Raw genomic sequence first — 55,048 nt, 5'->3', positions numbered from 1 at the left:
AGGAATGAAAGGCTAAAATGAGCTGAAAAATAAGCTGCTAATCAGTGGGTTGCGCAACAGCTACTGTGGTTGGTGCCTGTGCTTTTTACATTTCGTATATTATAATCTCTAATTCTTCAACCGTCCGAAATTGCTTGTCAGCTGTCAATAGAGGTAACTTATAATAAAATGCAGTAGCTGCTACAATAGAGTCAGGAAGCTTTAATTTTGATTTCCGTCTAAACTCAATGGTTAAATCCTTAATTTCAGGGCTTACGTCTACTATCAGGCAACTTTTTAGCAGTCCTTTGATAGTTTCTTCAGAATCTGTGGTAATCTTGGGGAAGGAAAGAAGTTCAAGTTCTGTAATAAATGAAATCACAAGGTCTTTATCCGAAATCATTTCTATTACATCCTGGTCTCCTTTTAAAAAATACAGCAGGATATTGGTGTCAACGAAAATCCTATTCCCACTCATCCCTCATTTGTCTTTGGTATTCTAATGGGTCAATGTCCGTTTTTAACTTACCAGCAAATTTCATAATATCCTTTTTAGGAGTTTTTGAAACCACTTCGTTTACCCTTCTTTTAATCTCCTCTTTAGGAGTCCCTTTTTTTATTATTGTTATCATGCTTATAGGTTCTTTTTTCAAGATAACAATTCTTTTCCCTTTTTGGTCTGCGTACTGTTCTTTTTTTTGCATAGGCACCAACTACCGGAAAATAACAAGTGCACTTGTTATTTTCCGGTAGTTGGTCGGTGTGGTCTTTGATTGGTAACATAAGCCTTTTATTCAGCTTCTGCAAGGAAAAGATATAAGCTACCTACCTTTAATGCTGTTTTTTCATTGTAGAGAGCCTAATGTGCTAAAAATAAAGTGCACCTGCTTTCCATCAAGTTACTAAATGAGAAGGGTAATCAAAAGTGGAAGTTGGAGTTAGCCTATGGTAACCGATTGTAAATGCTTGTACACGATTGTAATCGCTTAGCCGTACTCCCGCCCTGACCTTTGAACATAAAAAACCCTTACCGTAAGGGCAAGGGCTTCAGTAAATCCTAAAGGACAACTACTATTTTACTTCTTCCACCACCAGGTTATGGTTGGTATAGATGCAGATATCGGCAGCAATATGAAGCGCCTCCTCCACAATCTGTCGGGCGGTGAGCTTATCGCCGGCATGGCGCTTAAGAGCAATGGCGGCGGCATTGGCATACATACTGCCCGAGCCGATGGTGGCAATGCCCGTATCGGGCTCCAGCACATCGCCGGTACCGGAAATAATCAGGATCTCCTCCTTATCGGCCACAATCATCATGGCTTCCAGCTTCCGCAGAAAACGGTCGGTGCGCCAGTCTTTGGCCAGCTCAATGGCGGCCCGCTTCATATTCCCTCCATAGCTGTTGAGCTTCTCATCGAACTTCTCCAGCAGGTTGAAGGCATCGGCCGTGGAACCTGCAAAACCGGTTACAATCTTGCCATCCTGCAGCTTCCGAATCTTTTTTACATTGCTTTTGGCGACGGTATTGCCCATGGTGGCCTGTCCGTCGGCCCCTATCGCCACCTCACCATTGTGCAGTACAGCACAGACGGTGGTGGATCGTATTCTATTTGAGTCTTTCATATTAGTAGTGAGTATTGAGTAGTGGGTATTGAGAAAAAATAATTCGATAAAAAAAGAAAGAGAGGATGCTATGAGGGCTAAGCATCGGTGAGGTTAAATAAAAAATGAGTATTGGGTAGCAAGGTCTAATCTCACTACCCAATACTCAACACACTTTACTATATTAAAATTCTTACCGGATCTTCGAGCAGACCTTTGAGGGTTTGCAGGAAGGCGGCCCCTACGGCGCCATCTACGGCACGGTGGTCGCAGCTAAGGGTTACTTTCATAATATTACCCGGCACCAGCTGACCGTTTTTCACCACGGCAGTTTCCTTGATTCCTCCTACTGCCAGGATACAGGCATCCGGTGGATTAATAATAGCGGTAAACTCATCGATGCCGAACATGCCCAGGTTAGAAACGGTAAAGGTACTTCCTTCCCAGTCCTGTGGCTGCAGCTTCTTGGCCTTCGCTCTCTGGCCGAATTCTTTTACTTCGGCCGAAATATGGGCCAGGGATTTATTATCGGCAAAACGTACTACCGGTACCAGCAGCCCTTCCTCTACTGCCATGGCTACCCCAATATTAATATGCTGGTTCAAGCGCATGGTATCGCCTCTCCAGCTTACATTTACTTTCGGGTGCTGGCGCAGCGCAGCGGCTACGGCCTTAATCACCATATCGTTAAAGCTGATTTTTACCGGAGAAACTTCATTCATGCTCTTCCTGGCTTCTATCGCCTTATCCATGTTAATTTCCATGGTCAGGTAGAAGTGTGGAGCCGTGAATTTACTTTCAGCCAGGCGCTTGGCAATGGTTTTGCGCATTTGCGACACCTTCTGCTCTTCGTAGCGCTCTTCGCCTACCACCTGCGGCATGGTGTAGGTAGGGGCTCCAGCTTCTTTGGCTGGAACCTGTCCTGTAGCAGCTGCTCCCTGCTGTGGTTGTGCAGCCGGGGCAGCGGATGGTTTAAACTCCTCCACATCCTTCTTCACAATCCTTCCGTCAGGTCCTGAACCTTTTATCTGGCTGAGTTTATAGCCTTTTTCTTCCGCCATTTTACGGGCAAGCGGAGAGGCTTTTATGCGGCTATCGTCCTCCCCGGAGGCCGATGCTGTGGCAGCCCCATTGTCGGATGGCTTGGAAACGGTATCTCTTTTTTCGGCAGTAGTCGCTTTAGGAGACTCATCACTTGCAGAAGCATTCTCTCCATCGCCTGATGATTTTGCTGCATGCGCTTTCAGCAGCTTCTCATAGTCAGCTCCTTTTTCACCAATAACGGCAATAACGGCATCTACCGGTACGGCATCGCCTTCTTCCACACCAACATACAGGAGAGTTCCGTCTTCGTAGGCTTCAAGCTCCATGGTGGCTTTATCAGTTTCTACTTCGGCCAGAATATCGCCACTTTCCACCTTGTCGCCTACCTTTTTATGCCAGGCGGCAATGGTACCTTCCTGCATGGTATCGCTCATCTTAGGCATGGCGACAACCGTAGCCTTAATACCTGAAACATCTATATCTTCAGCTGCTTTAGCTTCTTCTTTCTTTGGTTCGGCCTTTTCTTCCGGCTGGCTGTCTCCGCCGCCGCCCTGGTCTTCATTTTCAATTTCTTTGAGCAGACCACTGATGTCCTCTCCTTCTTCTCCAATAATGGCAAGCACTCCGTTTACCGGTACGGCGTCCTTCTCCTGCACGCCAATGTGCAGCAGTACACCATCCTGGTACGACTCCAGCTCCATGGTGGCTTTATCGGTTTCTACCTCAGCCAGTATATCGCCACTTTCTACCTTATCGCCCACTTTTACCTGCCAGGAAGCGATCACACCTTCTTCCATGGTGTCGCTCATCTTAGGCATTCTTATTACTTCAGCCATATATATTCTATTCTTTTGCGTGCGTTGATATCACAAATTCGTTTCCGGACGTAAAATAAAGCTATTTTTGCTTATTAGCCAAAATACACCACCATTAATCGAGCCTTTGCCGACCTGCATTAAGTTTAATCTTTGGCCGGTGATTTTGTTTATTTAAAACATTCAGATTGTATTTTTGTGCCATCCGCAGCTTGCAAACGTTTGTAAGCTGCCCTACTTCTGAAGCGCCTTCTGCCATATGAACACTCCAGCTTACCAACCACCTTTTTACCAGTTCAACGGTCATCTGCAAACGATTATGCCCTCCCTCTTCCGAAAAGTGAAAAATGTGCATTATGAGCGGGAGCGCATCTATACCGCCGATGAGGATTTCCTGGACCTGGACTGGCTCCGGAAAGGTTCTTCCGATACACTCTTAATTGTTTCGCACGGCCTGGAAGGCGACAGCCACCGCTCCTATGTAAAAGGAATGGTTCGTGCATTTGCCCGGCGAGGCTGCCATGCCCTTGCCTGGAACTACCGGGGCTGCAGTGGCGAGCCCAACCTGCAGGAGCGCTTTTACCACAGCGGGGCCACGGAAGATCTGGAAGCGGTTGTTCAGCATGTGCGGCAGCTGGGGCAATATAAAAAGATTATCCTGAGTGGCTTTAGCCTGGGGGGCAACCTTACACTCAAATACCTGGGCGAACGGGGCAGCAATATAGCGCCTGAACTTTGGAAAGCAGCAGTCTTTTCTGTGCCCCTCGACCTTTCCGGCAGCTCTACCCAGATTAGCCAGCGGAGCAACTGGATATACAATAAGCGGTTCCTGAACCACCTCGGAAAGAAAATTAAAAGCAAGGCAGCAAAAATGCCGGGCCGTCTTGATGTTGGGGCACTCCGGGACATTAAAACCCTGCGCCAGTTCGACGATACCTATACGGCTCCCCTGCACGGCTTTATAAATGCCGAGGCTTACTATGCCCATTGCAGCGCCCTCCGGTACCTGGATAACATTCAGCTGCCTACCCTTATCCTGAATGCTAAAAACGACCCCTTTCTTTCGGACAGTTGCTACCCTGAGGCTTCGTTAAAGGAACATCCCTTTATTACTTTTGAAGCACCGGAAGAGGGTGGCCATGTGGGCTTTGCTCCTGCCCCGGGAGAAGAGCTATATTATTCAGAAAAGCAGGCGTTGGAATTTGTGCTGGGCTAAAAAACACGCTAAACCCATGACTGCTGAAGAGATTCCTCCTCTTTCCACACCCACTGGAGGTATACCTGCACTGCAGAAAGGTTTTTACATTTATAGATTTACTTCATCGCTTTTAAGCAAAGCGTCTTCAATTCCAGCAAGAACTTTTATACCTTTGTTGGAAACTGTAAGAAAGGCAAAACTATGTGCGGCAGATATACCCTGGTAAAAAAAGCAGATGAAGTAGCAAAACGTTTTAAAGTAGAGGTTCCCTCCCACTACAAACCCCGCTATAATGCAGCGCCCAGCCAGCTCCTGCCTGTTATTACTGCCGATGCGCCGGAGGGCCTTTCCTGGTTTTACTGGGGACTGATTCCTTCCTGGTCTAAAAACAAATCGATTAGCCAGAAACTGATTAACGCCAGGGCCGAAACGGTAGAGGAAAAAGCTTCTTTTCGGAATGCCCTGCAGCAGCGCCGCTGCCTGGTGCCTGCCGATGGCTTTTTTGAATGGAAGCCGGTAAGCAAAAAGGGCAAAATCCCTTACCGCATTACCCTTTTAAAGGAACAGCTGTTTGCCTTCGCCGGCTTGTGGGAAGAGTTCGAGGATGATGAAGGAGATATGGTCCATACCTTTACCATTCTTACGACCAAAGCCAACTCCACCCTTCAGAATATACATGAGCGCATGCCGGTTATTCTTTCTCCTGAGGCCGAAGCCTTATGGATGGATAAGAGTGCAGGGCCGGAAGATATACGCGAGCTGCTCCAGCCTTACCACCGCGACCAGACCCGCTTCTATACCGTGTCCTCGCTGGTGAATACGGCTACTACCGATGAGCCTTCGGTTATCGCCCCTGCCCCTGCCGCCGATCAGTTCGGAAATTATACGCTTTTTAATTGAGCGTATTCAGTACGGAATTATAACCTGGAACAAGAGAACCGGCATGGAGGAGCCAGAAGATTTCTCTACTTCGCCGGCCAACCACACTCCTTAAAAATCCTGCATCACTAACTGCTGCCCTGGTTTCTGGGATTAAATACTTACCACAACCCGGCAGGCACAGGCATTAATTATCCATTCCCTCTGCATGCAGCCCTTTTTCCTGGCTGCTCCTGCGCGTATGTGAAAAAGATTGCTAACTTTAGCCTGCTCTGCCTGTTTCTCCACCGACTTTCCCTCCTTTGGAAGGATGCACAGCAAACAAGCAGGCACCATTATCTATTTACTTTATAGTACAGGATAGCAAAATCATATATATGTATCATTCCAAAATTACCGGCATCGGACATTATGTGCCGGAGAATGTGATAACGAATGCCGATCTGGAAAAGCTGATGGATACCAGCGACGCCTGGATTACCGAACGCACAGGCATAAAAGAAAGACGCTTTTTTAATCCGGATAAGGATACCGTAGCCAGTATGTCGGCCCATGCCAGCCGAATGGCCATTGAGCGGGCAGGGCTGGAGGTAAAGGATATTGAATTTATAGTCCTGGCCACCATTACACCCGATTATTTCTTCCCCGGCTCGGGAGTACTGCTCCAGCGGGAGTTGGGACTGGAAGGAATAGGCGCACTGGACCTTCGCAATGCCTGCAGCGGCTTTATTTATGGCCTGTCGGTGGCCGACCAGTTTATTAAAACCGGCATGTATAAAAATGTGCTGGTGGTAGGCGCCGAAATACAGTCATCCCTCATGGAAATGAACAATCGCGGCCGCAATGTTTCTGTTATTTTTGGCGATGGAGCCGGTGCTGCTGTTTTGCAGGCCAGCAACGATAAAGGCAAAGGTATTTTAAGCACTCACCTGCATGCCGATGGCCGCTTTGCAGAAGAATTGTACGTGAAGGACCCGGGCAGCAGCCGCCACCCGGAGGAGCGGGTTAGTCCACAACTCATGGAAAGCCCTTCCATTCGCGCCCATATGAACGGAAACATGGTTTTTAAACATGCCGTGGTGCGCTTTCAGGAGGTAATACAGGAAGCCCTCGACGCCAATGGCTTCCAGAAGCAGGACATTGACCTGCTCGTGCCCCACCAGGCAAACCTGCGCATTAGCAATTACCTGCAGGAGCAGTTAGGGCTGGCAGACCAAAAGGTTTACAACAACATAATGCGCTATGGCAATACCACAGCGGCTTCCATTCCTATAGCCCTGAGCGAAGCATGGGCCGAAGGTTTGCTGAAAGAAGACCAGCTCATATGCCTGGCGGCTTTCGGCAGCGGCTTTACCTGGGCTTCTGCCCTTATCCGTTTCTGATTTCAGAAGCAGGAAGTACTTTATGTTAAAAACTTAAAAAATATTGAATGAAAACCGGTGATTATAACCCCAGCGTATTTGAAGTGAACCTGGCCTCTGCCATCCTGGAGTGCAAAGATGAAATTCAGAAAAAGCTTAAGGATAATATGAAAATCGTTGAAGTCTCTGGGATGCTGAAGCAGGATAACCCTATAGTAACCTTTCAGCTACTGGACGAGGACGGCGACCAGCACGAAGTGGTTGTTAAAGTAATTCAGCGCCCCGACCGGCATTAAATTCTCACCAGAGTAGCTGACCCTTTTACGGAATTAATAACCATATGAGCCCTTCTCCTCCCCTCATTTCTGCAAAAGCACTAAACTACCTGCACGATAAAGACTTTCTGCTTACCAAAAGAAAGACCATCCGGCAGCTGCAGCAGTGGCTGTCGGAAACACAACAGGCGCTCCTTACTGTTGCAAATAAGCATAAAAACGAGCTCCCACCACATGCCCTGCAGCGCTCGGCAAAAATTTCGAGAGGAGAAAATTACCATGGGCTTCCCTATCTGGTACTGGATTACCCGAGATTGTTGAGCAAAGAAGATGTTTTTTCTTTCCGCACCTTCTTCTGGTGGGGAAATTATTTCAGCTGTACGCTCCACCTACAGGGGCATTCTCTCCGCACCTTTCGCCCCACGCTAATTGAGAGCTTACCAGCCTCTTCTCTTCCCGATGATTTTGCATCAGTAAACGATACCCCCTGGGAGTATCACTTCCAGCCCGACAACTACCGGCCTCTGTCCTCCTTCAAGTCTAATGAGTTAGAGGAACTACTGGATAAAGATTTTTTTAAGATAAGCCGAAAGCTTCCGCTGGAGGAATACCAGCAGCTACCTTCTTTTGCCCGAAACTGCTTTCAGCAGTACCTTCGTTTACTGAAAATCGAAGCATAAAAAAACCTGCTGCATTTTACAGGCAGCAGGTTTCAGCGTTTTAAATTCTATGCTCTAAAAGAGAATTTCCCGATACTTGGCTAATGGCCACATGGAGTCATCGACCAGAAACTCCAGCTTATCAACATGATAACGAATCTGGCTGAAATACTGCTCCCGGATATCTTTATAATAAATGGCTTTTTCGCGGGTATTCTCGATTTTATTGGCAGCTTTTCGAGCTTCTATCATTCCTCTTACCAAGGTTTTAACCGTATTAAGGTGAGTACTGATTTCGGTAACAGTTTCATATGCCACTGAGCCTTCTAACTCCAGGCCTATATTTTTCATACCATTCAGGCCCTTTACCAGTTGGTGCTGGTACCGCAGCACAGCCGGTATAATATGGTTTTGCGATAGGTCACCAATAATCCTGGACTCTATCTGCACTCGCATAATATAGTTCTCCAGCCTGATTTCCTGGCGCGCCTCCAACTCTACTTCTGTAAACAGCTTGTTATCTACAAAAAGCTTTTTGGCCTTATCAGTCAGGTATTCATCCAGGGCTTCCGGCGTATTTTTAATATTTGTAAGCCCGCGACGCTCTGCCTCGGCAATCCACTCATCGCTGTAGCCATTGCCTTCGAAACGAATATCTTTGGATTCCTTGATATAACGGCGGAGCACTTTTATCACCGCCATCTCCTTCTTTTCCCCTTTGCTGGTCAGCTTGTCCACATCTGCCTTAAAACGTAGCAGCTGCTGCCCTACGATGGCATTGAGCACAATCATGGCCGAGGCACTATTGGCCGAAGAGCCTACAGCCCTGAACTCAAACTTATTGCCGGTAAAAGCAAAAGGCGAGGTACGATTACGGTCGGTGTTGTCGAGCAGAATAGGCGGAATTTTATTGATACCCAGCTTCATATACATATTATCGCCCTTCTCGATTTCAATGGTAGAGTTTTTCTCCAGCTCGTTCAGCACTTTTGTCATTTGCGAACCTATAAAGGCCGATACAATCGCAGGCGGCGCCTCATTAGCTCCCAGGCGAAAGTCGTTACTTTCCGAAGCGATGGAAGCCCGCAGCAGCCCGTTATACTCATGTACCGCTTTAATGGTATTAACAAAGAAAGTCAGGAACTGCAGGTTTTCTTTCGCCTTGCTGCTTGGCGCCAGCAGGTTTTTACCGGTACTGGTTATCAGCGACCAGTTATTATGCTTTCCGCTGCCATTTACATTGGCAAAAGGCTTTTCGTGTAGCAGTACTTTAAAATTATGCCGCTCGGCTACCTTATCCATCAGGTCCATTAACAACTGGTTATGGTCTACTGCCAGGTTGGCTTCCTCGAACATGGGAGCCAGCTCAAACTGCCGTGGCGCTACTTCATTATGGCGGGTACGAATCGGAATCCCCAGCTTGTGCGCCTCCATCTCCAGTTCCACCATATAATTATGCACCCGTGTGGGAATGGAACCGAAATAGTGATCATCCAGCTGCTGCCCTTTTGCCGGTGCATGGCCAAATACGGTACGTCCTGCCATTACCAGGTCGGGGCGCGACTGGTAAATAGCGCGATCGATCAGGAAGTACTCCTGCTCAATTCCAAGACTTGCTTTTACCTGGGTCACATTCTTATCGAACAGCTCCTGGCACACCAAAGTGGCCGCTTTATCGATAAAAGCCAAAGTTTTAAGTAAAGGGGTTTTATAGTCAAGTGCCTCGCTGGTGTAAGACACAAAAACGGTAGGAATACAAAGTGTTTTTGCACTCCCGTTCTCCATTAAAAAAGCCGGGGAGGTTGGATCCCAGGCGGTATATCCACGAGCTTCGAAGGTATTACGAATACCTCCACTCGGGAATGAAGAGGCATCGGGCTCCTGCTGAACCAGGGCCGAACCTTTAAACTTTTCTATGCCACGTCCGTCGGAACCCGGCTCAAAAAAGGAATCGTGCTTTTCGGCGGTCGCACCCGTGAGTGGCTGAAACCAGTGGGTGTAGTGGGTAGCCCCTTTATCGATAGCCCATGAACGCATGGCAGATGCTACGGCTTCAGCAACATGGGGCTCCATCCGGCTTCCTTTTTCAATGGTCTTCATCAGCTGCTCATAAATATCAGCCGAAAGGGTCGAACGCATCATTTCTTTATCAAATACGTTCTGTCCATAGTACTCCGAAATTTTTGAAGAGATGGTGTTTACCGGAACCGGTTCATGGCTCAGTGCCTTTTCCAGGGCTTTAAATCTGAAATTCATATTTTCTTCGTGAGGTGTGCTTTAAATTTAAGGTATAAAAATAGTATTTATTACCTCATTAAAAAATATAAGTTTCATTTCAAACCTACTTTATAAAATCAATCACCTTTTTACTGAAATCAGGTTAAATTTTAAACCCATTCCAAAACCATGATGCACGCTTCCAGTAACAGCAGAAGTTGTCTTTACTGTTCTTGCTTTTTAACCACTGGAAAGAAAGTGATATGAGCATAAAGAAGAGAGGCCTTTTTATGGCGGCTTATTTTATTTTCTGGTTAAGTTATTTTTTCTTTATCAGGGCGGTTTTTCTACTCTACCACCAGGAGCTTTCAACCCAGTTGCACTGGCAAACGATAATTTTTACCTTTTTAAATGGTCTCCGGCTCGACCTTTCCGTAACTGCAGGTATATGCCTCATTCCTTTTTTACTGATAAGTATTTCTGCAGCTTCCGGAGCAAAAAGCTGGATCAGCAGCTTCCTTAACTATTATACCTGCTTCCTTATTTTTCTCGTTACCCTCCTCTGCACTTCCGATCTGGAACTTTTCCGCATATGGGGTTTTCGCCTCGACGCCAGTCCACTCCTGTACCTGAATACTCCGCAGGAGATGATGGTTTCCGTTGGCTCCTCTCCCCTCTGGCTGCTCATTTTACTTAATGTGCTCATTAACCTCTTTTTTAGCCAGGCTTACCGCCAGCTGCTGCATCCACTAACCACCCATTTTACACGGCAAAGTTTTCGCCTGTTACCGGTATACCTGTCATTTACTGCGCTGCTGTTTATTCTCCTGCCAGCCCGCAGGATTAATGCTTACTTTTCGGACCAGCACTTTGCCAACCAGGCGGCCATTAATGTCCCCTGGAATTTCGTTTACTCTATTGCCCAAACGACAAATCCAGAAATCAATCCCTATCGCTACCTGCCCTCTGCTACTGCCAGCAAACTTGTAAAAGAACTATATCCTGCTAATCCGGCACCTCCGCAACAGCTGGTTCGGGGAGGCAAACCTAATATTGTACTGATTATTTGGGAAAGTCTTACTGCCAAGGCTGTCGGTAGTCTGGGTGGCATAAAAGAGGTGACGCCCCATTTTAATGCCTTATCTGCCGAAGGGCTACTGTTTTCAAACTTTTATGCCAGTGGAGATCGGAGCGACAAAGGCCTGGTGGCTATTTTAAGCGGGAGACCTGCCCTGCCAACTCTAAGCCTGCTGAGTAAGCCTGAGCAAACCAGCTCCCTCCCCCACCTAAGCCAGTCGCTCAAAAATGCCGGCTACCATACCGCCTTTTACTATGGCGGAGACCTTGATTTTGCCAGCCTCCGGTCCTACCTTAACCATGGCGGCTTTGAGCAGCAGGTAAGCGCCAAAGATTTTAAGCAGGATGAGCTGAACAGCCCCTGGGGAGCCCACGATGAGGTGGTGCTACAGCGCCTTTTTAATGATATTGAAGAGGATGCGAAAGAATCAGCACCTTTCTTTAAGGTCTTTTTTACCCTTAGCAGCCACGAGCCTTTCGACTTCCCTGGCAAGGGCATTTATAAAAACTCCGGCACTACTGCCCGGTTTCTCAATTCCCTCCACTATACCGATGGCGCCATCGGCCAGTTCGTGGAGCAGGCCAAAACGAAAGGATGGTATGAAAATACGCTCTTTATCATCCTTGCCGACCATGGCCATACCTATCCCGGTCGCAGCCCTGTATACAGCAAAGAAAAATTTCACATTCCCATGCTCTGGTTCGGAGGCGCCCTTCAATCGCCGCCTGCGGTTATCGGCAGCACTGCCTCCCAAACTGACCTGGCAGCCACCCTTCTCAGGCAACTAAATATACCTGCAAAGGAGTACCGCTGGAGCAGAGATATATTCAGTCCCGGCAACCCTGCCTTTGCCCCTTGTTTTTTTAAAGAAGGAGTGGGCCTGCTCACCGACAGCAGCTACCTTTCCTTCGACCATGTGGGCAGGCAAATGATTGAACAGGAGGGAGATGGACACAAAGCACAACTGGATTATGCAAAAGCATACCTGCAGCAAAGTTTTGGCGACTATCTGAATAATTAAGTACCTTTGCTGCTAAGATGAGGAAAGTAGCTTTTTATACATTAGGTTGTAAATTAAATTTCTCGGAAACCTCTTCCATTTCACGCCTTTTCGAACAGAAAGGCTATAAAAAAGTGGAGTTTGAAGAGCAACCGGATATTTATATTATCAACACCTGCTCCGTTACCGATAATGCGGATAAAAAGTGCCGCAAGATTGTACGGGAGGCCCAAAAAATTAATCCTGATGCTTTTGTTGCCATCATTGGCTGCTATGCACAGCTCAAGCCAACGGAAATATCGGAAATACCTGGTGTGGATGCTGTTTTGGGGGCGGCGGAAAAATTCCGGCTCATAGAGCTACTCGATGGCTTTGTAAAAGAGCCCTCGGCCCGGGTATTTGCCAGCGAAATCAGCGAAGCCAACACCTTCCACAATGCCTTCTCCTATGGCGATCGCACCCGCACCTTCCTGAAGGTGCAGGATGGCTGCAATTACAACTGTGCCTTTTGCACCATTCCGCTGGCCCGCGGCAAAAGCCGCAGCAACAGCATTGCCAATATTGTAACTTCGGCCCGCGAAATTGCCGCTACCGATGTAAAAGAAGTAGTGCTTACAGGCGTAAATATCGGCGACTTTGGTATACAGGAGGGCCGGCGAAAAGAACGCTTCTACGATCTGGTAAAGGAGCTGGACGAGGTGGAAGGCATTGAACGCTTCCGCATTTCTTCCATAGAACCTAACCTGCTTAGCGACGATATTATTGATTTTGTGGCAGATTCGAAGCGCTTTGTTCCGCACTTCCACATTCCGCTTCAGTCGGGCAGCAATAAAATACTCAAAAGCATGCACCGCCGCTACCAGCGGGAGTTATATGCTGAAAGAGTTGCCCATATTAAGCAACGGATGCCTCATGCCTGTATAGGGGTGGACGTTATTGTTGGCTTCCCCGGTGAAACAGAAGAGGATTTCCTGGAAACCTACCACTTTATCAATGAACTGGAGGTAAGCTATTTACATGTATTTACCTATTCCGAAAGAGCCAATACGGCTGCCACTGAAATGGAAGAGGTAGTACCCATGAAGGAGCGGAACCGCCGGAGCCGGATGCTCCGCAACCTCAGCGAAAAGAAGAAACGACACTTCTATGAACAGAATATCGGCAGGAGCGCCACTGTTTTGTTCGAAGATGATGTACAGGACGGGCACATGCATGGTTTTACAGAGAACTATGTAAGGGTAACGGCTAAGTACGACCCTGTGCTTATCAACGAACTGAAGCCGGTAATCCTCACCGGTATAGGTAAAAATGGCCATATGGAAGTGGCCGAAACAGAAAACTACATTGTACACGCATAAATGAAAGCCCTGGCACCCATTGCCAAGGCTTTCTTTTTTCACCACCTCCGCCTATCTCCTATCTCCTATCTCCTATCTCCTATCTCCTATCTCCTATGAAGAAAACATTACTCCTGGGATTACTCCTGGTCTCCACCCTCTGCCTACAGGCACAGGTACGGATTGACGGTGCCTTTACAGATTGGGAGAGCTTTGGCGCAGAAAGCTATACAGAGCCCGCTGAAGAAAGAACCGGCCCGGACCTCTCTGCTGTAAGTGTTACGAACGACGAGGAGTATGTTTACTTTTACCTGAAGGCCGACAAGCCTTACAAGCTTCACGATAATGACTACGCCATTAATCCTGCAGATGTTAATATTTACCTGGACACCGACCTCAATGCGGCCACCGGCAGGTCTGTTGCAGGCATAGGCGCCGACCTGATTATTGCAGCCGGGAGTAGAGATGTTCTCTACATCAATGAAAATGGCACTACCTCCCATTCTCTGAATGATATCGGGCTCATAAGCTTACCGACTGCCACTTCCAGTGAGTATGAAATTGCCCTTAGCAGGGAAGGTCTGTCCGAAATTTCGACACCGCTCTTTAGCCAGGGGGCCTTCCACTATGTTATAGAAGAGGCTAACAGTGGGGATTTGCTCCCGAATGAAGGCGCACTTACCTATACTCTCCAGGAAGGCCTGCTGCAAAACTATACTCCCCTTACATTAGAGCAGCAGGAATTGTCTGCGCCGCAAATCAGATTAATTACCCATAACGTACTTCACGATGGCCTGACAGTAAGAGAGCGCTCAGACATGTTTGCCCGAATTTACCAGGCCCTTCAGCCAGACATCCTCACCCTGAATGAGAACTGGGATACCTCACCCGAGGAAGCTGAAAACTTTTTCAACACCCACCTTCCACTCGAGTCCGGGGAAGGCTGGTATGCCTCTAAACCCGTATATGGTAATATTACCGTCTCCAGGTATCCAATTGTTGAAAATTGGGAAGTTTTCCCCGGATCACGCCTCGCAGCTTCCATGATTGACCTGCCAGACAGTATTTACCCCCGCGATATTGTTGTAATCAATTCGCACCTGCGTTGCTGCGATGAAGATAATCTTCGGCAGCAGGAGGGCGATGCTATTATTGCTTTTATACTGGATGCCAAAACAACAGGAGGTAATGTTGACCTGCCCGCCAATACCCCCATTGTTATTTCGGGCGACCTGAACCTTGTGGGCGATAATCAGCAGCTCCGCACCCTCCTGAATGGCGACATTCAAAATACCGACGAATTCGGCAGCGGCGGCGCACCGGATTGGGATGGCAGCACACTCACTGACTTAATGCCCCTGCATACCGACCATCCTTTTGCCTATACCTGGTACAATGCAGGCTCCCACTACCCTGCCGGCCGAATGGACTTTATCATTTACACCAACAGTATGCTGGAAGTACAGAAAAGCTTTATACTGAACATCATGGAAACCCCTGCTGAGAAACTGGCTGCTTACGGCCTTTCCACCGCTGATGCGGAAGCCTCCGACCACCTCCCGCTGGTGGCAGATTTTACAATGAGTGGATGCAGCAGTCCGGTGGCAGATGCCAGCTTCAGCGGCCTGCCCGATTCAGTCATTGTAAGCGCTCCTGCCCTTACCCTTAACGGGCAGCCTGCAGGTGGCGAATTCTGGGGCCCCGGAATGGAGGGAAGCACCTTTAACCCTTCCACTGCCGGAAATGGAGTGCACACCATTAAATATACTGTATGGAACAACGAGGGATGCAGCAACTCCTATAGCCAGGAGATTAAGGTAACAGAAGATACCCCTACCGGCATAAAAGATCCCCTGCTTGAGAAGGTCTCCATTGTACCAAACCCGGCAAGAGGCCAGTTTCGTGTGCTGCTACCTGATATTCCTTCGGCGCCGGTGCTCCTGACAATTTATACGGCAGATGGTCGAAAAGTAAAGCAGCAAGAGCTTAGCACGCAACAAACATCCATTTCTCTGAATGGTGTACCTGCCGGCTTACTATTTATCCAGATGAACACAAGGAAAGGCCAAAAGGCATTCAGGCTACTAAAAGAGAACAAATAAGCTTGTTCCTATAAAAAATTAGCACTCCTTTTCTTTCTGCTTCTGCACAAAAGAACAGGAGCCCTTCTTTTCATTTACAGCACCTTTCCTGGCTATACTCTTTTTACTGCTTGTAGCTTATGAAAAAAGTAGGTACAAATGTGTAAAAGTTCAGACAAGCACAATTCAGGCATAGAAAAAGACCAAATAAAATCTGCAAAGGCCACTGGACTTCACTCCGGTGGCCTTTGCATTTAAGAAATGATATTGCTTTCTACTCCTCCTTCTGTAGGCTGATAAATTATCAGAATTCGGTGGTTTATGAGAATTAGGTATACGAAAGTATTTTATAGAATTCGAACTTACTTCTACAGAAGAACCTTATAATAATCCTACTACCTTTTCAGGTGCTGTTCTAAAATTTGAGAAGCTGACAAAGATTACAGAAGGTTAAAAACTTAACCTCCAGATCTCCTTTTGGTATCTTCGTTGCCAAAGTTTCTTTCTCTGACATTTATCTTGTTATTCCCAAAGCTATACACAACAGATAAGCGCAAGAATCTCCTGCTATAGTTACTGCTGAAGTTCACCTCTACATCATTGACTTCCGAAACCAAATTGTTTAAGCTTCCTGTATCAAAAACGTCATTTGCAATTAAGGATAATTGGAGGTTCTCATCAAAAAGAGACTGTCTTATCCCAAAGTCTAAGCCATAGCGCCTACCAAAGCTATATAAGCCATTGTTAAAAGGAGAACTATAGAAAAAATCAACCTGAAACTTAGTTTGCTTACTTAAACTAAAGGTGTTGTTAGTTTCCAGGTAAAGTCCCCATCCATTTCTTGGAGTAGCATCTATGTTATTTTCAAAGCTTACCTTGTTTCCGAATAAAACCGCCTGGTTCTGGCTTTCCCACCAGGAAATCCTGTTAAAAATATACGATTCGGCAATTCCTCCGGAGTATTTGGTGTAATAATTTCTTCTTATTATTGCCTGCACATTAGTTTCATCCTCCGGAGAGAAAATAGTCCCAAACCCATCAGTGGTGATGTTTAAGAAAACATTAGAAGTTAAACCTATTTTATTCGCATAGTGATTCAATTCAAAATTGTCACTAAAAGAGGGCTGTAGAAAAGGGTTGCCTTCTGAATAACTATTGCTGTTGCTGTAAAAACGAAAAGGATTTAAATCTCTAAAGTTAGGTCTTTCAATTCTCCTACCGTAACTAAAAGAGAAATGATGCTCCTGGCTTTTCCGATACAAAAGGTAAAAAGTAGGAAAAGCTTTCAAATAATCATTTTCGTCTAATTGATTTAGGGTTCTGGAAAAACCTGTAGTAATTGTATTTTCTACTCGAACACCTGCTTTTACTTCCACCTTTTCAGTTACCTTCTTTGAGCCGCTCAGGTAGGCCGCCTGAATCTTCTCCTCGTATTCGAATTCGTTAGAAAGTGCAGGGTCAAAAACAGGTTCCTCAACGTTGATATTGTTGTAAGTATCTAAATCATTGAAGGAGTTGGTAAAACCTATACTAGCGCCGTAGGATAAGTTGACAAAGGTAAGAGGGTGCTCTACATCCACTTTAGCATTAAAATTATCAATAGACTGGTCTGATAAATTAATCGCCGCCTGATTAATTCCTATAAGCTCGTTTAAAGGAGAATAAATGTTTACAATAAAGCTTCTATTAAGATTATTATCATAAGAAAAATAATCAAAATCAAAGGAAATACTTCTACCCATCGTATCTAATGAGGATACTGTATGAAAATTCAAAAGGTGACTAGCTACATTCCTTTCATTAGTACCTGAACTTATGAAGGTTGAATCCAGTGCATTGAAATTATTAAATACATTCGTTACAGCTTTATCCAACCTATCAGGCTCACCAATTGAGCTCAAATACTGGACGCCTACCATAGTTTTACTTGTTAAATGGTAATCCAGTAAAAGACGCCCTGAAAAATCATTCTTTTGCTGCTTTACATCCAGCTCTGATTTCCATAATCCTTCTGAATAATCCGTTTTGACAAACTCTAAATTTCTCTCATTACCCATAACTCCATTTAAACTAAGGGCAGCTCTTATCTTATTCTTGTTATAGAAAAAACTGTTTCCAAAGTTAAAGAAACTGTAGAGGTTTTGATTGTAGGCCAAAGTAGTTGAATTCTTCCAAAAATCTCCTTTCCCTTTTTTGTAGATAATATTGATGATCCCGCCTTTTCCTGCAGCTTCATATTTTGCTGGTGGGTTAGTAAAAATTTCGATTTTCTTAATATCATCTGCGGAAATAGATTGCAAAAAGTTTACCAGTTCCTCTCCTGTTAACTGCAGAAGACGGCCGTCTATCATTACCCTGGTATCCCCTCTCCCCACCAGGCTAATTGACCCCGGGTCAATCTGTAAGCCTGGTGCAGCATTTAAAGCACTCAAAGCATTTCCACCACTGGCTACAACACTATTTTCGACATTAAAAACAGTTCTGTCAGTTGTTCTTTCAATCAAAGGCTTATTCCCCTCAACAACCATTTCATCTAACTGAACAGCCGATTCATTGAGGACAATATCTTCTAGCTCCTGGTTTTCATTTAACACAACTTCTTGTTGAAATTTCTCATAACCGACACTACTCACGCTCAAAGTATATTTTCCCTTTTCTGTCTCAATGAGAAAAAAACCATTATCATCTGTGATGTCGTAAGCTTTGATTGCTTCTGATGAGTCTAATAAAACTACATGTACATAAGGAATGGGTCCATTGCTGTCTTTTACAAACCCTTTTATCTCTATCTGGGCAAAGCAAACAAGGGAAAGCAGTAAATTTAGAAGTACAAGGAAAAGCCGTTTCATGTTAAGGGTTTAGAAGTTATGTTTATTTTTCAGAACAAGGGAGCTAAGGGATCCATGATTATTGAGCAGTTCTTTCACAGCTCCATGGCTTCAGAATTTCCTATGCTTTCAAATGATCTTCACCCAGCCTTCTGCAGAAACTGTATTTCCGAAAGGTCCTTCCGCCTATCTACCTTTACTTTGCAGGTCTACACTTTTCAAAAGGAGGCTTAAAAGTTATTTCCAGGGTTATTCTCAACCATTTCTTGTCCACCTCTGGATGAACTGCCTTTCATCAGTAGCATCTAAGAGTTTCCTCTTCATTTGAGGTGGAGATCTAAATGGAGGTTTTACAACTACCCGGGCCATAACCTTATCTACCTGATAAGCGGCATATACTACCCCTGTCAGGATTATAGCGAAAGGCTGTGGCAGGCATACTAATACCTTGATTTTTGGTTTTCGTATTAGTGCCCAGAGCGTAAAGAAGCTGAGCTGGTCTGGCAAAAGGTTTAATGACGGTCTGAATATTCTTCCAGTAGTTCCACCATTTCCCTGTTTTGACTCATGCGTGCGTGATACAAAGGGTTCTCATCTCCTGGTGAAGCTAAATAAGGATCCGCTCCTTTTTCTAATAAAACCTTTGCTATATCCAGGTGGCCCTTTCGCACAGCAATAATGAGGGGAGAGCCATCACCTGTTACCTGTGCATTAACATCTGCTCCTTGTGATATAAGGTACTCCACTGTTCCCAGGTGACCTTCTCTGGCAGCAATAATAAGGGCAGTGCCTTCTCTTTTCAATTTTTTATTCACTTCAGCACCATTGGACACTAACAATTTGGCAAAGCCCAGATGTCCGTTTGCTGAAGCAGCCATTAAAGGAGTTTCATCACCTTCTGCATGATAGGCTACATCTGCTTTAGCCTCCAACAGGAGCTTTCCAATTCCAACATATCCTGCTCTTGCCGCCGCTACCAAAGGGGATCGGGGCTCACCGTCACCCCTAAATATACAGTTCGGGTCAACATTTCTGAGCAGCTCCTTTACTCTGACACTATCCTGGCTTTTTACCGCCCTCAGCAATTCTTTGCAACCATCAGAATTGGATTGTTCCCCTCCCGATTCCTCCTTTACAGCAACAGGAGCCTTAGGGTAACCTTGGGCAAATACCTTAAAGGGTGTGCTTAGGAGCAGGATTAAGCTAAATAAATTCGGAGCGATAAAGGAAAATTTCCGGAAGCTTTGGAGGTTAAAGTTTTCTGTGTGCATCTGATTAAGGATAAAGGTAAAAATTAGTGGTGAGGATTTGATTCTTGCAGCTTTACAATCATCATAAAAACTGTTACAATTATTTTTTGTCTGCAACCATAGAAATGATCAAGGACCCGGAACGAAGATGGAAATAATTAGGGCACGTTTTTATTTTTATCGACCAATTTGGTCGGCAGGATGCCACAAAGCCTCAAAGGTCTGATAAATGAGTTTCGTCTGTAGTTTCCGCTCTTTCGTATCCTCCAAAGAAGGGTTTCATCTACTTTTGGCTACTTACAGAAGATTTAAAGCTATCTTTATCCTTCAACCACCTATCGCTATGAGGCAAATAAATAATTTGTTTTCCCGGCTTTTACAACATCGTCTGGGTAGGCATCTTTTGTTTTGGATCACGATTTATCTTGTGTTCACCATAGCGCAGTCCAGCTTTGTTTCTAAATATGAGGGCACCTTTACGGTTATTCTGTTAAACCTGCCAGGAATGCTTCCTACGGTTATCGCTGCCTATTTTTTGAATTATTATTTAATCCCGAAGTTCTTTAACCGCCAGAAATTCCTTTCATTTTTTATCCTGTTTGGGGTGTCAGGCTATTTTATTTGCGTTTTGGCAAGGATTATTAACGTATATGTTGCTGAGCCTTTACTATATAGAGAAGGGAGTTTTGAGCAGGAAAGTATTTCAGAAATTTTAGTACAGCTTGCCCATTTAGTCACTGTTTATTTTCCGGAAATATATTTGATAGCTTTTGCCATGACTGTTTTAAAACAGCAGAAGAGCCAACTGGAAATGAAGCAACGCAATATTCTACTGGAAAAAGAAAAAGCCAGTACTGAACTTCACTTTCTAAAAGCCCAGATCCACCCGCACTTTTTATTCAATACCTTAAACAACTTATATGTGTTGAGCCTGAAAAAATCAGATAAAGCACCGGAAACTGTTATTAAGCTCTCGGAAATTCTGGATTATATCCTCTACAAAGGAAATGAAGAGATAGTTTCAGTGGAAAAAGAAGTTAAATTACTCGATAATTATATCGCGCTGGAGCAGTTGCGGTATAGTAATCAGTTAAAAATTTCTTTTGTAAAGAATATTGAAAATGAAAGTGTAGAAGTTTCTCCCCTGCTACTGCTGACCATTGTTGAAAATGCCTTTAAGCATGGTGCCAGTGGAAGTTTAGACGCTCCGCTTATAAAAATTGAATTAATTGTTAAAGACCAGCAGCTATTCTTTAAGGTTTTCAATACCAAAAGCCTTTGCTTCGAAGCAGATAACACAGAAATTAAACAGGGTATAGGAGTATCTAATATCAGAAGGCAATTAGCACTCATTTACAGAGAATATGATTTCGCTATTCAGGAAAGCAAAGAGGATTATCTTGTTACTTTATCCATAAACCTCAAATCCCGCATTCAAGAACCTGGAAGCGGCGCTTTAAAAAAGCAGATGAACATGAATGAATTTCCGGAACTCTTTTCTGCATAAGTTACAGCCATTCAAAAGTAAACCGTTTCACTAATGACCACTAAATCTGTAATTATTGATGATGAACCATTAGCGATTGAGCTTATCGAAAGCCATGCAGCCCAAATAAGTGGTTTAGAAGTAGTGGGTACATTTAAAAATGCCGTTAAAGCCCTGGAGTTTTTAAAATCACATCCTGTTGACCTGATATTCCTTGATATACAAATGCCTGTACTCTCAGGGATTGACTTTTTAAAATCTACTAACATTGCCCCAAAGGTTATTTTCACTACTGCTTATCGGAAATATGCTTTGGAAGGATATGAGCTGAATGTTGTGGACTATTTACTGAAACCCATCACTTTTGAACGATTCTTCAAAGCGATGGATAAGTATTTCAGCTGCTCTTCTTCCTTATCACAAAACAGGCCACAAGAGTCCGCTGATACGCAGGAAAAAGAATATATCTATGTAAAAGCCGATAAAAAAAATGTAAAGGTTAGAATGAATGATATCTTATATGTGGAAAGCATTAAAGATTATATTAAAATCCAGACTCCTGAAAGCATCATCATTGTAAAAGAAAAAATAAGTGTGTTTGAAAAGCTCCTGCCATCAAACGACTTTTTAAGGGTGCATCGATCTTATCTGGTTAATATCCATCATATAACCGCATTTACAAATTACGACATCGAAATTAACTCCACTGAAATCCCAATTGGCGGAATATATAAACAATATGTTCTAAATGTTTTGTGCCAATAGGCAAATGACCTTCCCTTATATGCATCCGATTAACTACAAATGGTAGTTGATAAAATAGGTAAAGAGCTTTACTTAATGGTTCTGTTCTTTATCCAGTAATTGGAAAGTAAGTAATAATGTAGCCTTACCTGAAATGATTAGAGTTGACAATGGTCCTAAATTTATCTCTCAGAAACTAGATACCTAATTTAATTTACCTTTACAGAAAAACGACCGGTTTATTGTAAAGTAAAACTTCATTTTTATTAGCCACTACATTGCCTTGCACCAGGCCTCATGGATTTCCGGCATTTAATGATTCTGAAGTATCCTTTTTTTGAATAATCCAAAACATGTAAATTCAAGAATATATGAATCATACCTTATGTTTGGGTAAGATTCGGGTATGTACTTCCACCCTTGATTTAGTTGTCTGATGTAAGAGGGAGCGATTTCTAGTTTTACCCCTTTTAGTTGAAAAGTATAGGATAAGCCTAAAGCAAGACCTAGATGATAAGTAGAAGATCCACCTGGTTGTGAAACATAATAGAAACTATTTCTAGGGCCGATCTGATGAAAATATTGAAATATTTTCCTTCCAAAGGTAATCCCGGCAATGGGAGATATAAAATGCTTATTTGGCAGGTAAAAATGAGCCTGTAGATTAAGAGGGGCAGTTAAGTGCCAGATATTTGGTGATAGGATGATCGGGTTTGAGCCATAAGGTACTGAATAAGTTGTACCCTTATTATAGATCATGAGACCGGAATTTATACTCATCCTATCAGAGACAAAATACTTGGCTTTTACACCAAAATTGTAAGAAAGCCTTCCTCTAAAGTTCAATTCATTTTTTGTATCAGCTGGGTTGTATCGTCTTTCAGTTGATGGAGCAAGGCTAATTCCCCATTCCATTTTTTTTGATTGAGCACTTAAAGAGATATTTAATAGTAAAAGAAAAAGAGAAAGAAATAAAGACAACTTCATAGAATTTTCTGTGCCAGATGAGGGGGAAAGCTACTCAGAAGCCAACTTTAAAACTTCCTAATCTTTTAGAAGATCATACATCATATACCTGGAAATGTCTAAGTCGAAGTCTTTTCTTTTAGAGTTGTCTCAAGGACATCCGTTTGCCTTTAACCAAAACAGACATTTTCAGTGTAAACTAAAACCTGCGGTTTTTGAGATTCTGAAAATCACCACCAAATATCTCCGGATAGTATTCCTGTATTCTTATAAATCCATCTCATAAATAAAACTATGTTCTATTTATGAGACAGCGTTTTTAATACAAATTAATGAAGATTATATATGCAAAGGTAAGCAAACTAGGCCAGAAGCTGGAACTCCAGCCTGATGACCTTAATAGCTATGGGTGCGAAACAGTTACAATGAAAAAATATTCCTTTCCTTCTAAGTCTGGATAGGATTAAGATCTTTGAAGGTGGAGGCGAAAAAGGCAAAAAAACATATTGGGTATAGCTCCTAAACTAACCTCCGATTATTCGATGGTAAATGACAACAAAGGCAGTTTAATGAAAACCAAATATAACTTTGCCAGATTTTTTTTTGCAAATCGCTATATAAATTGTGAACTTAAATTATTTTCCGAACTTTTTTCACAAACTTCATGCTATTTCTTCTCTCATCTCAGCACTACCTACAATTACATTTTTACGATATCCCCTATTATTTGCCAGCACCTGATACAGGTATAAAAAAATGCAGTAATAAATTAAGGTTTCTTCAAATTCAGAAATATTCCCGTTTAGCACTCTGCTCCGGATATCAAAATTATTCTTGATAAAGAAAGCAAACTGGCTTATGAGCGGAACTAAAACAACAGTGAGGGCCAACAGCGGGCTAGGCCTGAAGGTGGCCGGCACCAGCGCCTGAAACCTGTCCAGAAACTGAAACTTTCCTTTAGGCCGGGCCGCCAGCAGGCAAATAATGGCCAGAAAGAGAAAAGAAAGCTTCTTGAATACCTCTGTCAGGGCAAAGCTGTTGTGGATGTTCCTTACCTTCGTTTCGTATTCTGCATTAATCATGGCCGTTGTCTTTCCAACATACCAGTCGTATATATGCAAACCATAATCCACCTCTTCCAGTAATATAAAAAGAGAAGCCGGCATTCCCAGTAGAAAAAAATATTTCGGCAGCTTATCCGACAGCTTACTTCCCTTCAAACACACGACCAGCATACCCACGATAATAAGTACCTGTGTATTTTCTATTACTCCAAACTCCCGGTTATATTCCGGAGCCATGGCAAAGCTCAGCCCTCCCCAGTCAAAAAAATAAATCAGGATATACAGGATAAGGATGACAGCCGGAGCTATCCAGTAAATAATGTGCTTTTTCATCTGACCCACTGTACTTGCAAAGTGTTTTATTTGGTTTTATTAATCCTCCTTCAACGGTAGGTGTACTAATTGGTGAAGGAGGCATAGAGATGAACAAAGTTATTACAATTTAGCTGAAATGGTATCGCAGCTTTAAAAATCAGGAACCCTCCTTAGCACCTACTCCACTCCAAAAAAAATTCCCTGGCTACTTTCATCCAGGGAATTCTACCTTATCGTTTTTACCTTAATACTTACCCCTTCTCCGCTACCGGATCCAGGTAAATAATATCGAGCTTCACCTTGTGTTCTCCTATTTTCCTCTTTTTGCTTGGGCTGTCAAAAGCGACCAGGAGGGAGTTATCCTCCTCCCGCAAGCCTAAACCTTCGGCCTTATCAATGCCATGTTCTTTGCCGGTATGCGGGAACATATGGATACTTTCAATATCGCGGCGGCATACCAGCTGATTACCGGCATGCTGGGTTCCGTTTTTCCACCGGTAAATTTCCATGGTCCCATCCAGGTCCATGGTAGGTCCGGCCAGTATAAGCAGGTCTTTTCCCTGGCACACCAGTTCGCGAATACCCATGCCATGGAGGTTGACGAAATGCTTTTGATAATAATCCCCAGTTTCTTCATCTTTTTTCAGCTTAAGAAGTCCCTCCCCCTTCTCCTTCAGCTGAATTTCGAGTATAATGGCCCACCCTCGCAGTACCGGACCTCTCAAGCCTAAGAACAGCTTATCTTCATGAATCGCGAGTCCTTCAATATCAAAACCGTTGTCTTTTCCGGGCAGGGTGATAAAACTCCCGAGGTGCCTGTCCTTTTTTAGCTTCTTGGTAAGCTGGCTCCATTTTTTTTTGCTGTGCTTGAGTTTTGCTGCCTTTAAGGGCTCATCTGGATTTGCCGGGTTGGGCCCCTCCTTCACCAGTGTATATTCACCATCTTCGCCTTTTAAAATGGGAATGCGTGCCAGCAGGTTCCGGTTTGGCCCCAGCTTTGTTTTACAGATGCGATCGATCTCTTTTTCCTGATCTTCGGCTTCTTCCCGTATTTTCTTTCTTTTATAGCTATGAGAACCAACCACCCATAAATAGTTACCATAAACATCCATCCCCTCTATGTCCGCTTCATCGTCTGGCGAGGGCAGTTCAATAAAATCTTTCAAAAAGTAGTTTTTGGCTTTCCCGTATGAGCCATCTTCGAGCTGTTCGAGTCGCTGTATACTAATGTTCTCATCGCCTGCTACCCACAGGTATTTTCCTGTGCAGGCAATAGAGGAAACACCTTCCCGGATATTCCTGTCGAGGAGTTCTTCTGCTATAACGTCTTCAAAATCGATGATGAGGGTATCTTTTTTCATTGGACCTTCTACATTTGGTTAAAAAATGATTTCAGGTAATTTAAGCAATGAAGAGGGTAAATCATTACAGAATGTGGATTTTTTAAGAGCCGCCTTATGGAATGGTCTACAGAAAGGGAACCTGCGGAAAACAGTTTTCGAACTCGCCCTTATGCAGAATACCTACTTTGAACACTGCCGCAAAAAATATTCCCGCCCCCCCCTCATCACCTTCCTTATAAACAAGCTAACTCTTTCTCTGATGTCCCTCCATCTTTTCCTGTGGCAGAGAATGGCCGGCGATTCTGCATTGTAAAACTTAAGCAGGAAGAGCTGTTTTCGGGCTGCTTACTTTTTATAAAACTTCTCCAGCCGGTTGTCGATATTGAGGTAATAAAGGCCGGAATTAAGATGTCCGAGTTTAATTTCCTTACCAAAACCCTTCAGCAACTGGTTACCCTTAGGGTCACTAACAATGTACTCCGTTTCGCGGCTCAGGTAAATCTTGTCCGATACACGTGTAGGAGCAAAGGTAACAGGCTCTACAGGAGACTGGTAGGTATGGACCCTGCTGTAAAAAGTTTCTCCATCCTGTTGAAGGTATTTAATCCGGTACTGGTTGGCGCCGGAGTGGTGCTCTACCTCCGCCTGGTAACGGCTGCTTTCCTCGCCATAGCCTTCCACGCTCACTACCGGCTGCCAGCGCTGTTCAACCAGCTTTTCTACAAAAAACTTTCCGCTCCCTTTCTCACCGCTCGTTAGCCACTCCAGCTTTTGCTTATCTACCTGAATGCTCAGGTATTGAAAATTATTGCGGGTTTTAATTACCTGCGGGTTTATCACTTTTGGGGCACAGCCACTGCTGTAAAGAATTCTTACGGCCACAGGCTGCTGTTCTTTCAGGTGCGAAAGATTTACCGTAAAAGCACTCGAGCGGGGATTTACAAAAACCTGCTCTCCGTTTACCCATACTTCTCTGGTACAGTAATCCTTAAGGTTACTGCTGAGGGGATTTTGCACATACAGGTTCTTTCCGTTATAAACACCTGTAAGCACCACCTCCTGTTGCTGCTGTGCCTGTACAAACAGGGGCAGTAAAAGAAAAAGGAAAGATAGTATGAATGGATGCAGGGACATTTCTACAAAAATATTACATATTGCGTATAATTTAACAATATAATAAACATTCCAGCAAAAATGTCACCACTTTTTACCAAAACAATTTAGTTCCTCCTTTACTCGAATCGGAGTGACTCCACAGGATCTAACTTCGAAGCCTTATAAGCAGGGTAAAAGCCGGAAAATAAGCCCACAATCACGCATATAGTCACACCGGTAAATATCCATAACCATGGAATAATAAATACCCCGTCGCCTATAAAATTCGCCACCACGTTCCCGATGGCAATTCCCAAAATGATTCCGCTCACCCCTCCTAAAAGACAAATTACGATGGCTTCAATCAGGAACTGCTGCCGGATTTTAAGAGGAGTAGCGCCCAGGGCTTTCCTTACCCCAATTTCGCGGGTTCGTTCAGTTACCGATACCATCATAATATTCATTAAACCGATAGAAGCACCCATTAAGGTAATGGCACCAATAACAAACCCTCCAATTTTCAGGTAACCACTTATTTCGGCCAGGCTTTCTGCTGCTGTCTGGTTTCGTTCAATTTCAAAAGAATTCGGATACCCTAATGGGTCCTGCCGGATGCTGCGCATAAGGCCGGTTGCTTCTCCCATATTTTTGTCCATGGTGGTGGGGTCTTTTACAGCCACATCAATGGTATATTGCAGGGGGCCGTTAATGGCAAACCTGCTTGCTCCGATAATGGGTATAATAAAAGCCCGGTCTGTCCCCGAATCGCCACCCAGCGCTCCGCTGGACTCCAGCACCCCCACTACTCTGAATTTACTTCCCATCAGGCTAATGTCCTTCCCAACAGGGTTTTCCTTCTCATCAAAGAGAGCATCCCGCACCTGCGGACCAATAATAGCTACATTTGAGCCATACTGATCTTCAAGTGGAGAAAAATTTCTTCCCTCGCTCAGGTTGTAGCCTTCCAGCCCGAGGTATTCGGCATCCGCTCCCAGCACCATCATATTAGGATTCGTTTTTTTGGAACGATACTTTGCTTCCACCCCTCCTGCTACCCTTGTATTAATCGAAATAACAGAGGAGGTGCCAAAGAGCTCCTTAAAACGTCGGGCTTCATTAAAAGTTAAGGGTTCATAACTCTTTTCCTGCCGGCCTTCGCTCTGGCTCCGCTGTTCATTATCTTTAGAGCTGATCGTAAAGGAGTTTGCACCAAGGCTACTGAAGCTGTTGGTGATGGAAGCCTGCATACCATCTATGGACGTTAATATTCCAACCAGAGAGGTAATACCAATGGCTACAATAGCTGCCGTGAGGATACTACGCAACAGATTACCCCGTACGGAGCGCATTCCCTCGCTAAAATTTTCCTTTAAATGCATAAATTATGTACTCATAAATGAATGTGCAAAAATATACACTGGCAGCCCCTCCCTGCCGGAAGCTCAGCTAATCCGGCATAAGACGTTAAAAGCGGCACCCTCTGTTTCAAGACCATCCCTTTTAATTTATTAAATTAAAGACAGCCCCGGCACTACTGAACCTCTTTGCACTTATACCGGTTAAGGTACAGCAAATAATATTTTTTTGTAATGATTATTATTTGAAAATCGTTATACTTTGGATAACCGGCAAATATCAACCATAACCTTCGTATGCAAAAATTAATCCTGACCCTCTGCCTGCTGCTAACCGGCCTTCTTACAGAAGCTTCCAACATTCTTATTCCGATGGATGACAAACAGAGCAACCACCTTAAGGCCTATGGCATTGCCTACTGGGTGCTTGAAAACGGAACAGAGATCGACTGGCTGCTGAATTACAGGGGCGGAAGCTTTATGTATCCTCATTCGCCAAAATTCGAAAATGAGCTGATTATACGGGGCGTCAGCTACGAGGTAATTTCAGATGCTGCCGCCAACAGGCTGGTAAGCGAAATTGCCAGCCCATCGACCAATCAGGATGTGATGAAACTGCAGGAGGTACCGAAAATTGCGGTTTATTCTCCTAAAAGCAAAATGCCATGGGACGATGCCGTAACCCTGGTGCTGACCTATGCCGAAATTCCGTATGACATTGTGTTCGATAACGAAGTTATGTACGGCGACCTGCCAAAATACGACTGGCTACACCTGCACCACGAAGATTTCACAGGCCAGTACGGTAAATTTTATGCTATTTACCGGAACGAGCCCTGGTATCGCGAACAGCAACGGGAGTATGAAGAAACAGCCCGTAAGCACGGCTTTGATAAGGTAAGTGAGCTAAAACTAGCCGTAGCCAATAAAATTAAAGAATTTGTAGCCGGCGGAGGCTTCCTGTTTGCCATGTGCTCTGCCACCGATACGTATGACATTGCCCTCGCTGCCGAAGGGGTAGATATTGTAGCAGATATGTATGATGGTGACCCAGCCGACCCTGCTGCCCAGCAAAAGCTCGATTATGATAAAACACTGGCCTTTCAGGATTTTAAGCTGGAACGAAACCCGCTGATGTATGAATACTCCAATATCGACAACCAGCCGATGGAGCGTGGCATTACGGAGGAAAATGATTACTTCGAGCTCTTCGAATACTCTGCCAAATGGGATCCCATTCCTACCATGCTCACCCAAAACCACACCCACCTTATCAAGGGCTTTATGGGGCAAACAACTGCCTTCAAAAATAAACTGGTAAAGCCTGATGTGGTGGTAATGGGAGAAGCAAAAGCCATTGACGAGGCCAAATACATCCATGGTGTGTTCGGCAAAGGCTTCTGGACGTTTTACGGCGGCCACGACCCCGAAGATTATGCCCATCAGGTAGGTGAAGAACCCACAGACCTGAACCTTCACCCTAATTCTCCGGGCTACCGACTCATCCTGAACAACATCCTGTTTCCGGCAGCTAAAAAGAAAAAACAGAAAACATAATGACAGGTATCGGGTATGGGGTTTGAGGTATCGGTAACACCATGCTCACACCTCACACCTGACACCCCATGCCCTACATGTGCAAACCACACTCCGTCTTGGGGCTATCGGCCCAACGGCCGCTTCTCCCTGCTCCTTTTACTGTACAGTGTTTACAGCCAATGGAGTCGTATCCCTGCCTGAGTAGCGGGTGCTCCGGTAATTCATGAATTTGCCTATAAAGGGCTACTTCTTCAGGCTTCATATCAATAACAGGATGAAACTTTACAATATCCGGACGCTGTTCGAAAAGCTCCATCTTCTGTCTGTTTTCACTCTGAAATCGTAACAATCCCGACACCCAGATGAGGTGCCGGCGCTTGAGCTCATCGACTGGACTAACCTTGTTAATAAAGCAGCAAAGATCCTGGTTAAGCTTCCATGTTTCATTTTCCCTGGTAAAACGATGTTTCCTTTCCTCTGCCCGGACATCTATTAAAGTTAGGCCCAATTGTTTGGTTACCAGCTCACGATAGGTGAGTGTTTCCTCAAAGTGGTAACCTGTATCGACAAAGTACACCGAAAAGCCCGGCCGCACTTTACTCAGCATATGCAGCAACACGGCCGATGTACTACCAAAAGAAGAGGTTAGGAGGATATCTTTTTCCTCTACCTTTTCAAACAGCGCATACAGGCGCTCCCGTGGGCTCAATTTCTGGAAAGACTTATTCCACGAGTCAATTTCATCCTTCATTCTTCTTTTTCCTTTATTTTCCCTGACCAGCTAAAAGACTGGCGGTGTATTCGTTTAATTTTTTCACCTTGTACTGGAAATTCCCTTTTAGCATATTCCGTAGCTGGTGTAGGTTAGTCAGCAGCTCATCAATATCATCAGGCAGGCTCTCCTCCAGCAGTTCGCGGAAGCGCTTGGCAAAAGTGGGTGACTTCCCGTTGGTAGAAATTCCTATTTTAAGGTTTCCCTTTTTCACGGTAGACCCCAGATAGAAATCGCACAGGTGTGGCGTATCGGCCACATTGGTCAAAATTCCTTTTTCCTTTGCCAGCTCCTGTATTTCGGCATTGGTTTGGGGAGAGTCGGTGGCTAATATCAGTACTTCTATCCCCTCCAGGTCGGCATAATCAAAGGATCGTTCTTCCAGCTGCACACCCGGATGAGCCGCCGCCAGGGCAAATATTTCTCTTTTGATGTGCGTACCAATAAGCCTCACCTTCGCCTCCTGATTGTTCTTGAGGAGGGCCTCCAGTTTTTCCTGCCCCACATTTCCTCCGCCTACAATTAAAATATCGAGCTGATCCAGTTTCAGAAAAATCGGAAACAGCAGATTGCCGCTCTCTTTGCTAATTCCCTGGCTCATATCCGGAATGGGTTTTGCGGCGTTATGGCGACATTCAGCTTACGTACCTTCTCATAGAAAAACTCGTGAGTCCCGACAGCCTCGCCTATAACAAGCAGCGCCGGGGCAGCTATTTTTTCGCGGTTCCGGGTATTTACCAGCGTACTTACCGTGGCAAAGTAAACCAGCCCCTCTTCCAGCGAGCCTTTAGAAATGATGGCTGCCGGCAGCTGCCCCTTTCCCTGTTTCTGGTACAGGCGGCTTATTTCTTCCAGCTTCCCCAGGCCCATAAACAGCACCACGGTAGCCGACGATTGTGCTGCCAGTGCAACATCGGCCGAAAGCACTCCTTCCTTGGTGGTAGCCGTAATGGCCCAGAAGCTTTCATTAATTCCCCGGCGGGTAAGCGGAATGCCGTAGTAACCCGGCAGGTTGATACTGGAAATACCCAGCACTACCTCTGTTGAAATGCCGAAGGTTTCCGCATATTCAAGCTCTTCCTTACCACGGGCAAAAATAAAAGGGTCGCCTCCTTTCAGTCGTACCACGTGTTTTCCGCCAACGGCCTTTTCCACAATCAGCTGATTGATTTCTTCCTGCCTGAGGCTATGCCTGCCGGCTCTCTTGCCAACAAAAATTTTCTCAGCACTCTTTTTAGCATACTCCAGCACTTCCGGGTGTACAAGGGCATCATACAGCACCACATCGGCATCGGCCAATGCTTTAATTCCTTTCAGAGTAATCAGCTCCGGATCACCAGGCCCTGCTCCTACTAATGTTAATTTTCCTGTCATCATTTATGCCTTATAATAATTTTGAACTACTACTTTATCGCCACTATTGGTTTCTGCCAGCTGCTCTGCTCTTTTTTGCTTTACCTGCTCCAGGAAGCGGCTTGCCTGCTTGCGATAGCTTTCTGCAAAATCTACGGTAGGCTCCTGCTTATTCATTTGCAGTACCAGGGCATCGAAGGGCTGCTCAAGAGCAAATTCACCACTTTCATAGAAGTGGGTATTGAAGTCGGTAATAATGCCCTGTTGGGTATTGCAGTGCAGATCTTTGCTCAGGAGCATGGCCTTCGCTCCAATTACCAGGGAGCTGTAGGCATGGTAGATCGCATCGGCATTATGTCCCTTTTCAAAAGCTTTATCAGAGAGGTATAAACGCTCTTCTGAATCGTTGATAATGGTGCCCACCACGTCGTAGCTTATGCCGGCACACTCACCCGTACCAATTTCCGGGATAAAGGCCGCATCGTGCCCCCAGTCAATGTAATCGTTTTTTTGTAGGGTCGATAGGTCAGCAAGGGGCTTCAGCAGCGAATAGAAGTACATTTTCCCCTGGCGCGTGAAGTAGTCGTTAAAGTATTCTCCTTCCAGTGCTCCCTCCTCATAATCATCGAGTATGGACCTCAGTGCCTGCGGAATGCGCTTGGTAGGCAGCTTTATCACCTTCTCGGCAATAAAGCCTTTCCCCGAAGGGTCTACACCGCCGCCCAATACCACCTGCAGGGCCGGCACTACCTTATTTCCATTTTTAATGGAGCTGCCGTGCAAGCCAATACTGGAGGCCATATGCTGCCCGCAGGAATTCATGCAACCGCTGATTTTAATATCGATGCTTGTGTTGGCAATCAGCTCCGGATACTCTTCTTTGATGACTCTTTCCAGTTCCTGGGCCACTCCTGTACTATTGGTTACGCCAAGGTTACAGGTATCGGTACCGGGGCAGGCAGTGATGTCGACAATAGTGCCAAAGCCAGGCTCGGCCAACTCCAGGTGGTTCAGGCGGTAAAAGAGGTAAGGCAGCGTTTCTTTGCGTACATACTTCAGCAACAGCCCCTGGTTAATGGTTACCCGGATGTCGTCGGCCGCAAGCCCCTGCTGCAGGAGGCTGGCCAGTTCTTTTGCTTTTTCAGCAGAGATATTGCCCAGCTGCAGCTTTATCTGCACGCCATAAAAGCCTTTTTGCTTCTGCTCAAACACATTTGTTTTCAGCCACTGTTCGTATTTTTCAACATCGGCCATATGGACCTCTGGTACGGCCGGTGGCGCCGGAATAAGAGGCTGTTCTACCAGGCCATGATCTACCACTACCTGCTTGTTTGCCAGCCCGGCATATTCTGCTTCAATCAATTCCCTGTACTTTTGCAGTCCAATGCCCCGTTTTTCATCCAGCAGAAACTTCAGGCGGGCCTTCATGCGCTTTTCGCGTTCGCCATAACGGTCGAAAACACGCAGGGCTGCTTCCAGAAAAGGAATCAGCTCTGCTTCCGGTAGAAATTCATAGGCCGTTTCTGCGATAAAAGGCTGTGCCCCCAAGCCGCCCCCTACCACTACTTTAAAACCTCTTTCGTCTCCCTTCAGGCGCGGAATAAAGCCAAAGTCATGGAAGTAGGTATAGGCAGAATCGTGCTCGCTGCTGGAGAAGGCCATTTTAATCTTTCTGCCCATGTCCTGGCAAACAGGCTTGCGCAGAAAATAACGGAATACCGCCTCGGCATAAGGCGCTACATCAAAAGGCTCTTCGGCATCGATGCCTGCCAGCGGAGAGGCCGTAATATTGCGGACGGTATTGCCGCAAGCCTCTTTGGTGGTTACTCCTACCTCTTCAAGCTTTGCCCACATTTCAGGGGTATCTTCCAGGTGCACATAGTGCAGCTGAATATTCTGGCGGGTAGTAGTGTGCAGGTTGCCGTTGGTATATTTTTCACTGATTTCCGCAATGCGCACCAGCTGGGCTGCCGTTAACTTTCCGTAGGGTATTTTGATGCGGAACATCTGCACCCCCAATTGCCGCTGGCCATACACCCCACGCGTAAGGCGAAAGGCTTTAAAGCGCTCCTCTAAAATATCGCCTTTTTTAAAGCGGTTAATCTTCTCCTGCAGGTCGATGATGTCTTCGCGCGCTGCCTCGTTTATATTTTCCGGTAAACTAAATGTATTAAGTGCCATGTCGATTATTTTTTTCTGATTCATAAAAAAAGCCTCTGCGGGTATCCGCAGAGGCTTTATCGGTTCTGTTAAACTGATAAATTACTCCTTCCTGTGGATAGTCCTCTGCGCTGGATAGGGCATACAGCAGCCTATGTACATGCAATACATGCAACAGCAACAAAAGGCATTTACCAACTGCTCCAAAAGGGCGCTATGGATGTTTCTCAGTTTCATAATGCTTATTTATCTACCGCTACCTGGCTTATTCCTTTAGAAGCCCGCAGCGCATTTTCAATATCTTCCAGTATATCGTTTATGTTTTCAAGGCCTACACTCACCCGCACAAGGCCTGGAGTAATCCCCACCTGCTGCTGCTCTTCCGCACTCAGTTTCGAATGGGTGGTAGAGGCAGGATGAGTGGCAATGGTACGGGTATCGCCCAGATTGGCCGTTATCGAAAGCATTTGCAGGCTATCCAGGAACTTACGGCCTCTTTCCACTCCCCCCTTAACAGAAAAAGTAATAAGGCCACCCCCCTTTTTCATTTGCTTCTTGGCCAGCTCATATTGCGGATGCGAGGACAGGAAAGGATACTTTACAAACTCCAGCTCCGCATGCCCCTCCAGGTACTCCGCCAGCTTAAGTGCATTATCGCAATGACGATCCATGCGAACGGCCAAAGTTTCAAGGCTTTTAGAAAGAATCCAGCCGTTAAAGGGTGAAAGAGCGGGACCGGAATGGCGGGCGAAAAAGCGCACCTCCTGTATTAATTCTTTTTTACCAAGTATTGCCCCGCCAATGGTACGCCCCTGTCCATCGATAAACTTGGTAGTGGAATGGGCCACAATGTGTGCGCCATAGCTGGCGGGCTGTTGCAGGTAAGGAGTAGCAAAGCAGTTATCGACAATCAGCAGCAAACCATGGGCCCCGGCCAGCTTACCCAGCCACTCCAGGTCTACCAAATCGAGCCCCGGATTAGAAGGTGTTTCTACAAAAATAAGCTTTGTGTTGGGCTGAATCAGATTCTCCCAGCTTTCAGGCTTGTCGATATCAGCATAGGTGTGCGTAATACCCCACTTCGGAAATATGCGGGTAAGAATCTGATGGGTGGAGCCAAAAAGAGAGCGCGATGCCAGAATGTGGTCGCCGCTCTGCAGGAGCGCAGCCATGCTCGAGAACATAGCCGCCATGCCGGAGGCGGTGGTAATACCATCCTCCGTTCCTTCTAACAAACACAGCTTTTCTACCAGCTCATTGTTGTTCGGGTTAGAGAAGCGGGTATAAATATTTCCTTCCTGTTCATCGTTAAACAAGGCCCGCGCCTGTTCTGCATCTTCGAACGTAAAGCTGGAAGTCATATAAATGGGTGCTGTATGCTCCCGATGGCTACTCTTTTCCGTTTGCGTTCGTACTGCCTGGGTTTCAAAATGTTGTTTACGCTCCATTTTTTATCTTATGTCTTACTTCTTATATCTAACGTCTCAAATCTCCCGTCTCCTACTCATTATGCAACCACGCCTTTTTGGCCAGCAGTTCTTCTTCTGATTCGCGATGGTCGGGGTCATCCACGCAGCAGTCTACAGGGCAAACAGCGGCACACTGCGGCTCTTCATGAAAGCCCATACATTCTGTACACTTACCTGTTACGATATAGTAGAATTCATCTGAAACAGGTTCCTGAGGGGCATTCCCTTCCACGACTGTTCCATCTTCCAGTTTAACTTCTTTTAAATCCGTGCCACCGCTCCAGGTCCATTCCATGCCACCTTCATAAATGGCAGTGTTCGGACATTCGGGCTCACAGGCACCACAGTTGATGCATTCATCGGTGATCATTATTGCCATGACAGAAATTCTTGTTTGATAAAAACATTGAAAAACAGCAGAAAGGTGCTGTAAAGCAGGTAAGGCCTTGCCTGATTCTGATCAGGTATCCGGAAAATTAACAGAAAAGAAAAAGGAGAAGCCCGCCAGGCAGATTAACAGCAACAACAATTAACTGCAGATGCCATATTAGAAAAATAAAGCTGCTGGCTAATCTTGAAAAAACCGGATGTAATAATTGAAATGCTCATGGCCTTTAGTCAATTTATAATTCCCTATACGTTTGGGCAGGAATTGGCACCTTGCTTAGCGGCAGGTTGCCAGAGGGTCGTAGAGCCTGTACTCTCACCTCTTCGGTATAAATCAACTACGCCGGGGTAATTGATGATTCAAATATAGGACTTAAGCCATGAAAGCTCAACTGATTGGCAAAATATTTTAAATCAGGAAAAACAAAAAAGGAAAAGAGAAGCAAGAAAACGGGCGATTCATAACCATAAATTACCTTTTCTGCTCCTAAAGAAAATATTTATGAAGATACCCCGGCGCCGGATGTTGCCTTTATCTTTGCAGCCTGGAATTTGGAATGATAATTCCTTCCTGCCCGTCGAAATCAAGGAAAACTTCTTCATCCGTTACTTCTATCCTTCCTGCACTGGAAAAATTGCCATGATGAATGGTTACTCCATACACCCCATTTGTCAGATTACCTAATGAAATAAACGCCATTGCCGGTCCTAAGGCAGTAAGGCACCCTCCTTCCGGCGGCTTTACTCCTGTAAAAGAAATAGTAAATCGATTATCCTTTACCTCTTTTTCCCGGATAAGGATGTACCCCTGGCAGGGATAGTCTTTCTCAGTCGTAATAATGAGGGTAAATTCGGAAGAGCTCTCTTTCACACTTTCTGTCATTTCTATCCGGAGGGCCGAATCGACAGGCAACAACTCTATTCCCTCTTCTTTTTCGCAGGCAAGTAATAAAACCAAAAAGAGTATTCCGATGATCTTTTTCATGGTAAAGATGCTGAAGTTAGAAAGGATTTGCGGTGATAAGACACTGCTTCTTTAAAAAAGGTTGCATCTACGTGGCAATAATTACAGCGGGCTAATTCAATCGTTCTTCCACAAAAAGCTGGGGCTTACCTCTCTCCCACTCTCTTACTTAATGCATTCTATCAGGCCGTACCTCCATGTTCCGGAGGATGTCGGCTTCGATACGGAGCAGCTCCTGCCACCTCTCTTCCACTACAGGCGCAGGCATATATTCCCTTGCCAGCTGAAGGAAGTTTTTATAGTGTCCTGCTTCCGACACCATTAATTCGTAATAAAACTTCTGCAGCTCCTCGTCCGGAATATACTTCCACAGAAGTTTAAAGCGCTCACAACTACGGGCTTCGATAAGCGCATTTATAAGCAGCTTATCCATCAGCTGCCTATCCCTGCTCCCTCCCTTTCGCTCATGCCGGCTCAGCTCCAGCACATATTCATCGCGGCGAATAGGTCCGAGCTTTATACCACGCTTTTCCAGCTGCTCGAGCACCCGCTCAAAGTGGCTCCATTCCTCTGCCACAACAGGGGTAAGCATTTCCACCAGCGCCTCCTTTTCAGGAAACATCACAATAAGAGAAATGCAGGAAGAGGCTGCTTTCTGTTCACACCAGGCATGGTCAATCAGGATATCGCCAATATTTTTTTCAGCAATGTTCACCCAGCGCGGATCAGAAGGAAGCTGAAGGCCTAATACATTTTTAGAATAATCCATCTGCTCTTAATCGAAAAACAACCAGTCAATACCAAGGTCAAAGGTGCGGCCGGTGCCTGAGTAAAATGGAGTGGTAAAGTAGCCATTGTCCGGTATCCCTTCATTCAGGTGGCTCATCCGCAGAAATACCCTGGTAGTATTGATTCGGAAACCAAAAAACAGGTTAATGATGGGATAGGCCGGTACCAGGAACTCATCCTGCACCAGGAACTGCTGCATAACCGGGTCGTAGGCATTGGCATAATAAGCAGATCGCCAGTTGGCATCGACACCCAGCTGCCCTACCAGGTTGCCCCCAAACATTTCACCTTCGTAATATATGGAGGTATTGTACAGCCATTCCGGTACATGGAAGGCCTCTGCCGCCTCACCACTTACCATGCTGTAGGTTAGCTCATTTTCCCAGAAAATGCGCGGAACAAACTCCCAGCGGAAAGAAGCAAAAGGTGAAAGGGTTTGCGCCGAACCTGTAGTCTGTACCGGCCTAACATTTACAGGACGCCCATTGAGCGTTAGACTATCGGCAGTAAAATACAAAGGGCGCTCCACCAGTGCCGCCCGCACACCCGCCGAAAATTGCAGGCGTTTAAAAGGAATGTTTGCCGCAGCATTTAATTCATTCGCCACGGGCGCCTCAAACTGATTATGCCACTCACCATGGTTTCCAAAATAGGTTTGGGTAATATAAGCCGGCTTAAACTTTGTACGGCTCAGGCCCGCCTGCAACCATTTAAAGCGTATGAAACCGGCTGCACGGTAGTAGCCCCCCCACAAATATTCTCCTTCGGCCGAAAGCATCAGCGAACTGTCGGCCGCCAGGCGAAGGCTAAAGCCGGTATAATCTTCACTCTCTTCCAGCGGTTGCAAATACTTGGGAGCGTAGCGAATATCCTTCCGCTTGTAATACAGGCGGTAATAAAGCGCCGCCACCTCTCCTTTGAGCCCCAGTTCATTTTGCCAGTAGGACTGGTGCAGGCTATCGTGGGTGATGGTTTCATTAATCAGGGCCTGCTCATAATACCTGAGGTCCCTGCTCAGCGGGTCGTCGATATATTCGTTGGCCTCTGTCTGGCGATCGAACCGGTGGTATACCTCCGTCAGCTCATTTACCTTATACTGATGGAACAGGTGATAATTGATTCGCAACAACTCACTACTGGCATTCTCCAGCCTTATTTCTGAATCTTCATAGCCAATGATGTTCGAAATATCTTCCGGCAAAACATTCACCGCTATACCTCCTGACTCATCTACCGTGTGTTTCAGGCGGGAAAAATTAGCCAGCACCTGGTAGCGCAAGTCCTGTGTTTTATAATAGGTAAACAAATCGTAGGCAGTAGAAACAATCTGCTTATCGCCCCTGCGACGGGTTGGGCCAATTTGCTTATCGGCAGTAAGGCGCCTGAAGTCAAAACCCACATTCCAGTTAGGGGTTACATTTCGACTGTGCGTTACCTCTACCAGAGAACGGCCATTCCCGGCCAGAAAATATGTGAGGTCGGTGTATGGTGAGCGGGTATTATAATATTCGAAATCTTCGGGTGCATAAAACCAGTAGTCATATACATCAAAGCCACTTCGCAGGCCAATTACTTCCGGAGCCTCATAAAATATTGGACTCAGGGCAGTGCCTACATTTCCTAAATTCTGATAGCGATAATCCAGCCTTTCCAGCTCATCGAACTGGTAAAAGTTATTGATAAGGGTATCCGGGTAAGCGAAATCAGTAGGATCGGCATTATACAGGAGATCGCTCTCTGTAATATAACGGGTGGTGGTAGGGCCGTAGACCAGTTTTGTACTATCGTCGAGAATCTGGCCCGAAAGACTGAGAGGCAACAGCAGCACCAGAAACAGGAGATAAAGTACAGGTAGTTTATATTTTTGCACGCTCAAAATTAATAAATAGGCTTAAACTTTCATTTTTTCGACAATAGTTTTTGAAAGTAGCAAACGAAAGGCCTCTTCGCCTGCCAAAAAACGGTGCCGAACCGGCAAAGTATATACCGGCACTCTCTCAAGGAGCTGGCTAAGAACAGGGTCCTGCCATTTGGCGGCATCTTTAGTAGTGGTAAGCAAAACCGCTCCCTCCTGTTGCCGGGCAAAATCAACCACCTGCTGTAGGTCTTCCTTCTTATAGTTATAGTGGTCAGGATACGGAAAATGCTTTAATAGCTGAAAGCGCCCCTTCACTTCCTCCTCCAGCAGGGAGGCATTCGCCAGCCCGCTTACCAATACTACTTTCTCAGGAGCCGCCAGGGGTTCGCCTTTAAAGGGCTGCGGCGCATCATAGGCAAGGGTACTGAAAAATACAGGTTTTCCCGCTCCTGCATAGCGGGCAATGGAGGTCCGGTAAGCTTCCAGCTTTTTTTCGTCCACCGAGGGCGGGCATTTGGTTACCACGATGGCTTCTGCCCTGGCTGCTCCTTTTCGGGCTTCGCGCAGGCGACCCGCAGGCAACACATAGTCATCAAAGAAAGGGCGCTGCCAGGTGGTGAGCAGTATATTAAAATCGGCTTTTACTGCCCGGTGCTGGAAGGCATCGTCCAGCAGAATCAGCTCTACCTCCGGGTGGGCATACAAGATTTCCGGAATAGCAGCCGTTCGCTCTTCCCCTACCGCCACTACAATCTTATCCTTCCAGGCCTGGTATAGCTGGTAAGGCTCATCACCCAGTGTTTTAGCCGACTCTTCAGGCCCTGCAAGGCGGAAACCTCTCGTGCGGCGGCCATAGCCCCTGCTGAGAGTAGCCAGCCGGTAATCCTGTTGCAACAGGCGAATCAGGTATTCAACCATAGGGGTTTTCCCTGTTCCGCCCACGGAAAGATTACCTACATTAATAAGCACCGGGGTGAATGCAACACTTTTCTTCATCTCCAGTTCGTAAAGATGGTTCCGCAGCCGGGTGATGCCGTCATATACAATTGAAAAAGGATAAAGGAGCGTCTGCTGAATTTTCATGAATGGCTGGCTTAGCTAAAGCTTTTACTCTCTGTAGCTGGCATTGGAGCACGAATTGCTTATTTTTGAACGACTGCAAATTTCGGAAATTATGCTGAAGATTAAAGACCTTACCGATTATTTAGAAAGCTGGGCGCCACTACCCTTTCAGGAAAGCTATGATAATGCCGGCCTCCTTACCGGAAACCGGCAGGAGGAGGTAAAGGGAGTGCTCATTACCTTAGACATTACCGAAGAAGTGGTAGAAGAAGCCATTAGCCGCGGCTGCAACCTTATTGTAGCCCACCACCCCATCATCTTTAAAGGTCTCAAGTCCCTCACAGGCCGAAATTATGTGGAGCGTACGGTAATAAAAGCCATCAAAAATGATATCGCATTGTATGCCGCTCATACTAACCTAGACAACGTACAAAGTGGGGTAAATAAAAAGATAGCCGACAAAATCGGGCTAAAGGAAGCAGAGATACTAGCCAAGAAAAGTGGCATTCTCCAGCAGCTTACTTTTTTTGTACCGAAGGAAAATACACAGGAAGTACTTTCGGCCCTTTATGCCGCCGGGGCCGGACAGGTAGGCAATTACAGCAACTGCAGCTTTAGAGTGGAGGGCACCGGCACCTTTAAACCCGGGGAGGAGGCTAATCCGGCCATTGGTACACAAAATAAACAGGAAGAGGTTGCTGAAGAGCGGGTAGAAGTTGTTTTCCCTGCTTATCTGAGTCATAAAATAAGAGCTGCCATGCTGGAAGCCCATCCTTATGAGGAGGTTGCCCATTTCTTACATACCCTGGAAAATGAATACCAGGAAACGGGTGCAGGCATGGTGGGTTATTTACCCGCCCCAGTAGAGGCTACAGAATTCCTGCAGCAGCTCAAGGAAAAAATGCAGCTTTCCTGCATCCGCCATACCGCCTTACCCCAGGGAACTGTACAAAAAATAGCAGTTTGCGGAGGTGCAGGCAGCTTTTTACTTTCCGCTGCAAAAGCAGCAGGAGCCGATGTGCTGGTAACTGCCGATTTTAAGTACCATGAGTTTTTTGATGCTGAAGGGCAGATTTTGATTGCCGATATCGGGCATTACGAAAGCGAGGTTTTCACAAAAGAACTCATTTATGAGAATTTAAGAGAAAATTTTAGTAATATTGCACTCTATTTGAGCGAAATAAGCACGAACCCAATAAGTTACGTATAAAGCATACATGGAAAGTACCGTATCACAAAAATTAGAGGCCTTACTGGAGCTACAAAATATTGACAATGCCCTGGATGCCATTAAAACAATAAGAGGTGCCCTCCCGGAAGAAGTAAGCGATCTGGAAGACGAGCTTGCCGGCTACCAAACCAGGATCACTAAATACGAGAACGAATTAAAGGATATTGAGGTAGGTATCGAAAATAATCGTACAAGCATTAAGGACTCTGAAAAGCTCATTAAGAAGTACGAAGAGCAGCAGATGAACGTCCGCAATAACCGCGAGTACGATGCCATTACCAAAGAAGTAGAACTTCAGAAGTTAGAGATACAAATCTCGGAGAAGCGCATTAAAGAGGGCTATGCCCAGATTGAGCGCAAGCAGGAAGAAATTGATGCGACGAAAGCACAGCTGGAAGAGCGCAAAAAAGACCTGGATGCCAAGAAAAAAGAGCTGGATCAAATTACCAAAGAAAGCTCAGATGAAGAACAGAAGCTGTTAAGCGACCGTGAAAAAGCCGCCAAGCGGGTAGAAGATCGCCTGCTAAAAGGCTATGAGCGTATTCGCGGCAATGCCCGGAACGGACTCGCAGTTGTTACCGTTAAGCGCGGTGCCTGCGGAGGTTGCTTTAACCTGGTGCCACCACAACGCCGTGCCGACATTCGCGACCATAAAAAGCTTATCGTGTGCGAACACTGTGGCCGTATTCTTGCCGATGTGGACGACGACATTGAGGACGAAAACAAGCCTACCCGCCGCGTAGGACGCCGGTAATCCTTAAATAAAATAAAAGCAAAAAGGCTGTTTGATGGTAACATCAGCAGCCTTTTTGCTTTTTTAGATTAATCTTTTTTTCTCATGGCGCCCATCCACCCCTCGCAGACGGAAACCTCTCAACGCCATCTCTACTCCCTCGGTACTCCAGTTCTGGAAAGGGAAAGAGTTGAGTCGGCCACACCTCAGCCGAGCTTAAAGAATTAGAGACAAAAAAGGGTAATGAGCTCTTGGACTCCGGAAAAAACCGAAAAACTTATTCAGCCCCCAGAAAGGCGGCAAGGGTCGCACACTTCTGTTCTGTCTCCTGCCACTCCCGCTCAGGCTCAGAGTCGGCAGTAATTCCTGCACCGGCATATAGAATAACCTCCTTCTGAAGCAACTGCATACAGCGGAGGTTTACATATAAATGAGTTTCGCCTTCTACCCTTACCGGACCCAGGAAGCCTGCATAAAATTCTCTGCTCAGCTGCTCGTGCTGATTCAGAAACACCTTGGCTTCCGTACGAGGCATCCCGCAAACGGCAGAGGTAGGATGCAGGAGCTCCAGCATCTGGCTACCAAGCGCCGGGAAACCTGTCGCTTCCATATCCACCACAAAGTCGGTGCGCAAATGCATAAGATTGCCAGCCACCACGGTTCGCGGTCCCACTTCCTCAAACTCCCTTAGGCGTATCTTTTTAAAGCAGTTAATAATGTAACGACTTACCAGCGCCTGTTCCTCTATCTCCTTTTGTCGCCATACTGCCTCGGCCGGGCGCGGAGCAGCAGATTTGGGCTGTGTACCCGCTAGGGCCATGGTCCGGAACATCTTCTGCTCATTGATGCTGATGAGGGTTTCCGGCGTAGCGCCCAGCCAACTCCCTACCTCCGGAATACTCACAAAGGATACAAAAGCATTTACATAGGCCTGGCAAAGCGTGCGGAAGAAGGGCAGTAGCTGAAAATCCGACTTGAGCTTAACTTCCTTTTTTCGGGCACACACCACTTTCTGGAGCTCCCCCTCCCTAACTTCCTGTATCGCCTGTGCAACCAGCTGGCAATATTGTTCTTTTTCTGTTCCGCTGGCCTGTATCCCCGGCTGCACAAAATAAGGCAGGACCTTTCCCCCTACTTCCACTTCCAATGCACGGGCCAGTAAAGCGTCTGCTTTTTCCTGGAGTGCAGGACTCAGGTCAGGCGATAATTGCACCGAAGCTCCGGACTCAGTGGTAAGATAGAGGTGAGCCTCTAATAAAAGGCTCTGCTTACTTTCGGCCGCCCCTGCTTCGACGAGGTCGGCCGCATAAGGAGTAAACACAAAGCCGGATGGCAGTTTTTCCACCTCCGGATGGACGGTCCTGGCCTTCCCGGAAAGGTCGATAAGAAGGTGGCATTTTTGCTGGCCGGGAGAGCGCCAACAGGCTACAGGCAAGCCTTCGGCCAGAGCAGAGAATAGGAGCCGCTCTAGTGCCTCTTCCGCAGGAATTTCTAAAAAATGTTCTGAAAGCAGTTCCTCCGCTTCTTTCATATTATTTCATTTCCAGTATCGCCATAGTGATCCGGCTGATGCACACTAGCACGCCCTCTTCGCTGGAGATACGGATCTCCCACACCTGGGTTGATTTTCCAATATGAATAGGTTTACTCACCCCCACCACATAGCCACTCCTCACACTTCGCAGGTGATTGGCATTGATATCCAGCCCTACGGCAAACTCTTTTTCTGTATCGATACAGCAATGAGCAGCTACACTCCCCAGGGTTTCGGCCAAGGCAACAGATGCCCCGCCATGCAGCAGCCCGAAGGGCTGGTGAGTACGGGAATCGACCGGCATTCGGGCCGTAAGAGAGTCCTCCCCTATAGCCGTAAATTTAATTCCCAGGTGCTCCAGCAGTGTGTTTTTGCTCATTTGGTTGAGTGCTTCGAGCTTGATACCAGGTTTAAATACCATATTTTTCGTAATTTTAGCCCTGCGTGAGGGGTAAAGGCCCGTGTTTAAACCCAAACCTTCTTGTTTGGGTGCCTGGGTGAGGGCCGAAAGTCCGCCCCGCTTGTACCTCCTCAGGCAATAGGGGCACGCCCAAATATCAACTAAATTCCGGCAGGGAGTGTAAAATTAAGGCAAAATTGAAAAGCAAAAAAATATTTCTGTTCAGGCACGGACAAACCGAATACAATAAAAACGGAATTGTACAGGGCAGCGGCATTGATGCTCCGCTTAACGATACCGGCCGATGGCAGGCGGAGCAGTTATGGAACTTCTATCGTGAGCATCCTTTCGAGCGGGTATATACCTCCGCACTTATCAGAACCCATCAGACGGTGGCACGCTTTATAGAGGCCGGCATTCCGCATATACAGTTTGAAGGGCTCAATGAGATTAACTGGGGAATAAAGGAAGGAAAAACCTCTACTGCAGAAGACCACGATGAGTATATGAAGGTGGTGAAGGCCTGGCAAAGTGGAGAATTGCATGTAATGATTGAAGGTGGAGAAAGTCCCCTGCAGGTACAGGAGCGACAAAAGCTGGTACTGGACTATTTAACCCGGGAAGAGAAAGCAGAGAATATCCTTATTTGTATGCACGGCAGGGCCATGCGGATACTGCTCTGCCTGATGCTCAACTACCCGCTATCGGAAATGGATATTTTTGAGCACCATAATACTTCTCTCTACAAACTCACTTATACCGGAAGCATGTTTGTGCTGGACGATTACAACAATCTGCTCCACCTGAACGGAAGCGGCCCTGCTTAAGGCCCTAAACAATTCAACTTCTGTACCGTTTTTCGTATACAAGTAAAATTGAAATGACTGTATGGAATATAATAAAAGAGAAGCGATCATATACTGGAATCCGGATGTGAAGCGCGATAAGAATACCTATAATTTAGTGAAGCAGCTTACGGAGCATATTAATGATATAGATGTAAGAAAAAATATGCCAAACTCCCGGCAGCTGATAGAAATGCTGGATAAGCTGGGCAGACGGGCGCAAGACCTGGTCGATAAAGGCTCTACTACTTATAAAGAAAAGTTTAGTGATGTGGAGTTGAGCGAAGAAGAGTGGTTAAAAGCCTTAGTGGCCAACCCGGAGATGCTCTATACACCTATCGTGTTCCTGGGCGACCGCGGTATGATTGTCGATACTCCTTCACGGGTTTTGGACCTTGACCCAACACATGGGTTCAATGATTTCCAGGTTTAAGGTAAAGGTGGGAGATCTGAAATAACAGATAATAGATTGAAGAGCCAGGAAGCTGGAGACGAAGTGTTCATCAATGGCTCTTATTCCTAGGGGATGCAGGAGACTAAAGCAACCTGTTGATTATTTGAATGAGCATTATTAGCAGATACCCTGAAAGCTTTTATCCTTCATGAACTCACTTCTTCCGCTCCCCCACCCATTGCATGGAGATAAATTTAATAAAACATAGCCGGTTTACCACCGGCTTTTTTTTGGCTATGGCTCGGGAATAGATTTAGCAGACCAATTTTTAATATTGGCCTGCATAGCCGATATTTGTTTTAGATAATTTTTTACGCCTTTGATTTTACAGTCTGTTAACGATATAGCCGCACTTTGTGCACAGCAGGGCATTAAGGAAGCCATTCTTTCTCCGGGTTCCCGTAACGCCCCCCTCACGCTGGCATTTACTCGGCACCCACACATCCGCACCCGAACCATAAGCGACGAACGCTCCGCAGCTTTTATCGCCCTTGGAATGGCCCAGCAACTAAAGCAGCCCGTGGTACTGATTTGCACCTCCGGCACTGCCGCCTATAACTATGCCCCGGCAGTAGCCGAAGCCTTTTTCCAGCAAATTCCCCTGCTGGTACTTACAGCCGACCGCCCTCCTGAATGGATTGACCAGCTCGACGGACAAACCATCCGCCAGCAAAATATTTATGGTGCCCATGCCAAAAAAGCCTGGCAGTTGCCCGCCGACCTTCGCCACCCCGATGCCCAGTGGCAGGTAAACCGCAGCCTTAACGAAGCCATTAACCTTAGCCGCCAGTTCCCTGCCGGGCCTGTACATATTAACATCCCTCTTCGGGAACCCTTCTACCCGGCAGAAGGAGAGCGCTGGTACTATTCGGAAGAAATCAGAACCATTGAAAACTGGGCTCCTGCCTCCTCTTTAAGTAATGAGCAATGGAGCCAGCTGGAGCTGGAATGGAAGAGCTTTGGCCGGAAGCTTATTGTAGGCGGACAACAGCAGCCGGATGCAGTATTATTGAAACAACTGCAGCAAACCGCCCGCGTACAGAAGATTCCTGTGGTGGCAGATATCATCAGCAACCTGCATGGAATTGAAAGTGCCATCCGCCTGCAGGATAGCTTTTTGAGCCGGAGCAATGAGCCGGAGCTGGAAGCGCTTCAGCCAGAGCTGCTGATAACTTTTGGGAAGTCTGTCATTAGTAAAAACCTGAAGTTATTCTTACGGAAGTACCAGCCAAAGGCACACTGGCACCTGCAACCAGCCGGCGAGGTGGCCGATACCTTCCAAAGCCTTAGCAGGATTATTCCGATGGAACCTGCCCGGTTTTTTATGGAGCTGAACAACCGGGGCATAAAGGCAGAAGAAAGAGTGAAGGAACAGAAAGTGTACCGCCAGGAATGGTTTTCGCATCAGGAAAAAAGCGAAAAGGCCGCTGCGGCTTTTTTCCAGCCAACCGAAAACTGGGGGGAATTTCATGCCGTTCAGCTTTGCCTGGGCCAGCTTCCGCCGCATTATAAACTGCACCTGGCCAACAGTACCGCCGTACGTTATGCTAATTTTATAGGGCTTTACACCTCACAAAAAAATATTGAGGTGCTGGCGAACCGCGGCACCAGTGGCATCGACGGCAGCACCAGCACGGCTCTTGGCGCTGCCCTGGCAGATAAAAGCCTGCACCTGCTTATAACCGGCGATATGGCCTTTTTCTATGACCGTAATGCCCTCTGGAATAATTACCTCCCTCCTAACCTCCGGATTATGGTGCTAAACAACCATGCCGGTGGCATTTTCAGACTTATAAAAGGACCAGGCGAGCAGCCGGAGTTGGAAGAATATTTCGAGACCCGGCAACCCCTTACAGCCGCCGCCACCGCGCGGGAGTTTGGCCTGCAATATTTCCATTGCAGCAGTAGAGAAGCACTGGAGACTGCTTTACCAGATTTCCTGTCGGAAGAGGGCGGTCCAAAACTGCTGGAAGTAGAAACAGACAGCAAAACCAATGCTGAGCTGCTAAAGCGGTATAAACAGGGAATTCATGCCTATGAGTAACAGGTTCATTCGGTAAGCCGAAAGGAATTTATTTTCTCCATAAATGGAATGTGAAGTTTTCCCGACCACCTAAAAGCAAGTAAAATAATAATTTAGATAAACATGAGTAAAGCAAACTGGCAAACAGTAAAGGAATACCAGGATATTACCTATAAAAAGGCGAATGGAGTAGCCCGTATCGCATTTAACCGTCCGAACGTACGCAATGCCTTTCGCCCCAGAACAGTAGGAGAGTTATTTGAAGCCTTCCTCGATGCCCGCGAAGATACCTCTATTGGGGTGGTGCTGCTATCGGCCGAAGGACCTTCTACCAAAGATGGTGTCTATTCTTTTTGCAGCGGCGGCGACCAGAATGCCCGCGGCCACCAGGGCTATGTAGATGACGAAGGCATGCCCCGCCTGAATATACTGGAAGTACAGCGACTAATTCGCTTTATGCCGAAGGTGGTTATTGCCGTGGTGCCGGGCTGGGCGGTAGGCGGCGGCCATAGCCTGCACGTGGTGTGCGACCTTAGCCTGGCCAGTAAAGAACATGCCATCTTTAAGCAAACAGATGCCGATGTAACCAGCTTCGACGGTGGCTATGGCTCGGCTTACCTGGCAAAAATGGTGGGGCAGAAACGTGCCAGGGAAATCTTTTTCCTCGGGCGTAATTACTCTGCCCAGGAGGCCTATGATATGGGAATGGTTAATGCCGTCATTCCGCACGAGGAGCTGGAAGATACAGCCTATGAGTGGGCGCAGGAGATACTGGCGAAATCACCTACTTCTATTAAGATGCTGAAGTTTGCCTTTAACCTCACCGACGATGGAATGGTAGGCCAGCAGGTATTTGCCGGTGAAGCCACCCGCCTCGCCTATATGACGGAGGAAGCCAAAGAGGGCCGCAATGCCTTCCTGGAGAAAAGGAAACCTAACTTTAAGGACATCAAGTGGATTCCGTAAAAAACAACCTATTGGGTAAATCCTTTTAGTAATAAAAATAGCGGTTAAAGAGATGCACCTGATTTTTTTAAAAATATTTTATAATTCGCAACTTACTGATATACAGCAACGTATAGTTAAGTAATTAAAAGCTATTCAAAATGGATATCGGGCTGAGCAATCAGTAGAAGATTGAAAATTTTGAATAGCTTTTCTTTTTATTCTCACTCCCTTTATGCCAGATCATTTTTCATTACAAATTGGTGACAGCCATTATACCGAAGAAAATATCCTGCAAGGAAAGTTTGAACCTACCATAACCGATTCCTTTACCCAAGCTCTTCTCCGCTTTTGCCAAAGCTGGCTCAAGGGGCAGGATAGTTTTACCATTCATACTTCCGGCTCTACAGGTCAGCCCAAACCTATTTCACTAAGCCGGCAGCAGATGCAGGCCAGTGCCCGCCAAACTGTAAAAGCTCTGGGGCTCTCCGCAGGTAATTCTGCTCTTCTCTGTATAAATGCGGAATATATTGGCGGAAAAATGATGCTGGTTAGGGCTATGGAACATGGCCTCCACCTCACGGCGACACCACCATCGGCCGACCCACTGGCTCATTTGCCTACCGATACACACTTTGACTTTTCAGCCCTTGTACCCCTGCAGCTGGAAGCGATTCTGCGGAACCCGCACAGCAAAGCCATATTACAAAACATGAAGGCTGTTATCATTGGAGGAGCAGCGGTAAGCTCCTCTCTCCGGGAGCAGTTGCGCAATATAAAAGCCCCTCTGTTCAGCACCTATGGCATGACCGAAACTGTATCGCATATTGCCCTGCAGAGGCTAAACGGTCCGGAAGCAACCGATTTCTTTACCGCCTTTCCGGAGGTAAAGCTAAGCCAGGACAGTAGAGGCTGCCTGGTAATAGAAGGAGCCGTAACAGGCAATATTCCCGTCGTTACTAATGATGTGGTGGACTTATCAGGAGGAAACCGCTTTCGCTGGATAGGTCGGGCCGATAATATTATCAATTCCGGAGGTATTAAAATTCAGCTTGAAAAAATTGATGCACTGGCGGCGGCAGCCTTTTTACAGTTGGGTATAGAAAGAAAAGTTTTTGCCTGGGCCCTGCCCGAAGAACAACTGGGGCAACGGCTAGTTCTTATAGCTGAAGGTGCTCCTTTCACTACCGCTACAGAAACAGAGGTTTTTTCCCATTTAAAGCTGGTACTCGGCAAATACGAACTACCGAAAGCTATTTTTTTTGTGAAAAATTTTTGTTTCACCCCATCCGGAAAGATACAGAAAGGAGCTACTGCTGCGTTAATAGACAAACCCTGATTCTTTTAGATGAAGACTTTTTTTATCCTCAGCTGTTCGCTTATTTTTCTTAATTTCATTATCCCAAAAGAAGAAAGGGGCACCCTAAAAGTAACGGTTACCGGCATCGATTCGGCCGAAGGACTTATCCGCGCTGCCTTATTTCAGGGAGAAGAGGGCTTTCCGGATGATGAAGCAAAGTCGTTCCGTACGGCCTCCGTAGAGGCAAAGGAAGATAAGGTAATTTTCTTCTTCGAAGATTTACCCTATGGCGATTATGCCATTTCTCTGCTGCACGATGAGAATGAAAACGGCAAAATGGACACGAACATCTTTAGCTATCCGAAGGAAGCCTACGGCATTTCCAACAATCCTGAAGTAGTCTTAAGTGTGCCTTCCTATCAGGAGGCGATGGTAGAGCTGCAGGAGCCTCAAAAAAATATTCTAATCCATTTGCGCAATTGAGCCACCCTCTTCTTCATCAATTTTTGCAAGAATAGTGGCACCCAGATAGTCCCTACCTCCATCTCTTACCACCTCCCAGCCAAGGTCTTTCAGGTACTTCTTGATATACCTGTTGAGGAACCCATGCGCCACCAGCACCACTTTATCGTGACGCTCACTGTGGGTCGCCAGCTTAATAGCCCCAGCCATGGCCCTTTCTCTGGCCTCTTCAAAACTTTCAATTCCTTCTTCGTTGAAACCCAGCAACCATTCTATACGGGCCGTAATAGTCCAGTAGCGTAAAGGAAGATCCATTTTAATCCGGCGATCACCCAGACTCCGCTCAAATTCCCTAAACTCTGCAGACTGGGTGATGTCCCGCTCGGTGCCAAAAAGGTATTTAGCCGTAGAGATAGCCCTGTTCAGGTTACTTACAAAAATGAGCACCTCCTCCTCCTCTTCCAGCTCAAAAAATGGCTCATCCGGTATGAGTATACCTACACTATCATAGTCCTTGATGTACTGCTTGGCCTCCTTATAATTAAAGCGACCGATCTTGTTTAGGTCTGGCTCCCCATGGCGAATCAGCGCAATCTGCTTCAACTCGGCTCCCTCCGGCATTACCTCTTCACTTAATTCCAGAAACCGCATCTTTTTCGCAACAGGCACCCCCTCTACTGATACATATTCAGCCTGTTCATTTAGCGCCTCATACTTTTCCTCCAATACAGCAAGGAGTTTTTCCTGGCAGCCACTCATACTTATCCCTATCAATACTATCAAAAATATATTCAAATACTTCATACTATATTTTACCCATAAAGCGCCTGGAAGGTTTCTTTTGGGTTTTCTGGTAATTCTTACCGGAAGCATCGTAACTTTGATGGCCGCTGTCGATTACATTAAAAAGTATTAAAGTTATGGTGACCATTAGCGGTATTATCGAAAAAGCATTTTTCTTATGAATATTGATTCGAAGAGCGTAAAAAGCATTCATATTACCTTTGATGCGGGCAGCCTTGTACCCGCCCCTTACCACTACGCCTATACCCTTGATATACAGCTGCAGCAGGCGCTGGCCAACTATAAAATTGAATACCTGCACCGCGAAGAGCTAAGTGAGGAGGAGATTACCGATGAGGGCTTTACCCTTGATGATGACTGGCAATGGGAAGGAAAGTTAACTGAGGCATGGCAGCAGGCGCTTCATCAACAGGTTGATAAACAAAGCTGGCCTAAAAAGCCAAGCCGACCTAAGCCCGAAGAAGGCAGCCTTCACATACGCCTGCTGGACCATGAGGATAAAGTTTTATTTGAAGGGCTTCCGGCCGACCTGTCCAGCTGGGAATACTTTATGCAGGAACTTGTTCAGGGAATATATGAAATTGCCCGGAGAGAGGCTCCTTTTCAACTGGTATACAAAGAAATTGGGTCTGGGAACAACCAGCACCAGATTTTTTTAGAAGCTTCCTTTGCCCAGCGTACCATTACGGCCCGGCAGCAACATGCGGGAATGGAAGAGGAATTTGCGCAGCCGGACTGGAAGCAGCTTAAAAGTCTGATGAAAAGCATTTACGTTCCTGATTATGATTATGAGCAGGCTTCGATCCAGGAACCAAAAAAGAGAGGAAAATATCTTGCCACCGGCGAAGGACTATGGTTTAAATTCGGAGAAAGTTTAACCGAACCGGAAGCCCGCTCCAACAGCCTCGAACGCTTGGAGCAGGACCTGAAAGGCCTTTTTAAAAAGTAAATTGAAGCTAAAAAAGATAGGTAGAGGGATTGGAAACAGGCAAAAGCTTTACTGCCCCTTTTATTGGAAAGGCCGGTGGCTAAGTATTTGGCAACTTCCTTTCTTCTACAGAATAAAAAAAGCGAAGCACCTTCCTACAGACGCTTCGCTTTCTTTTTTATCTTCTTTTAGTATTTATTTTAGTATTTACTACCTGTTTTTAAGCTTAATTACTTCCTGCTGCAGGTCCATTACAATATTCGCCAGTTTATCAAGGGTTAAATCGGCCTGAATTTCAGGGTCGGGGAACTGTAGACTTATAAAAGCTTTTGCTTCCCAAATTTCCAGAACATCTTCTATACCAAGCTCAAAAGGGGCATAGGCTTTATTGTCCGATACCAAAAAGAGCTTTCCATTCTCCTCTACATAGTTAAAGACCCGCTTATATACAACACCTTCTTTATTGCTTACCAGTACATACGTTCTGCCATTACGAATATCCTGATATTTATCGACATACTGTCCGATAACCACGGTTCCCGATAAGAGTGGCAGCATGGAGTCGCCTGTAATTTCAAACGCCCTGTAAGTTCCATTACCTGGCAACATTGGTAGCTGAAAGCGCGGTAGCTCCTCCAGATACTCCGGGTCAGAAAATCCATTCAGGTAACCGGCAGCCGCTTTTTGCGGTACTAATTCAATATTCTCCTTTTGCTTCTGGTCGACGGTTATGGAAAGCACTTTTAGCTTTTCCGTTGGCAATGCTTTTGCCTGCTGAGCCACCAGCCGCTGCAGCTCCTGCCGATCCAGCTTACTAATGTCCCTGCTGATCAGCAAATCGACAGACACCTCAAATTCCTTAGCCATGTTCTGCAGGTTGTTGAGCCTTGGATCTGCCCTTCCTTCCTCATAGGCCCCTAAAAGAGAGCGCTTAATTCCTATTTTTTCTGCAAACTGCTCCTGAGTAAAGCCCAGCTGCTTGCGCAAGGCTTTAATATTATTACTAACAATGCTCATAATTTCCTCAATTCTCTATTTTTAAGATAAAACCCACAGCTTAAAAAACCTGCAGGATACCATTTACCTTAAAACAGCATAAAGATAAAAAAAATCTGCAGAATACTAATAATTTTACTAAAATAACCAGAATCACCCTGCAAGGCTTTTTATTAAGCCTCTTTTAGCCTCTCCGGCAGCTAAAATATTTAGCTCAATCTGTACTTACTCAGGCTTCAAAAAATATATAACCACAGTTACTACTTCCCATTTCCTGACCAATTGTGTAGAAATTAGAATGGTGCTGGAGGTTATGCAATGTCATTTGTGTAATTCGCTCCCGAATAATGCTGACCACTTCCTTAAGGGTAAGGTTGGCATCGACCAGCATATGCCCACGGGTATTCTTTTTCAGGAAAGGCTGCTCCGCCAAAAAGCGCACCTGACATTTTCCGGTACCCAATCGCTTGCTGCTTAACTTTACTTTAATGGCAGTAGCAGAATCGCTTAAAAGACTTGTAGTTTGCATGGCTCAAGATGTTTTACTATAAATTTTAGCTGTTTATACTCATAAATTTAGCCAAAACCACCTAATAACCAAAATATTTAGTATTTATTTTTCATTTCTCTTAATTTCCCATCCTGGTTTTACAGTCTTCTGTATATTTGTCTGGCTAAACTAAAGGCGCTCTCTTATGCTTTTGGTAAGGAATGGAATAATGAAGAAACAGCTAAAGAATAAAGGAGCTCAGCATCTACAGCATAAAATGGCTTTGTACGAAAGCTTTTTATTTCGCTATCTCCCCCAGCTTTCTTCTCTTTCCTTTATTACCCGCCTTAATCTTTTCGACCTTTTTAGTCTGCATGGCCTTAACCGACATGGTACGCAGGGAACTCCTTTCGTCATTTTTAATGCCCTGCACAAGCAGCGTCAGCACCAGCTTAAACAGCAGCAATCGCTGCGGCCTCTCACCCTTACCCTTCTTTCCCCGCCAGCCGAACCGCTGGCCAATGGAGCTTTCGAAGCCTTACAGCAGGCTAATCTGCTTAGCAACAGCTGCAGGCTTAACCACTGGTCTGTAAGCGCTGGCGAAGCACTAAAGAAGCTGGCACTCCACCTGCAGAAAATGCCGGCAAGTGAGAAGAACCTGCTTTTCTTCGACCTGGCTGACTCCTCTGTAAAAATACCGGATGCACTCAGACTACTGACGGGAAAAAAGATTGAGGTAATATTCTTTCTGCCGGTAAAAGCTTTATGGCAGCTCCACCTCCACCCCCACAAAGACAGTCCGCTGCCTGCTTACCGCTCATTGAAGCAATCGTTAGACCAGCTGTTTCCAGCGGAGCACCCTTACTTTTCAGATGAAATAACCGTACAGGATTTTTGTCGCTACCTGAAAGAAGCCTTCCGGCTGGAGGGCCGTTTTTACACAGCCCTGGAAACTGGCGGTGAGGAGCTTTCGGAAGCAGCTTTACTGTGCCTGAGTGCAGATGCTTTTATGATGGAAAAAATGCTGCAGGCTTTCCCTCCCGCTCAGGCCAATGCTGCGCCACCCGCAGGTCAGCAGTTGGGATTCTTTAGCAGCAGCATGGAGGAGCCAGTATCTTATACGGACACTTCTACCTTAGAGGCTTTGCTCAGCAAAAAGGTGGACAATAAACAACTATATGAAGAAGGGCTACAGGCTGGACTGCTGCCTGCCCGTGTAATGGAAGGGCTTCAAAGCCTCCTGGAGAAAGGACAGCTGGAAATAGTGGATGAAAAAGGGAAGCGCCTTCCGACCATCCCCCCTAACTGCATTGGATTTACTGCCTTTAAGGCCGGGAAGCCTGGCTGTTATTTCAACCTGAAGGAGAATATTTAAGCGTGCACTTCCTTTGCAAAAAAGCAGTTAAAGATTTCTTTTATTTACGAACCTTCTCCTGTACTTTAGGAGTTGATAAACAAAATAAAACTGCCCTTCGAGCTATGCAAAAATCTGTCGATAATTTCACTAAAACCTTCCGCCTTGTCGGGTGGATGGAAGGTCTTTCTTTTCTGCTTCTTTTAGGAGTAGCCATGCCCCTGA

At 45.9% G+C, this 55,048-nt stretch carries 49 protein-coding genes and 1 riboswitch (1 of these 50 running past the window's edge); of the genes, 22 read left to right on the top strand and 27 right to left on the bottom strand.

Translation table 11 applies throughout. From position 1 onward, the window contains the following. Positions 1–85 precede the first annotated feature (85 nt). The 4 genes from F752_RS0109390 to F752_RS0109375 form a co-directional block, all read right to left on the bottom strand. Positions 86–457 (bottom strand): type II toxin-antitoxin system VapC family toxin, encoded by a 372-nt coding sequence (locus tag F752_RS0109390; protein WP_017731474.1) that lies wholly within the window; start codon positions 455–457, stop codon positions 86–88. Next, positions 444–683 carry a hypothetical protein gene (locus tag F752_RS0109385; protein WP_017731473.1) on the bottom strand — a complete coding sequence of 80 codons (240 nt, stop codon included), beginning with the start codon at positions 681–683 and terminating at the stop codon, positions 444–446. The genes F752_RS0109390 and F752_RS0109385 overlap by 14 nt, the downstream gene beginning before the upstream one ends. Before the next feature lie 367 nt (positions 684–1,050). Further along, positions 1,051–1,602 carry an ATP-dependent protease subunit HslV gene (gene hslV / locus F752_RS0109380; RefSeq protein WP_040664488.1) on the bottom strand — a complete coding sequence of 184 codons (552 nt, stop codon included), beginning with the start codon at positions 1,600–1,602 and terminating at the stop codon, positions 1,051–1,053. A gap of 158 nt (positions 1,603–1,760) precedes the next feature. Continuing rightward, on the bottom strand, positions 1,761–3,461 hold the full coding sequence (locus tag F752_RS0109375) for a pyruvate dehydrogenase complex dihydrolipoamide acetyltransferase (protein WP_017731471.1): 1,701 nt from the start codon (positions 3,459–3,461) through the stop codon (positions 1,761–1,763). Positions 3,462–3,699: 238 nt separating this feature from the next. Here F752_RS0109375 and F752_RS0109365 point away from each other — a divergent pair, with 238 nt between their 5' ends. From F752_RS0109365 to F752_RS0109340, 5 genes are all read left to right on the top strand, one after another. Then, positions 3,700–4,656: a YheT family hydrolase gene (locus F752_RS0109365; RefSeq protein WP_026135632.1), complete on the top strand. Its 957-nt coding sequence runs from the start codon at positions 3,700–3,702 to the stop codon at positions 4,654–4,656. Positions 4,657–4,839: 183 nt separating this feature from the next. Further along, entirely contained in the window at positions 4,840–5,538 is a 699-nt protein-coding gene (locus tag F752_RS0109360) for an SOS response-associated peptidase (protein ID WP_017731468.1), read from the top strand. Positions 5,539–5,894: 356 nt separating this feature from the next. Then, a complete protein-coding gene (locus F752_RS0109350; RefSeq protein WP_017731466.1) occupies positions 5,895–6,899 on the top strand; it encodes a beta-ketoacyl-ACP synthase III in 1,005 nt (334 codons plus the stop codon). Positions 6,900–6,946: 47 nt separating this feature from the next. Further along, a complete protein-coding gene (locus tag F752_RS0109345) occupies positions 6,947–7,174 on the top strand; it encodes a hypothetical protein (protein ID WP_017731465.1) in 228 nt (75 codons plus the stop codon). Between the two features lie 44 nt (positions 7,175–7,218). After that, positions 7,219–7,833 carry a hypothetical protein gene (locus F752_RS0109340; RefSeq protein ID WP_017731464.1) on the top strand — a complete coding sequence of 205 codons (615 nt, stop codon included), beginning with the start codon at positions 7,219–7,221 and terminating at the stop codon, positions 7,831–7,833. A gap of 54 nt (positions 7,834–7,887) precedes the next feature. Here the strand turns inward: F752_RS0109340 and F752_RS0109335 are convergent, their stop codons facing one another. Next, positions 7,888–10,068, bottom strand: coding sequence for a glutamine synthetase III family protein (locus F752_RS0109335; RefSeq protein ID WP_017731463.1), 2,181 nt, complete (start codon positions 10,066–10,068; stop codon positions 7,888–7,890). Between the two features lie 224 nt (positions 10,069–10,292). Between F752_RS0109335 and F752_RS0109330 the strand changes: the two genes are divergently transcribed. From F752_RS0109330 to F752_RS0109315, 3 genes are all read left to right on the top strand, one after another. Further along, positions 10,293–12,128, top strand: coding sequence for an LTA synthase family protein (locus F752_RS0109330; RefSeq protein WP_152425081.1), 1,836 nt, complete (start codon positions 10,293–10,295; stop codon positions 12,126–12,128). 17 nt (positions 12,129–12,145) lie between these two features. After that, a complete protein-coding gene (mtaB, locus tag F752_RS0109325) occupies positions 12,146–13,465 on the top strand; it encodes a tRNA (N(6)-L-threonylcarbamoyladenosine(37)-C(2))-methylthiotransferase MtaB (RefSeq protein ID WP_017731461.1) in 1,320 nt (439 codons plus the stop codon). A 95-nt stretch (positions 13,466–13,560) separates the two neighbouring features. Further along, positions 13,561–15,546 (top strand): endonuclease/exonuclease/phosphatase family protein, encoded by a 1,986-nt coding sequence (locus F752_RS0109315; protein ID WP_017731460.1) that lies wholly within the window; start codon positions 13,561–13,563, stop codon positions 15,544–15,546. A 437-nt stretch (positions 15,547–15,983) separates the two neighbouring features. On the opposite strand, the gene F752_RS0109310 is transcribed toward F752_RS0109315, so the two are convergent. Together F752_RS0109310 and F752_RS0109295 are read right to left on the bottom strand one after the other, a co-directional pair. Beyond that, a complete protein-coding gene (locus F752_RS0109310) occupies positions 15,984–18,374 on the bottom strand; it encodes an outer membrane beta-barrel protein (RefSeq protein WP_017731459.1) in 2,391 nt (796 codons plus the stop codon). 491 nt (positions 18,375–18,865) lie between these two features. Further along, positions 18,866–19,624, bottom strand: coding sequence for an ankyrin repeat domain-containing protein (locus F752_RS0109295; RefSeq protein ID WP_017731456.1), 759 nt, complete (start codon positions 19,622–19,624; stop codon positions 18,866–18,868). Between the two features lie 754 nt (positions 19,625–20,378). Between F752_RS0109295 and F752_RS26235 the strand changes: the two genes are divergently transcribed. Both F752_RS26235 and F752_RS0109285 read left to right on the top strand, forming a co-directional pair. Then, positions 20,379–21,110, top strand: coding sequence for a sensor histidine kinase (locus F752_RS26235; RefSeq protein ID WP_160164101.1), 732 nt, complete (start codon positions 20,379–20,381; stop codon positions 21,108–21,110). Positions 21,111–21,143: 33 nt separating this feature from the next. Next, positions 21,144–21,854: a LytR/AlgR family response regulator transcription factor gene (locus F752_RS0109285; protein ID WP_017731454.1), complete on the top strand. Its 711-nt coding sequence runs from the start codon at positions 21,144–21,146 to the stop codon at positions 21,852–21,854. Between the two features lie 291 nt (positions 21,855–22,145). On the opposite strand, the gene F752_RS0109280 is transcribed toward F752_RS0109285, so the two are convergent. The 5 genes from F752_RS0109280 to F752_RS0109250 all read right to left on the bottom strand — a co-directional run bounded on the left by F752_RS0109280 (position 22,146) and on the right by F752_RS0109250 (position 27,995). Next, complete coding sequence (locus F752_RS0109280) at positions 22,146–22,820, bottom strand: hypothetical protein (protein ID WP_026135630.1); 675 nt, start codon at positions 22,818–22,820, stop codon at positions 22,146–22,148. Positions 22,821–23,461: 641 nt separating this feature from the next. Then, positions 23,462–24,196, bottom strand: a complete 735-nt coding sequence (locus tag F752_RS0109270; protein WP_017731451.1) for a hypothetical protein — start codon at positions 24,194–24,196, stop codon at positions 23,462–23,464. 233 nt (positions 24,197–24,429) lie between these two features. Then, the gene (locus F752_RS23785; protein WP_017731450.1) at positions 24,430–25,539 is read right to left on the bottom strand and encodes a DUF3616 domain-containing protein; all 1,110 of its coding nucleotides are present in this window, start codon (positions 25,537–25,539) and stop codon (positions 24,430–24,432) included. Between the two features lie 327 nt (positions 25,540–25,866). Next, positions 25,867–26,655 (bottom strand): hypothetical protein, encoded by a 789-nt coding sequence (locus F752_RS0109255; protein ID WP_017731448.1) that lies wholly within the window; start codon positions 26,653–26,655, stop codon positions 25,867–25,869. A gap of 98 nt (positions 26,656–26,753) precedes the next feature. Further along, positions 26,754–27,995 (bottom strand): ABC transporter permease, encoded by a 1,242-nt coding sequence (locus F752_RS0109250; protein ID WP_017731447.1) that lies wholly within the window; start codon positions 27,993–27,995, stop codon positions 26,754–26,756. A 273-nt stretch (positions 27,996–28,268) separates the two neighbouring features. On the opposite strand from F752_RS0109250, the gene F752_RS0109245 reads away from it, so the two are divergent. Further along, entirely contained in the window at positions 28,269–29,528 is a 1,260-nt protein-coding gene (locus tag F752_RS0109245; protein WP_017731446.1) for a hypothetical protein, read from the top strand. Positions 29,529–29,601: 73 nt separating this feature from the next. Here F752_RS0109245 and F752_RS0109240 read toward each other — a convergent pair whose 3' ends face one another. The 10 genes from F752_RS0109240 to lpxK form a co-directional block, all read right to left on the bottom strand. Further along, on the bottom strand, positions 29,602–30,261 hold the full coding sequence (locus F752_RS0109240) for a phosphoadenylyl-sulfate reductase (RefSeq protein WP_017731445.1): 660 nt from the start codon (positions 30,259–30,261) through the stop codon (positions 29,602–29,604). Between the two features lie 13 nt (positions 30,262–30,274). Continuing rightward, positions 30,275–30,883, bottom strand: a complete 609-nt coding sequence (locus tag F752_RS0109235; protein WP_017731444.1) for a precorrin-2 dehydrogenase/sirohydrochlorin ferrochelatase family protein — start codon at positions 30,881–30,883, stop codon at positions 30,275–30,277. Further along, a complete protein-coding gene (gene cobA / locus F752_RS0109230) occupies positions 30,880–31,659 on the bottom strand; it encodes a uroporphyrinogen-III C-methyltransferase (protein ID WP_017731443.1) in 780 nt (259 codons plus the stop codon). Before cobA ends, F752_RS0109235 begins: the two co-directional genes overlap by 4 nt. Further along, complete coding sequence (locus F752_RS0109225) at positions 31,660–33,816, bottom strand: hypothetical protein (RefSeq protein ID WP_017731442.1); 2,157 nt, start codon at positions 33,814–33,816, stop codon at positions 31,660–31,662. 221 nt (positions 33,817–34,037) lie between these two features. Continuing rightward, positions 34,038–35,243 carry a trans-sulfuration enzyme family protein gene (locus F752_RS0109215; RefSeq protein WP_017731440.1) on the bottom strand — a complete coding sequence of 402 codons (1,206 nt, stop codon included), beginning with the start codon at positions 35,241–35,243 and terminating at the stop codon, positions 34,038–34,040. A gap of 52 nt (positions 35,244–35,295) precedes the next feature. Next, on the bottom strand, positions 35,296–35,643 hold the full coding sequence (locus F752_RS0109210; RefSeq protein WP_026135629.1) for a 4Fe-4S dicluster domain-containing protein: 348 nt from the start codon (positions 35,641–35,643) through the stop codon (positions 35,296–35,298). 241 nt (positions 35,644–35,884) lie between these two features. Further along, positions 35,885–35,987, bottom strand: a riboswitch (SAM riboswitch). A gap of 196 nt (positions 35,988–36,183) precedes the next feature. Further along, positions 36,184–36,636 carry a hypothetical protein gene (locus F752_RS0109200; RefSeq protein WP_017731437.1) on the bottom strand — a complete coding sequence of 151 codons (453 nt, stop codon included), beginning with the start codon at positions 36,634–36,636 and terminating at the stop codon, positions 36,184–36,186. A 148-nt stretch (positions 36,637–36,784) separates the two neighbouring features. Beyond that, positions 36,785–37,384 carry a tRNA-(ms[2]io[6]A)-hydroxylase gene (gene miaE / locus F752_RS0109195; RefSeq protein WP_017731436.1) on the bottom strand — a complete coding sequence of 200 codons (600 nt, stop codon included), beginning with the start codon at positions 37,382–37,384 and terminating at the stop codon, positions 36,785–36,787. 6 nt (positions 37,385–37,390) lie between these two features. Further along, positions 37,391–39,274, bottom strand: coding sequence for a putative porin (locus F752_RS0109190; protein WP_236613998.1), 1,884 nt, complete (start codon positions 39,272–39,274; stop codon positions 37,391–37,393). A gap of 21 nt (positions 39,275–39,295) precedes the next feature. Then, complete coding sequence (gene lpxK / locus F752_RS0109185; RefSeq protein WP_017731434.1) at positions 39,296–40,345, bottom strand: tetraacyldisaccharide 4'-kinase; 1,050 nt, start codon at positions 40,343–40,345, stop codon at positions 39,296–39,298. A gap of 91 nt (positions 40,346–40,436) precedes the next feature. Between lpxK and F752_RS0109180 the strand changes: the two genes are divergently transcribed. Together F752_RS0109180 and F752_RS0109175 are read left to right on the top strand one after the other, a co-directional pair. Further along, positions 40,437–41,534 carry a Nif3-like dinuclear metal center hexameric protein gene (locus tag F752_RS0109180; protein WP_040664494.1) on the top strand — a complete coding sequence of 366 codons (1,098 nt, stop codon included), beginning with the start codon at positions 40,437–40,439 and terminating at the stop codon, positions 41,532–41,534. Between the two features lie 7 nt (positions 41,535–41,541). Then, positions 41,542–42,309: a zinc ribbon domain-containing protein gene (locus tag F752_RS0109175; protein WP_017731432.1), complete on the top strand. Its 768-nt coding sequence runs from the start codon at positions 41,542–41,544 to the stop codon at positions 42,307–42,309. A 256-nt stretch (positions 42,310–42,565) separates the two neighbouring features. Here the strand turns inward: F752_RS0109175 and F752_RS0109170 are convergent, their stop codons facing one another. Next, positions 42,566–43,819: a chorismate-binding protein gene (locus tag F752_RS0109170; protein WP_017731431.1), complete on the bottom strand. Its 1,254-nt coding sequence runs from the start codon at positions 43,817–43,819 to the stop codon at positions 42,566–42,568. 1 nt (position 43,820) lies between these two features. Continuing rightward, the gene (locus F752_RS0109165) at positions 43,821–44,243 is read right to left on the bottom strand and encodes a hotdog fold thioesterase (RefSeq protein ID WP_017731430.1); all 423 of its coding nucleotides are present in this window, start codon (positions 44,241–44,243) and stop codon (positions 43,821–43,823) included. Between the two features lie 176 nt (positions 44,244–44,419). Here F752_RS0109165 and F752_RS0109160 point away from each other — a divergent pair, with 176 nt between their 5' ends. The 6 genes from F752_RS0109160 to F752_RS0109135 all read left to right on the top strand — a co-directional run bounded on the left by F752_RS0109160 (position 44,420) and on the right by F752_RS0109135 (position 50,272). Continuing rightward, positions 44,420–45,049, top strand: a complete 630-nt coding sequence (locus F752_RS0109160) for a histidine phosphatase family protein (protein ID WP_017731429.1) — start codon at positions 44,420–44,422, stop codon at positions 45,047–45,049. A gap of 61 nt (positions 45,050–45,110) precedes the next feature. Next, the gene (locus tag F752_RS0109155) at positions 45,111–45,500 is read left to right on the top strand and encodes an ArsC/Spx/MgsR family protein (protein ID WP_017731428.1); all 390 of its coding nucleotides are present in this window, start codon (positions 45,111–45,113) and stop codon (positions 45,498–45,500) included. Between the two features lie 340 nt (positions 45,501–45,840). Continuing rightward, positions 45,841–47,565 carry a 2-succinyl-5-enolpyruvyl-6-hydroxy-3-cyclohexene-1-carboxylic-acid synthase gene (menD, locus tag F752_RS0109150; RefSeq protein WP_017731427.1) on the top strand — a complete coding sequence of 575 codons (1,725 nt, stop codon included), beginning with the start codon at positions 45,841–45,843 and terminating at the stop codon, positions 47,563–47,565. Between the two features lie 102 nt (positions 47,566–47,667). Further along, positions 47,668–48,510, top strand: coding sequence for a 1,4-dihydroxy-2-naphthoyl-CoA synthase (locus F752_RS0109145; protein ID WP_017731426.1), 843 nt, complete (start codon positions 47,668–47,670; stop codon positions 48,508–48,510). Between the two features lie 214 nt (positions 48,511–48,724). Next, positions 48,725–49,828, top strand: a complete 1,104-nt coding sequence (locus F752_RS23780) for an AMP-binding protein (protein ID WP_017731425.1) — start codon at positions 48,725–48,727, stop codon at positions 49,826–49,828. Positions 49,829–49,837: 9 nt separating this feature from the next. Then, positions 49,838–50,272 carry a DUF2141 domain-containing protein gene (locus F752_RS0109135; protein WP_017731424.1) on the top strand — a complete coding sequence of 145 codons (435 nt, stop codon included), beginning with the start codon at positions 49,838–49,840 and terminating at the stop codon, positions 50,270–50,272. Here F752_RS0109135 and F752_RS0109130 read toward each other — a convergent pair. Then, the gene (locus tag F752_RS0109130; RefSeq protein ID WP_160164100.1) at positions 50,252–51,010 is read right to left on the bottom strand and encodes a histidine phosphatase family protein; all 759 of its coding nucleotides are present in this window, start codon (positions 51,008–51,010) and stop codon (positions 50,252–50,254) included. The two genes, F752_RS0109135 and F752_RS0109130, sit on opposite strands and share 21 nt — an antisense overlap. Before the next feature lie 202 nt (positions 51,011–51,212). Here F752_RS0109130 and F752_RS0109125 point away from each other — a divergent pair, with 202 nt between their 5' ends. After that, positions 51,213–52,004 carry a hypothetical protein gene (locus F752_RS0109125; protein ID WP_017731422.1) on the top strand — a complete coding sequence of 264 codons (792 nt, stop codon included), beginning with the start codon at positions 51,213–51,215 and terminating at the stop codon, positions 52,002–52,004. 189 nt (positions 52,005–52,193) lie between these two features. Here F752_RS0109125 and F752_RS0109120 read toward each other — a convergent pair whose 3' ends face one another. Then, positions 52,194–53,000, bottom strand: a complete 807-nt coding sequence (locus tag F752_RS0109120; RefSeq protein WP_017731421.1) for an XRE family transcriptional regulator — start codon at positions 52,998–53,000, stop codon at positions 52,194–52,196. Positions 53,001–53,208: 208 nt separating this feature from the next. Beyond that, a complete protein-coding gene (locus F752_RS0109115) occupies positions 53,209–53,508 on the bottom strand; it encodes a hypothetical protein (protein WP_017731420.1) in 300 nt (99 codons plus the stop codon). Positions 53,509–53,698: 190 nt separating this feature from the next. Between F752_RS0109115 and F752_RS0109110 the strand changes: the two genes are divergently transcribed. Together F752_RS0109110 and F752_RS0109105 are read left to right on the top strand one after the other, a co-directional pair. After that, positions 53,699–54,844, top strand: a complete 1,146-nt coding sequence (locus tag F752_RS0109110; protein WP_017731419.1) for a hypothetical protein — start codon at positions 53,699–53,701, stop codon at positions 54,842–54,844. 104 nt (positions 54,845–54,948) lie between these two features. Continuing rightward, positions 54,949–55,048: the 5' end (the start) of a DUF3817 domain-containing protein gene (locus tag F752_RS0109105; protein ID WP_017731418.1), read on the top strand. The gene runs 215 nt beyond the window's last position; only the first 100 of its 315 coding nucleotides appear in the window; it begins with the start codon at positions 54,949–54,951; its stop codon lies beyond the right edge, outside the window.

The organism is Nafulsella turpanensis ZLM-10 (assembly GCF_000346615.1).
In the GTDB taxonomy this organism is placed as follows: Bacteria; Bacteroidota; Bacteroidia; order Cytophagales; family Cyclobacteriaceae; genus Nafulsella; species Nafulsella turpanensis.
The sequence above is the reverse complement of the archived record's forward strand: the minus strand, read 5'-3'. Positions and strand labels throughout refer to the sequence as shown.

Excerpts from the sequence above, each read along its gene's own strand:
- F752_RS0109390 (WP_017731474.1), bottom strand. The coding sequence starts at position 457 with ATGAGTGGGAATAGGATTTTCGTTGACACCAATATCCTGCTGTATTTT.
- F752_RS0109385 (WP_017731473.1), bottom strand. The coding sequence starts at position 683 with ATGCAAAAAAAAGAACAGTACGCAGACCAAAAAGGGAAAAGAATTGTT.
- hslV (WP_040664488.1), bottom strand. The coding sequence starts at position 1,602 with ATGAAAGACTCAAATAGAATACGATCCACCACCGTCTGTGCTGTACTG.
- F752_RS0109375 (WP_017731471.1), bottom strand. The coding sequence starts at position 3,461 with ATGGCTGAAGTAATAAGAATGCCTAAGATGAGCGACACCATGGAAGAA.
- F752_RS0109365 (WP_026135632.1), top strand. The coding sequence starts at position 3,700 with ATGAACACTCCAGCTTACCAACCACCTTTTTACCAGTTCAACGGTCAT.
- F752_RS0109360 (WP_017731468.1), top strand. The coding sequence starts at position 4,840 with ATGTGCGGCAGATATACCCTGGTAAAAAAAGCAGATGAAGTAGCAAAA.
- F752_RS0109350 (WP_017731466.1), top strand. The coding sequence starts at position 5,895 with ATGTATCATTCCAAAATTACCGGCATCGGACATTATGTGCCGGAGAAT.
- F752_RS0109345 (WP_017731465.1), top strand. The coding sequence starts at position 6,947 with ATGAAAACCGGTGATTATAACCCCAGCGTATTTGAAGTGAACCTGGCC.
- F752_RS0109340 (WP_017731464.1), top strand. The coding sequence starts at position 7,219 with ATGAGCCCTTCTCCTCCCCTCATTTCTGCAAAAGCACTAAACTACCTG.
- F752_RS0109335 (WP_017731463.1), bottom strand. The coding sequence starts at position 10,068 with ATGAATTTCAGATTTAAAGCCCTGGAAAAGGCACTGAGCCATGAACCG.
- F752_RS0109330 (WP_152425081.1), top strand. The coding sequence starts at position 10,293 with ATGAGCATAAAGAAGAGAGGCCTTTTTATGGCGGCTTATTTTATTTTC.
- mtaB (WP_017731461.1), top strand. The coding sequence starts at position 12,146 with ATGAGGAAAGTAGCTTTTTATACATTAGGTTGTAAATTAAATTTCTCG.
- F752_RS0109315 (WP_017731460.1), top strand. The coding sequence starts at position 13,561 with ATGAAGAAAACATTACTCCTGGGATTACTCCTGGTCTCCACCCTCTGC.
- F752_RS0109310 (WP_017731459.1), bottom strand. The coding sequence starts at position 18,374 with ATGAAACGGCTTTTCCTTGTACTTCTAAATTTACTGCTTTCCCTTGTT.
- F752_RS0109295 (WP_017731456.1), bottom strand. The coding sequence starts at position 19,624 with ATGCACACAGAAAACTTTAACCTCCAAAGCTTCCGGAAATTTTCCTTT.
- F752_RS26235 (WP_160164101.1), top strand. The coding sequence starts at position 20,379 with ATGACTGTTTTAAAACAGCAGAAGAGCCAACTGGAAATGAAGCAACGC.
- F752_RS0109285 (WP_017731454.1), top strand. The coding sequence starts at position 21,144 with ATGACCACTAAATCTGTAATTATTGATGATGAACCATTAGCGATTGAG.
- F752_RS0109280 (WP_026135630.1), bottom strand. The coding sequence starts at position 22,820 with ATGAAGTTGTCTTTATTTCTTTCTCTTTTTCTTTTACTATTAAATATC.
- F752_RS0109270 (WP_017731451.1), bottom strand. The coding sequence starts at position 24,196 with ATGAAAAAGCACATTATTTACTGGATAGCTCCGGCTGTCATCCTTATC.
- F752_RS23785 (WP_017731450.1), bottom strand. The coding sequence starts at position 25,539 with ATGAAAAAAGATACCCTCATCATCGATTTTGAAGACGTTATAGCAGAA.
- F752_RS0109255 (WP_017731448.1), bottom strand. The coding sequence starts at position 26,655 with ATGTCCCTGCATCCATTCATACTATCTTTCCTTTTTCTTTTACTGCCC.
- F752_RS0109250 (WP_017731447.1), bottom strand. The coding sequence starts at position 27,995 with ATGCATTTAAAGGAAAATTTTAGCGAGGGAATGCGCTCCGTACGGGGT.
- F752_RS0109245 (WP_017731446.1), top strand. The coding sequence starts at position 28,269 with ATGCAAAAATTAATCCTGACCCTCTGCCTGCTGCTAACCGGCCTTCTT.
- F752_RS0109240 (WP_017731445.1), bottom strand. The coding sequence starts at position 30,261 with ATGAAGGATGAAATTGACTCGTGGAATAAGTCTTTCCAGAAATTGAGC.
- F752_RS0109235 (WP_017731444.1), bottom strand. The coding sequence starts at position 30,883 with ATGAGCCAGGGAATTAGCAAAGAGAGCGGCAATCTGCTGTTTCCGATT.
- cobA (WP_017731443.1), bottom strand. The coding sequence starts at position 31,659 with ATGATGACAGGAAAATTAACATTAGTAGGAGCAGGGCCTGGTGATCCG.
- F752_RS0109225 (WP_017731442.1), bottom strand. The coding sequence starts at position 33,816 with ATGGCACTTAATACATTTAGTTTACCGGAAAATATAAACGAGGCAGCG.
- F752_RS0109215 (WP_017731440.1), bottom strand. The coding sequence starts at position 35,243 with ATGGAGCGTAAACAACATTTTGAAACCCAGGCAGTACGAACGCAAACG.
- F752_RS0109210 (WP_026135629.1), bottom strand. The coding sequence starts at position 35,643 with ATGGCAATAATGATCACCGATGAATGCATCAACTGTGGTGCCTGTGAG.
- F752_RS0109200 (WP_017731437.1), bottom strand. The coding sequence starts at position 36,636 with ATGAAAAAGATCATCGGAATACTCTTTTTGGTTTTATTACTTGCCTGC.
- miaE (WP_017731436.1), bottom strand. The coding sequence starts at position 37,384 with ATGGATTATTCTAAAAATGTATTAGGCCTTCAGCTTCCTTCTGATCCG.
- lpxK (WP_017731434.1), bottom strand. The coding sequence starts at position 40,345 with ATGAAAATTCAGCAGACGCTCCTTTATCCTTTTTCAATTGTATATGAC.
- F752_RS0109180 (WP_040664494.1), top strand. The coding sequence starts at position 40,437 with ATGCTGAAGATTAAAGACCTTACCGATTATTTAGAAAGCTGGGCGCCA.
- F752_RS0109175 (WP_017731432.1), top strand. The coding sequence starts at position 41,542 with ATGGAAAGTACCGTATCACAAAAATTAGAGGCCTTACTGGAGCTACAA.
- F752_RS0109170 (WP_017731431.1), bottom strand. The coding sequence starts at position 43,819 with ATGAAAGAAGCGGAGGAACTGCTTTCAGAACATTTTTTAGAAATTCCT.
- F752_RS0109165 (WP_017731430.1), bottom strand. The coding sequence starts at position 44,243 with ATGGTATTTAAACCTGGTATCAAGCTCGAAGCACTCAACCAAATGAGC.
- F752_RS0109155 (WP_017731428.1), top strand. The coding sequence starts at position 45,111 with ATGGAATATAATAAAAGAGAAGCGATCATATACTGGAATCCGGATGTG.
- F752_RS0109145 (WP_017731426.1), top strand. The coding sequence starts at position 47,668 with ATGAGTAAAGCAAACTGGCAAACAGTAAAGGAATACCAGGATATTACC.
- F752_RS23780 (WP_017731425.1), top strand. The coding sequence starts at position 48,725 with ATGCCAGATCATTTTTCATTACAAATTGGTGACAGCCATTATACCGAA.
- F752_RS0109135 (WP_017731424.1), top strand. The coding sequence starts at position 49,838 with ATGAAGACTTTTTTTATCCTCAGCTGTTCGCTTATTTTTCTTAATTTC.
- F752_RS0109130 (WP_160164100.1), bottom strand. The coding sequence starts at position 51,010 with ATGAGTGGCTGCCAGGAAAAACTCCTTGCTGTATTGGAGGAAAAGTAT.
- F752_RS0109125 (WP_017731422.1), top strand. The coding sequence starts at position 51,213 with ATGAATATTGATTCGAAGAGCGTAAAAAGCATTCATATTACCTTTGAT.
- F752_RS0109120 (WP_017731421.1), bottom strand. The coding sequence starts at position 53,000 with ATGAGCATTGTTAGTAATAATATTAAAGCCTTGCGCAAGCAGCTGGGC.
- F752_RS0109115 (WP_017731420.1), bottom strand. The coding sequence starts at position 53,508 with ATGCAAACTACAAGTCTTTTAAGCGATTCTGCTACTGCCATTAAAGTA.
- F752_RS0109110 (WP_017731419.1), top strand. The coding sequence starts at position 53,699 with ATGAAGAAACAGCTAAAGAATAAAGGAGCTCAGCATCTACAGCATAAA.